Here is a 54580-nt window from a genome sequence, read left to right as displayed (position 1 = left end):
AGTGGTTGTAATAGTATAACATCACATCTGTTACCGACCGATCACAGGAGCCCCAATATGCCGCAACCGGACCGCCGCCTGCCAGTCACCGTGCTTTCGGGTTTTCTGGGCGCGGGCAAGACCACGCTGCTCAACAATGTTCTGAACAATCGCGAGGGCCGCCGCGTGGCGGTGATCGTGAATGACATGTCCGAGGTGAATATCGATGCCGACCTGGTGCGCGAGGGCGGTGCCGACCTGAGCCAGACCGAGGAAACCCTTGTCGAAATGACCAATGGCTGCATCTGCTGCACCCTGCGCGACGATCTCTTGCAGGAGGTGCGCCGCCTCTCGGAAGAGGGGCGTTTCGATTACCTGCTGGTCGAGTCGACAGGCATCGCCGAGCCGCTGCCGGTTGCGGCGACATTCGAGTTCCGCGACGAGGCGGGCGAGAGTCTGTCGGATGTGGCGCGGCTCGATACGATGGTGACGGTGGTCGATGCGGTGAACCTGCTGGAGAATTACTCCAGCCATGATTTCCTGAGTGACCGCGGCGAAGTGGCGGGTGACGCGGATGACCGCACGCTTGTCGACCTGCTGGTCGACCAGATCGAGTTCGCCGATGTCGTCGTCCTGAACAAGGTCACCGATGCCGGGCGAGAGCGGCTGGACGCGGCCCGCAAGGTGGTGCGCAGTCTCAATGCCGATGCGCGCATCATCGAGACCGATTTCGCCGAGGTCGCGGCCGGGGAGGTCCTCGATACCGGCCTGTTCGACTTTGACAAGGCGCATGACCATCCGCTCTGGGCCAAGGAGCTTTACGGCTTTGCCGACCATGTGCCGGAAACCGAGGAATACGGTGTGGGCTCCTTTGTCTATCGCGCGCGCCGGCCGTTCGACCCTGAGCGCCTGCATGCGGTGCTGAACGGGCCGCTGCCCGGCGTGATCCGCGCCAAGGGGCATTTCTGGCTGGCGACGCGGCCTGACTGGGTGGCCGAGTTCAGTCTTGCCGGGGCCTTGTCGCGGGTGGCGCCGCTGGGCACCTGGTGGGCGACGATCCCGTCGGAGCGCTGGCCCGATCACCCGCAGGCGCGGCAGTATCTTGAACGTCACTGGCAGGAGCCGTTCGGCGACCGGCGTCAGGAGCTGGTCTTTATCGGGACCGGCATGGACCGCGCCGCGATCACCGCCGCGCTGGATGCGGCGCTGACCGGCCCCGAGGCCCGGTTCGCGCCCGAGGAACTTGCCGGGCTCAGCGATCCGTTCCCGGCGTGGCGGCGGCCAGCGGCGGCCTGAGATGGCGCGCAACTGCCGCACCGGCCTGCCGATGCGCCGCCGCCCGTCGGGCGACCCGATGGCCGAATACGACCGCCTGCCGCGCGCGGCGCGCCGCTGGCTCGCAGAGGCGACGCTGCCGTGGTCGGCGCGCTCGGTCAGGCGCGTCTGGCAGCGGGCGCTCGAGCGCAGCGGCGGCGACGAGGCGGCGGCGCTGGCCGGCCTCGAACAGGCCGAGGCGGCGCGGTTGCGGCGCGAGGCGATGCACCTTGCCGGGGCGGCGGACGGGAACTGCGCGGGCCTTGGCCCACAGGCGCGGCGGGGCTGATTCTCTGCTTGTAAATCCGGTTGCGAGGTCTTAGATAGGCGGTCTCTTGCAAGACGACTTACGACTTATCCGGAGGTCCCATGGCCCGCGTTACCACTGAAGATTGTGTCGACAAGGTTCCCAACCGATTTGAGCTGGTGATGCTGGCTGCGCATCGCGCACGCGAAGTGGCCGCTGGCGCGCCGATCACGGTCGATCGCGACAACGACAAGAACCCCGTCGTCGCCCTGCGCGAGATCGCAGAGGAAACCCAGTCGGCGGATGAGCTGCGCGAGCGTCTGATCGAATCGAACCAGACCCAGATCGAGGTGGACGAACCCGAAGAGGATTCGATGGCCCTGTTGATGGGTGGCGGCGAGCCGGACAAACCGGCGGCCGATGATGACATGTCCGAGGAAAAGCTGCTGCGTGCGCTGATGGAAGCGCAGGGCCAGGGCTGAGCCGGACCAGATACCGGAGATGCGGACGGCATGATTGCGGTTGACGACCTTGTCGCGCTGGTCCGCACCTACAACCCCAAAACCGATGAGGCGCTGATCCGCGCGGCCTATGATTACGGCCGCGCGATGCATGAGGGCCAGGTGCGCCATTCGGGCGAGCCCTATTTCACCCACCCGGTTGCCGTGGCCGCGATTCTGGCCGAGCAACGGCTGGACGACGCCACCATCGTCACCGCCCTTTTGCATGACACGATCGAGGACACCCGCGCCTCTTATGACGGGGTGGCCAAGCGGTTCGGCGACGAGGTTGCCGACCTGGTCGACGGCGTCACCAAGCTGACCAATCTGCAGCTGTCCAACTCCGAGACCAAGCAGGCCGAGAATTTTCGCAAGCTGTTCATGGCCATGTCCAAGGACCTGCGGGTGATCTTGGTCAAGCTGGCGGACCGCCTGCACAACATGCGCACGATCCGCGCGATGCGCCCCGAGAAACAGGGCCAGAAGGCGCGCGAGACGATGGATATCTTCGCGCCGCTGGCCGGGCGCATGGGGATGCAATGGATGCGCGAAGAGCTGGAGGACCTGGCGTTTCGCGTGCTCAACCCCGATGCGCGGGCCTCGATCATCCGCCGGTTCATCACCTTGCAGCGTGAAACCGGTGATGTGGTCGAGCGCATCACCGGCGACATGCGCCTTGAGTTGGACAAGGCCGGCATCGAGGCCGAGGTCTTCGGGCGCGCCAAGAAGCCCTATTCGATCTGGCGCAAGATGCAGGAAAAGGAGATGGGCTTTTCCCGTCTCTCGGATATCTACGGCTTTCGCGTGATCGCGCATCGCGAAGAGGATTGCTATGCGGCGCTGGGCGCGATCCACCGCCGCTGGCGCGCGGTTCCGGGGCGGTTCAAGGATTACATCAGCCAGCCCAAGTCGAACGGCTATCGCTCGATTCACACCACGGTTTCGGGGCGCGACGGCAAGCGGGTCGAGGTGCAGATCCGCACCCGCCAGATGCATGACGTGGCCGAGGCCGGCGTCGCCGCGCATTGGTCCTATCGCGACGGTGTGCGGGTCGGGAACCCGTTTGCGGTGGACCCGGCGAAGTGGATTTCAAGCCTGACCGAACAATTCGACGCCGAGGAGGATCACGAGGATTTCCTCGAGGCGGTCAAGCTGGAGATGTATGCGGACAAGGTGTTCTGCTTTACCCCCAAGGGGGACGTGGTCAAGCTGCCGCGCGGGGCGACCCCGATCGATTTCGCCTATGCGATCCACACCCGGATCGGCAACGCCACGGTGGGCGCCAAGGTGGACGGGATGCGGGTGCCGCTCTGGACCCGGATCAAGAACGGCCAGTCGGTCGAGGTGATTACCGCCGACGGTCAGACCCCGCAGGCGACATGGCTGGACATCGCCACCACCGGCAAGGCCCGCGCCGCCGTGCGCCGCGCCCTGCGCGAACTGGATCGGGGCCGTTTCATCAAGCTGGGCCGCGAACTGGCGCGCTCGGCCTTTGAGCATGTGGGCAAGAAGGCGACCGACAAGGCGCTGGAGAGTGCGGCGCGCACCCTGCGCCTGAAAACGCGCGAGGAGGTTCTGGCGCGGCTCGGAAGCGCCGAACTGACCGCGCATCAGGTGCTGAACGCCGTTTATCCGGACCTGGTGCCCGATGCGGGCGAGGAAGTGGGCCGCGAGCGCGCGGTGATCGGCCTCTCGCCCGACCAGAGCTTTGAGCGGGCGCGCTGCTGTCAGCCCCTGCCGGGCGAAAGGATCGTAGGCATCACCTATCGCGGGCGCGGCGTGGTGGTGCATGCCATCGACTGCGAATCACTGTCGGCCTATGACGACCAGCCGCAACGATGGCTGGACCTGCATTGGCACTCGGGAACCCATCCGGCGGCCTATGATGTGACGCTGGATATCACGATTGGCAACGACGCGGGTGTGCTTGGCCGCATTTGCACATTGATCGGAGAGCAGAAGGCCAATATCTCGGACCTGACTTTCGTTGACCGCAAGCCGGACTTCTTCCGGCTGTTCGTCGATGTCGAGTTGCGCGACGCGGAGCATCTGCATGGCGTGATTTCGGTGCTCGATGCGGAAAGCGACGTAGCTTCGGTGGAGCGGCTCCGGAACCCGCCCGGCACCGGGGCCACGACACAGATTGAACCCTAGGAGCCCGACGTGGTCTTCAAGCGCCGTGACAGACGACCGATCTGGCAGGCCGTCGCCGACTTTTTCTGGCCGCGCGGCGGCTGGACCCGCGCGGCGCGCTATGTGAAGCACCGTCTGCACCGTCTGCCCGATCCGCCGCATCGCATCGCAAGGGGCATCTTTGCCGGTGTCATGGTGACGTTTTCGCCGCTCTTCGGGTTTCATTTCCTTCTGGCGGCAGGCGCGGCCTGGGTGATGCGGGGCAATATCCTGGCCGCATTGCTGGCGACCTTTGTCGGCAATCCGCTGACCTTCGTGCCGATCGGCGTCGTGTCGTTGCAGCTGGGGCATTTCCTGATGGGCCGACATGCTCCCTTCGGTCACGAGGTGCAGCGGTCGCTTGGCGGCAAGTTCGTGGATGCCGGGCGCGATCTTCAGCACAATATCTGGTCGATCTTTACGGGCGAGAGCGCCGACTGGAGCCATCTGACGCTGTTTTATGACGAGGTGTTCCTGCCCTATCTCGTGGGCGGGATCGTCGCCGGGCTGATTGCCGGGACCATCGCCTATTACCTCGCGCTGCCGGTGATCCAGGCCTACCAGAACCGCCGCAAGGGCGCGCTCAAGGCCAAGTGGGCCGCGATCCGCGAAAAGGCCGCGCAAAAGGCTGACGCCAAGAAGAAACAGGACTAGGTTGGGCCGCGACTCGGCGGGATGAGGAAAGGGCGTCTGACATGGCATCTGGCGAAAAGTTGCGGCTTGGGGTGAATATCGACCATGTGGCGACCGTGCGCAACGCGCGCGGCAGCGCCTATCCCGACCCGCTGAGGGCGGCGAAACTGGCCGAGGCGGCCGGCGCGGACGGCATCACCGCGCATCTGCGCGAAGACCGCCGCCATATCAGCGACGCGGATATCGAGCGGCTGGTCCAGGGGCTTGAGCGGCCGTTGAATTTCGAGATGGCCGCGACCGGCGAGATGCAGGCGATCGCCCTGCGCCACAAGCCCCACGCGGTCTGCATCGTTCCCGAAAAGCGCGAAGAGCGCACCACCGAGGGCGGGCTGGACGTGGCGGGGGATGACAACCGGCTGGCGGACTTCATCGCCCCGCTCAGCGCGGCGGGCTGCCGGGTGTCGCTGTTCATCGGCCATGAGCCCCGCCAGATCGAGGCGGCGGCGCGGATCGGCGCGGCGGTGGTCGAATTGCATACCGGCGCCTATTGCGACTTTCACGCCGAGGGCGAGACCGAAAAGCGCGATGCCGAGCTGGAGGCGCTGAAGGCGGGTGCGAAACTGGCGCAAGGTCTGGGGCTTGAGGTGCATGCAGGGCACGGGCTGACCTTTGACACGGTGGCGCCGATTGCCGCCATTCCCGAGCTGGTCGAGCTCAATATCGGCCATTTCCTGATTGCCGAGGCGATTTTCGACGGGCTTGGCCCGGCGATCACGCGGATGCGCGAATTGATGGATGCGGCGCGCGCATGACCTGGGCGGAGACCGGACTGGTGCTTGCGGCGTGGCTCGTGGCGGCGGGTAGTCCCGGCCCGGCGACACTGGCGATTTCGGCCACCTCGATGGGCAGCGGGCGCGCCGCCGGGCTGGCATTGGCGCTGGGCGTGGCCTGCGGTTCGGCGACCTGGGGTGTGGCGGCGGCGCTGGGGATGAGCGCGGTGATGCTGGCCCATGCCTGGGTCTTCGAGGTCGTGCGGCTGGCGGGGGCGGTCTATCTCATCTGGCTGGCCTTGAAGAGCCTGCGCCGGGTGCTGCGCCCGGTCACGCGACGCGGCGCCGAGCCTGCGCAGGGGCAGTTGTTCCTGCGCGGGATGCTGTTGCACCTGACCAATCCCAAGGCGATCCTGGCCTGGGGCGCGATCTATGCGCTGGTCTTGCCGGGTGGGGCCGGGGCGCAAACGGGCGCCGGGGCGGCGCATGTCTGGCAATGGTTCGCGATGCTGTTGGGCCTGTCGGTCACGATCTTCGTGGGCTATGCGATGCTGTTCTCGATCGGTCGGGTGGCAAGGGGCTATGCCCGCGCGCAAAGGGCGTTCGACGCGGTCTTTGCAGTGCTGTTCGGGGCGGCGGGGGTGAAGCTGTTGACGATGAGGCTGGAATGATCCTGGGGATCGGCACGGACCTTGCCAATATCGACCGGATCGCGGCCACGCTGGAACGCTTCGGCGACAGGTTCCGCGACCGCGTCTTCACCGAGACCGAGCAGCGCAAGGCCGAGCGGCGGCGCGACGTGGCGGGCACCTATGCCAAGCGCTGGGCGGCGAAGGAGGCCTGTTCAAAGGCGCTGGGCACGGGGCTGCGCATGGGCATTGCCTGGAAGGACATGTCGGTCAGCAACATCGAGACCGGCCAGCCGCGGATGCATGTCACCGGCTGGGCCGCCGAGCGCCTGGCCAAGATGACGCCGCCGGGGTATGTGGCGGTCATTCATGTCACCCTGACCGACGATCACCCCTGGGCGCAGGCCTTTGTGTTGATCGAGGCGCTCCCGGCAGGGGCCGAATCTGCACAAGTCGCTGATTAAACTCAAAAATCGGCTTCGGCATTGCATCGGCGTCACGTCGGTATCGCGTCGGTGCCGCGCACCGTTCCGGCGAGGGTGAACACAGCGCGCGGTGGGGGCGGCGCCGCGACCCTGTCCGGGGGCGATGCGCCGCGCATGGCCGAGTGGCCGTGCAAGCGGTGTGCTTACCTTGACTCCCCGTGCGGCGCGCCGCATGTAGCGCGCGAACCCAAACACCGGAGGGCCTCATGGCCAGCGAAGCCAAAAAACCGAGCACGATCTGGGAGACGGTCAAGACGGTCTTCTGGGCGCTTGTGATCGCGGGGATCTTCCGCACCATCTTTTTCCAGCCGTTCTGGATTCCTTCGGGGTCGATGAAGGACACGCTGCTGATCGGCGATTTCCTGTTCGTCAACAAGATGGCCTATGGTTATTCCTACGCCTCCTGCCCGACGATCCGCATCGCGAGCCTCGGCATCGACATCGACGCCAAGGACATCTGCGGATTCATGGATGGCGACAACACCCGCATCCTGGGCAGCGAGCCCGAGCGCGGCGATATCATCGTGTTCCGCCATCCGGTGCAGGGAACCGATTTCATCAAGCGCCTGATCGGCCTGCCCGGCGACACCGTGCAGATGCGCGAGGGCCGGCTTTACATCAATGGCGAGGCGGTCGAGGTGGAACCGGCGGGCACCTTTGAAGAGACCTTCGAGCAGCAAGGGCCGATCCGGGTCCGCCCGCGGTGCGAGAACGGCGTGGTCGGCGAGGGCGCGACCTGCACCAAGTCGCGTTTCCGCGAGACCCTGCCCAATGGCGAATCGCATTCGATCCTCAATATCGGCACGCAGCGCGCGGATGATACCGGGCTCTTCACCGTGCCCGAGGGGCATTATTTCTTCATGGGCGACAACCGTGACAATTCCACCGACTCGCGCTTTCCGCAGGCGGTGGGCGGTGTGGGCTTCGTGCCTTACGAAAACCTGATCGGACGCGCGGGGCGGGTGCTGTTCTCGTCGGCGGGCCGGTCGATGCTGTTCTTCTGGACATGGCGCGGCGATCGCTTTTTCGAGAAGCTGGAATGAAACTGTCGGGCGAACTGAAAGCCTTCGAGGGGCGGCTGGGGCACAGGTTTTCCCAGCCTGCGCTTCTGGTGCGTGCGGTGACGCATTCCTCGATGGTGTCGCCGACACGGGACGACAACCAGCGGCTGGAGTTCCTCGGTGACAGGGTGCTTGGCCTGGTGATGGCCGAGGCCCTGCTGGAACGTGACAGGATGGCCGAGGAAGGGCTGCTGGCGCCGCGTTTCAACGCGCTGGTGCGCAAGGAGACCTGCGCAGATGTCGCGCGCGAGATCGGCCTGGGTGACGTGCTCAAGCTGGGCCGCTCGGAGATGCTGTCCGGCGGGCGGCGCAAGCAGGCGCTTCTGGGCGACGCGATGGAGGCGGTGATCGCCGCCGTTTACCGCGATGCGGGGTTCGAGGCGGCCAAGGCGCTGGTGCTGCGGCTGTGGGGACAGCGCATCGACAGCGTCGAGGAAGACGCCCGCGACGCCAAGACCGCGCTTCAGGAATGGGCGCAGGCGCGTGCGCTGCCGCCCCCCGATTACGTTGAAACGGCGCGCACGGGTCCAGACCACGCGCCGCGGTTCACCATCGAGGTCCGGCTTGCCATCGGCGAGACCGAAAGCGCGACGGCGGGATCGAAGCGGCAGGCCGAACAGGCCGCCGCCAAGGCGCTTCTCACACGGCTCGAGGCGGGCTGAAAGGCCAGGACGTCACGCCGGTGGCATGCGACCTTTCTGACGGGCATTCGCGCGCCACAGTTTGCGGCGTGCGTCTGGTGGTTCAAGATGCCTGTAGGCGCCGCCCGAGAATTTGGGCCAGTCCAGCGCGAGGCCGAGCTTGACCAGTTCCGCTGCAAGGTCGCGCCCGTCGGGCAGGTGGCAGCTGGCCACCACGCGCCCGTAAGACAGCTCGTCGCGGATATGCGCGGTGATGACCTGACCGCGACACATTCCGACAAGCGCCCATTTCGATTTCTGGCCCCAGGGGTGATCGAGTTCCGGCGCGTCGATCCCGGCGATCCGAATACGCACCTTTCCGATCACGATCGTATCGCCGTCGATCACATGGCATTTGCCCTTGAGGACAGCGTGATCGTGCGACGTGCGCGCGCGCTCGATCACGGTGACCGCGGCGGCCTCGTAATGGACACGGCGCGGCGGCGGTTTCTGACGCTGGCGTTCGGCAGGGCTGCGCGGCCGGTCGCGCGGCACAGGGGGATGGCGTGGGGCCGAAAAGAAGGCCCGGATAACAAATCTCAGGATACCCAACAGTCTCTCGCTCTTGCACTCGTCCTGGATGGTTCACACTGGCATATCCTGTAATCATGGCAAAATTCGGCAGGTTGGAAAGGGTCCATTCGTCGCGGCATGACCAGCCGGTGTCTCTGGCCGCGTCGCGCGGGCTGGCCGATGGTTCAAGATGTCTGGCGGTGGCTGGCGGAATAGGTTAGGTCTCTGCCGCTGCAACACAGGATCGTTTCATGACCACGCGCGCCGGTTTCATTGCCCTGATCGGGGAGCCCAATGCGGGCAAGTCCACGCTGCTCAACCGCATGGTGGGCGCGAAGGTCAGTATCGTCACCCACAAGGTGCAGACCACCCGCGCCCGCATTCGCGGGGTTGCGATGGAGGGCGAAAGCCAGTTGGTCTTTGTCGATACGCCGGGGCTTTTCTTGCCGCGCCGCAGGCTGGACCGGGCGATGGTGGCGGCCGCCTGGGGCGGGGCGGCGGATGCCGATGTGGTGGTGTTGCTGGTCGAGGCGCATCGCGGGATCACCGAAGGGGTCGAGCGTATCCTTGCGGGGCTTGAGGACATGGGCAAGGGGCGCTGTGTCGCGCTGGCGATCAACAAGATCGACCGGGTGCAGTCGGAGGCCCTGCTGGGGCTGACCGAGGCGCTGAATGCGCGGTTCGATTTTGCCCAGACCTTCATGATCTCGGCCGAAAAGGGATACGGTGTCGAAGATCTGCGGCGCTGGCTGGCGGAGCAGATGCCCGAGGGGCCGTGGCTGTATCCCGAGGATCAGATCGCCGATCTGCCCATGCGCATGATCGCCGCCGAAATCACCCGCGAGAAGCTGACGCTGCGCCTGCACCAGGAGCTGCCCTATCAGCTGACCGTGGAAACCGAATCCTGGGAAGAGCGCGAGGACGGATCGGCGCGGATCGACCAGATCATCTATGTGGCGCGCGACGGTCACAAGGGGATCATCCTTGGCAAGAAGGGCGAGACGATCAAGGCCGTCTCGAAGGCCGCGCGCGAAGAGCTGGAAGAGTTCCTCGGGCGCAGGGTGCATCTGTTCTGCCAGATCAAGGTGCGGCCCGGCTGGCTGGAGGAGGCGGCGCGCTATTCCGAGATGGGGCTCGATTTCAAGGACGGCAACGGGTGACACGGCTGACGGCGGCATTCTGGGTGCACGCCTACCTGGCGCGGCTGCGGCTCAGGGATATCCCCGCCTTCGTCACCGCGCATGGCGATGACACCGCGGGTGCGGTCCTGGTCAAGCTCAACACCCTTGACGGGCAGGCGCGGGCCTTTCAGCGCTCCTTCGACCTGATGAGCGGAGAACGCCGCTGGGTTGTCCTGGCCGAGGGCGCGGAACAGGAGGTGGATGCCGCGATCACCCGCCAGCGCGGCTTCGACCCCGATCTCTGGGTGATCGAGGTCGAGGACCGGGACGGGCGGCATCTGCTCGATGAGGACGGTCTGAGCAGTTGAGCGCGGGCGCGCCGACGCGCGCGGCCTATTCCACCACCAGCACCTTGCGCGCCAGAACCGACTGGTTCGTGACATCTAGGAAACGAAGCTCGTAGCTGCCCGGCTCGTCGGGCAGGGTGATGCTGAGCGGCGGCGGGCCGTCCACCTTGGTCGCCGAGAGCCAGGTGAAGATCGCCTGATCGGCGCGCGCCAGCGTGATACGCTGATCGGCGCTGGTGGAATCGACGCTCCAGCCGACCTCGATCTGTGACCCGGCCGCGGCGCTGTCGGGCGCCGAGAGGCTGGCGCCCGAGCTGAGCGGCGCATCGGCGGCGAGGATCTCGACGGTGTGGCGGGCCATGACCCTGCGCCCTTCGTTGAGCATGTAGCGCAGTTCATAGAGGCCGGGCTGGTCGGGCGCGGTGATGTCGTGGCTGGAGCCGTCGCGGACACGGAAATACTCGGCGTGGTCGCCGTCCGGCGTGCCCATGGGGACGAGGGTGATGTAATCCTGCGGATGCACCGCGCCGGCCCACTCGACGCGCAATGCATCACCGGCGCGCAGCTTGTCCTGCGCGGAGAGCGTGACCTCGGGGGCGGTGATCTCGATGGGCTGGGAGGCCATGGTGCGCTTGCCCTCGTCGAGGACGTAGCGGATTTCATACATGCCGGTATCGGCGGGGGCCTGGAGGTTGCCCTCCGCGGCGTCGCGCACGCGGGTGTAGTCGCCGTGGCTGCCCTCGTCCGCGCCCATCGGGACGATGGTGACGTAGTCCTGCCCATGCACCGCGCCGGTCCAGGCGACCGTGAAGGACGACCCCGCAAGGGCGGATTCGGGGCCGCTGACGGTGACCTCGGGGGCGGTGATCTCGATGGGTTGGGAGGCCATGGTGCGCTTGCCCTCGTCGAGCACGTAGCGGATTTCATACATGCCGGTATCGGCGGGGGCCTGGAGGTTGCCCTCGGCGGCGTCGCGCACGCGGGTGTAGTCGCCGTGGCTGCCCTCGTCCGCGCCCATCGGGACGATGGTGATGTAGTCCTGCCCATGCACCGCGCCGGTCCAGGCGACCGGGATGGTGGACCCCGCAAGGGCGGTTTCGGGGCCGCTGACGGTGACCTGAGGTTCGGTGATTTCGATGGGGGTGGAGCCGAGCACCTTGCCGCCCTTGGACGTCATGTAGCGCAGCTCGTAAAGACCGGTGTCGGCGGGGGCGCGAAAGTCGGCTTCGCTCTTGTCGCGCACGCGCACGTAGCCGGCGTAGTCGCCCTCGGGCGTGCCGACCGGGACGATGGTGACATAATCGCCGGGATCGAGGGTCGGGTCCCAGCCGATGCGGAAGGACGAACCGGCAAGCGCGCTGTCGGGCGCGGTCAGGGTGACGGCCGGCAATTCGGGTTCCGGTTCGGGTACGGGTTCGGGTTCCGGCGCGGCGGCGACAGCGGTGCTGATCGCGCCAAGGGCGCGGCCCAGTTCATCCGCATTGGCGGCCTGGATATACTGCCCGCCCGTCCGTTCGGCGATGCAGGAGAGCGAACCGCTGTCCTGATCGGCGCCAAGCCCGAAGCCCACCACATGGGCGGTGAAGGCGACCCCGCGGCTTTCCAATGTGTCAGCCAGTGCGCAGGGATCGCGCTCGCAGCTTTCGAGGCCGTCCGATATCAGCACCACGGTGGCGGGTGTGTCGGTATAGGAGAGTTCGGTCGCGGCCTGCTCGATGGCGTCCGTCAGGGGGGTCTTGCCGGTTGGGGTGATGGCGTTGATGCGATCGAGGATCGCCGCGCGTGTATCCGCGCCGGGTGCCACGAGGGTTTCGATATCGCTGCAATCACCGCGCTGGCGGTGGCCATAGGCCATGAGCCCGACCTTGCGATCCTCGGTCCAGTCGCCCAGCAGGTTTTCCATGACGCCGCGGGCGATCTCGATCTTGGCGGTCCCGTCGATCTGCCCCCACATCGAGTTCGAGCCGTCAAACACCACCATGACGTTTTCGTCGGCGGCCTGTGCGGTGCCGGTCAGCCCGAGGGAAAGGGCGGCGGCGAGGCTCAGTGCAGCGGAACGCAGGGCGGAGACGCGGCTTTTGGCGTAGGACATGCGGAAAATCCCTCGGTTCTGAAAATGAATTGCGGCGAGTGAAGCACGAATCGTTTTGCCTTGCCAAGCGTCGCGCGGGCCTTGGCAAGGCGCGGGTTCTGGTGTGGTATGGGCGAAACGGGCAGGAGCGGCGCATGGAATGGCGCGATCAGGGCATATTGCTGTCGACGCGGACGCATGGCGAGACCTCGGCGATCATCGAGGTGTTCACGCCAGCACATGGCCGTCATGCGGGCGTGGTGCGTGGCGGCGTCTCGCGACGGATGGCGCCGGTGTTGCAGCCGGGGGCGCAGCTGGACCTGACCTGGCGGGCGCGGCTGGAGGATCATATCGGCGCGTTCACTGTCGAACCGATGCGCTCGCGCATGGCGGCGTCGATGGGGGATCGGCTGTCGCTGGCGGGGCTGAACGCGGTGACGGCGCTGTTGCTGTTCAGCCTGCCAGAGCGCGAGGCGCATCCGCGCCTTTACCAGCGCACCGAGCGGTTGCTGGACCTGCTGGGCCAGGGGGATGTGTGGCCGCTGGCCTATCTCGACTGGGAAATCGCCTTGCTGGACGAGATGGGCTTCGGGCTTGACCTGAGCCGTTGCGCGGTGATGGGCGCGCAGGCGAATGACCTGAGCTATGTCTCGCCGCGCACCGGGCGGGCGGTGTCGAGAAAGGGGGCGGGGGAATGGGCCGACCGGTTGTTGCCCTTGCCGCCCTGCATGTTGGGCGAAGGGCCCGCGCCCGACAGCGAGGTGGCCGAGGCGTTGCGGGTGACGGGGCATTTCCTGAGCAACCATCTGGCGATGGAACTGGGCAACAAGCCCCTGCCCGCCGCGCGCCAGCGCTTTGTCGACAGGTTTCGCGCGCGGATACCTGACGCCTCCTAGCGCAGCGCCAGCACCAGATCGACCAGCGACCCCATCGCCTGAGCGTTGCCGCCGGGCCGGTCCTCGGGCAGGTCTTCCATGCCGATGGCGCAGGCATAGATGATCCGGGTCATTTCGGGATTGGCGATGCCGATCTCGGCCAGCAGGCGCTGCATGAGCGCGAGGCGGTACTGATCGACCCGCGTCACCGCCAGCCGGGCCTTGGCATTGTCCTTGGCCCAGGCGCGAATGGCCGGTTCAATCGCGGTTTCGCGGTCTTCGTCCTCGGCAGCGCGCCCGCCGATCACCTGCGCAAGCCGGCGCAATTGTCCGACCGGGTGCGTTTCAAGCGCGAGGGCGGCGTCGAGGCGCGCGGTGCTCTCGCCCTCCCACCGCGTCAGAAGGGCGGTGTGAAAGGCGGGCACATCCGCGAAATGCCAATAGAACGAACCCTTGGTCGTGTTGAGCTGACGCGCCAGCGGCTCGGCCTTCAATGACGCGGGGCCGGAGCGGGCCAAAGCCTCGTAGCCGGCCATGAGCCAGTCATCCTGAGCGAGTCGTCGCGATGTCGTCATCATGCGCGCAGGATATGCCGCCCCCCGCCCCCCGGCAAGAGCGGTCGGGGTTTACAAAAGCTTCACCGAAATGTTGCACGGGCGTAGCGAAGCCCGCCTAACACCGCCCCTGACACAAAGGGGGATAACAGGTGCTGACCATTACCGGGCTGACCAGGCGATTTGGGCGCAACACGGCTGTCGACGGGGTATCTTTCGCCGTGGACAAGCCCGCGATGATCGGCATCATCGGGCGTTCGGGCGCAGGCAAGTCCACGCTGCTGCGGATGCTGAACCGGCTGACCGACGCGAGCGATGGCAAGATCACCTTCGAGGGGCGCGACGTGACCGCGCTCAAGGGGGGTGACAAGCGGGCCTGGCAATCCGATTGCGCGATGATCTTTCAGCAGTTCAACCTGGTGCCCCGGATGGACGTGGTGTCGAACGTGCTGCACGGGACGCTCAACCGCCGCTCGACGCTGGCGACGATGTTCAACCTTTACCCGCAGGCCGACATCCATCGCGCCATCGAGATCCTGGACCGGCTCGGCATCGCCGAGCATGCGCCCAAGCGCGCCGAGGCCCTGTCGGGCGGGCAACAGCAGCGCGTCGCCATCGCCCGCGCCCTAATGCAGGACCCGAAGATCGTGCTGGCGGACGAGCCGATCGCCTCGCTCGACCCGATGAATGCGAAGCTGGTCATGGATGACCTGCGCCGCATCCACGAGGAGGACGGCCGCACCGTCATCGCCAACCTGCACACATTGGATACCGCAAGGCACTACTGCGACCGGGTGATCGGGATGCTGCATGGACGGGTCGTTTTCGACGGCACGCCCGAGCAGCTGACCACCGGCGTGGCGCGCGACATTTACGGCGCCAACGAGGGGTTCTCGGAAGCCAGCACCTCGACCTCGATCGAGACGCTTGACCGGCACGCGCAGGACGCCATCCGCGCTGCGGAGGCCGCGGTCTGAAACCATCCACCCCGTCGCGGCACGCGGCGGACCAAACCCTCAAACGTGAAAGAGGACATCATGAAGAAACTGATTGCTGCCATCCTGGCCACCACCGCCCTGACCGCGCCGGTCATGGCCGAGGAGATCACCGAGTTCCGCATCGGCATCCTGGGGGGCGAGAACGCCCAGGACCGGATGAACTCGAACGAGTGCTACCGCGCCAAGGCCGAGGAACTGCTGGGCGTGCCGGTGAAACTGTTCACGCCTGCCGACTACGACGGTGTGATCCAGGGCCTGCTGGGTGGCACCATCGACATGGCTTGGCTGGGCGCATCGGCCTATGCCAAGACCTATCTGACTGATCCCGACGCCGTCGAGCCGGTCATGGTGAAGACCAATACCGACGGCTCCTACGGGTATTACTCGGTCGGGTTCGCGCGCAAGGACAGCGGCATCACGTCGCTTGACGATCTGCAGGGCAAGGTTTTCGCCTTTGGCGATCCGAACTCGACCAGTGGTTATCTCATTCCGTCGATCGAAATCCCCCAGACCACCGGCGCCAGCATGGAATCGGGGGATTACTTTGGTGAGGTCAAGTTCGTCGGCGGCCATGAGCAGACCATCGTCGCCGTGGCCAATGGCGATGTCGACGCGGGTGTGACCTGGGCCGACGGCATGGGCGCATGGGAAGACGGCTACAATTCCGGAGCCCTGCGCAAGGCCAGCGACGCGGGCCTCGTGGACATGAACCAGATCGTCGAGATCTGGAAGTCGAAGCCGATCCCGGAAGGCCCGGTCGTGCTGCGCAAGGCGCTGCCCGAGCGCGTGAAGATCGACATCACCACGCTGACCGCTTCGCTGCCCTATATGGACCCCGACTGCGCCTATAACTTCATGGCCGGTGAAGCTCTCGGGTTCCAGCCGATCAGTCATGACGCCTATCAGTCGATCATCGAAGCGCGTCAATCCAAGATGTAATCCCGCAAAGGGGCAATCAATCGCACCGGGCCCGCGTAGAGGCGGGCCCGGTTGCGCATGAACGGGGACGAGGCATGAGCGATCTGACAGCGGCGCAGGCCGGTGCGGCCGGGGTGCAGGACATCCAGACCGCCTATATGGACATGACACGGCGCAAGCGGCTTTACGGCATGGTGATGCTGGTGGTGTTCATCGCGCTGATGGTGTCGGGTTTCCGGGTGGCCGACGGGCGCAATGCCGGCGGTTTCTGGGACGGAATCGGCAATATCTTTCAGTTCCCCAAGGAAGTACTGACGGAGGCGGGCGAGAAGATCGCCAACCTGCCGGGGCTGATGGTGAAATTCCTGCCCTCGCTGCTGGAGACCCTGAATATCGCGGCGGCCTCGACCCTGCTGGGGGCAATCTTCGCGATCGTGATCTCGCTGCTGGCGACGCGGGGTCTGGCGAAATGGCCGCGGCTGATCGGGGTGTTCCGGCGGATCATGGATATCCTGCGCGCGATCCCCGAGATCGTCATCGCGCTGGTGCTGATCTTCATTCTGGGCGGCGGGCCGGTTCCGGCGATGATCGCCATCGCCATCCACACTACCGGGGCGCTTGGAAAGCTGTTCTCGGAAGTGAACGAGAATGCGAGTCTCAAGCCGGTCGAGGGGCTGCAATCGGTTGGCGCCACATGGGCGCAGCGGATGTGGCTGGGCGTGATCCCGCAGGTCGCGCCCAATTACCTGAGCTATGCGCTGCTGCGCTTCGAGATCAATGTAAGGGCCTCGGCGATCCTGGGTTTCGTGGGGTCGGGCGGGATCGGCTACGACCTGAAGAACGCGTTCAGCTGGGGTCAAGGCCGCTATGACGAGGTGGCCGCGATCTTTCTGCTGCTGTTCGCGACCATCGTGGTTTTCGACCAGATATCGGGCCATTACCGCAACAAGATGATCGGAAGGGGTTAAGGCGATGAGCGCATCGAGCAACACTGCCGGGACCGGCGCCGCGCTGTTTGACGCTACCGCCTTCTTTCAGCGCAAGCGGCTGCTGGCCTTTGCCATTCCCGCCGTCATCCTGGCTTATTTCGTCTATATCTTCTTCGCCTTCGACATTCCGGGCCTTGCGGAGCGGGCGCGCATGGACAATGCCCGCATCCTTGTCGCCGACAGCTACAGCTACAAGACCCATGTGACGCGCGACAATCGCGTCGGCGGGATCACCGTTGCGGTGGAAGGCGAGAACAAGGGCACATGGCCCGAGGGCACGAGTCCCGACTGGGTCGATATCGGGAATGACGACCGCGCGCTGGTTTCGCTCAAGCACGGGCAGGAGGTGCTGCTGGACGGCGACAGGATGCGCTATGACGTGCCGGGCTACGGGCTGATCGAGGCCGAAGTGAGCCGCCGCGGTATCGCGCTGGACCTTCCGGCGGGCGAGATCCCCGACTGGATCAGCGCCAGCAACGCGCGGGTCGATATCACCACCGATGCCGGGCGCGTCATCCTGACCAAGGCCCGCACCGAGGTGATGCGATATCATTTCGGCTGGGAGCTGTTCTGGTTCACGCTCGACAGCCCCTTTTATGGCAAGAGTTTCGGCGAGTTGGTCGGGCTGGCCGTGTCGGGCGACCGGCTGGTGGCGGGCAAGAGCAATCTGGCCGCCATGATCCACGATGTCTGGACCAACAGCATGTGGCAGCATCGGGACGTGGTCTGGGCGATCTTCGAGACGATCCTGATGGCGTTCCTGGGCACGATGGGGGCGGCGCTGGTGGCGTTGCCGCTGGCCTTTGCCGCCGCGCGCAACTTTTCCCCGCTGATGGTGGTGCGCGCCGCTGTGCGGCGGGTGTTCGACTTCGTGCGGGGGGTGGATGCGCTGATCTGGACGATCATCCTGGCGCGCGCCTTCGGGCCGGGGCCGCTGACCGGAGCGCTGGCGATCCTGATCACCGACACCGGGAGCTTCGGCAAGCTGTTTTCCGAGGCCCTGGAGAATGTCGACAAGAACCAGATCGAGGGCGTGCAATCCACCGGCGCAAAGCCGCTGCAACGCTATCGTTTCGGGGTCATTCCGCAGATCACGCCGATCCTGCTGAGCCAGGTTCTCTATTACCTGGAATCCAACACCCGCAGCGCCACGATCATCGGCGCGATCACGGGGGGCGGCATCGGGTTGTTGCTGACCCAGGCGATGATCACCCAGAAGGACTGGGAGGAGGTGAGCTATTACATCATACTCATCCTGCTCATGGTCATGTTGATGGATTCGGTATCTGGCTGGTTGCGACGCCGGTTGATCCGGTCGGATGACAGCGGCCACTGACGATGGCGGGACGACGCCGGCAGGAATGTTTCGGACAAGATGAAGCCGGGTCGCGGGAATGGCGCAGCGGGCAAGGGACGCGGAAAGATGAAGAACTTGAGGGCCGACGGTGCGAACGTGCATCCCGATTGCGAGATCACCGAGAGCGATTTCGGCGCCTATAGCGAGATCGGGCGCGGCAGCCGGGTGGCCTATTCGGTGATCGGCGATTATTCCTATTGCGACCGCTATTGCGATATCGCCAATGCCGATGTCGGGCGGTTCGCCAATATCGCCAGTTTCGTGAGGATCGGCGCGACGGATCATCCGCTCGACCGCGCCAGCCTGCACCATTTCATGTATCGCTCGGCCAGTTACTGGCCTGACGCCGAGGACGATGCGGACTGGTTTCGCGCGCGCCGGGCGCGCCGCGCGACGATCGGTCATGATACGTGGCTCGGGCACGGGGCGCAGGTCAAGCCCGAGGTGACGGTCGGCCACGGGGCGGTGGTGGCCTCGGGCGCGGTGGTGACGAAGGACGTGGCGCCCTATCAGATCGTCGCGGGCGTGCCCGCGCGCCCGGTGCGCGCCCGCCTGCCCGAAGCGGTGGCCGGCCGGCTGATCGCGCTGGCCTGGTGGGATTGGGACCATGCCCGCCTGCGCGCGGCCCTTGCGGACTTTCGGGCGTTGTCTGCCGAGGCGTTTCTGGAAAAGCACGGCGGATGAACCCGGTGGCTGCGCGCCCGTGACTGAAAAGGGTGCCCCCGGTTTCGGGGACACCCTGTGTTTCGTTATTGAAAGGGATTTCAGGACAATACGGGGGCAGTCCGTATTGCGAAACTCGGCGATTCCCACGACGCTACGGCGATGATTTCATGAAAACTTCGTGACAGGCCCGGTTCGCACCTATTCGGCCGCGAGGGACACGCTTTGGCCGAGGCGCAGGAATCGCTGTGCCGCCTCGCCTGAAAGATGGGCGATCCGGCCGCGCACCAGCGTGGCTTCGACCTCGCGGGTGGTGGCGTTGACGATGGCGATATCGGCGCGCTGTCCCTCCTCGAGCGTGCCGCGATCAGTCAGGCGCATGATGCGCGCGGGTGTCTCGGAGATCATCGCCCAGGCGGCGGGAAGATCGGCGATGCCCTGATCAACGAGCGCGAAGGCGGCCTGCGAGAGGGCGGGGTAGAAGTAATCCGAGACCAGGGCGTCGCATTTGCCGGCCTCGATCAGGTCGAGCGCCGAGATATTGCCCGCCTGCGAACCGCCGCGCACCACGTTGGGCGCACCCATCACGACCGGGTCATTGACCGCCTTGGCAAGGTTTGCCGCAGCGCGGGACGTGGGAAACTCGCAGATCCGCGCGCCGATCATGGCGAAGGTCTCGCGGGTTTCGGCGTCGGGGTCGTCATGCGAGCCGTAGATCACCCCGAGCGCGTCGAAATTGCGCGCGAGATGGCAGAGGTGGCGGGGCACGCCCTGACGCTGGTTGCGCGCGGCTTCGAGTGCGGCGAGATGTTCGCGCGGGCTGCGGCCGGCCTCATGCGCCCATGCGGCGAGCCTTTCGGGGCGGGTATGGGCGATATTGAGCGTGGCCTCGATATGGTTGTTGAACACGACATAGCCGATGCGGTGACGCCGGATCGCGGCGATCAGGCGTTCGGCGGTGTCGACTGTGTGGGTCTCGCAGCGGATCTGCACGCGCAGGTCGGTGTTCATGCGGTGGCGATAGGCGTCAAAGGCATGGAGGAAGGATTCGGCGTAGTCGGGGCTGCGCCGCCCGCCTTCCCAGGACCAGCTTTGCGCGAGCCAGGCGGTGGTCACGCCATTGGCGGCGGCTTCGCGGTCGGCGCCGATCAGCCCTTGTTCGGCGGAGAAGGGCGCGGAGGGGCGCGGCGCGATATGGCGCTCGAAGGCGTCACCATGCAGGTCGATGATGCCCGGCAGGATCAGGTAGCCCGAGAGATCGACCTCGGGAGATGGCCCCTTGCCGATGCGGCCCTGCTCGATCGCGACCGAGCGGGTCTGCATCTTGCCGCCGCGCAGGACGGTCGCGCCGGTCAGGCGCATGTCGGGCCATGGCATCTGCATTGGGCTGCTCTCGCGCTCTTGTTCCCTTGACGCTAGGGCATGAATGTATCGGCGGCGTGACAAGCCGCTTGAATCCTTCAGGAATCCGATAGCGTCAGTGTGATGCGGTCGCCGGCGAACCAGGTGCGGCCATATTCGAGCGGCGCGCCGTCGGGGCCGACATTGAGCGAGACCGTGCGCAGGATCGGCGCGCCCTCGGAAATCCGCAGGTGCAGCGCCTGGGTCGGATTGGCGCGCTTGGCGGTCAGACGCGTCCAGGCGCGGGTGTAATCGGGGACGCCCTGATCCTGAAGCGCCGCCGTCACCGAGCGCAGACGCCGCAGCGCCTCGGGGAGGCCGGGGAGTTGGGCGGCGGGAAAGACACTGCGAAAGAGGGCGACGGGCTGGCCATCGGCCAGTGACAGACCCTCGCAGGCATGGACCGGCGTGCCGGGGGGCAGATCGAGCGCCTCGGCTTCGCCGGCGTCGGCGGCGCGGGTTTCCAGTGACAGGATCTCCTTGGTCGGCATCCTTCCGGCTGCGCGCAGGTTCTGGTGAAAGCGCACCCGGCGACCGATGGGATAGTCGGTCGGGCTGTGGGTCACGAAGACCCCGGCGCCGCGCCGCGCATGGACGATGCCCTCATCGGCCAGCTGGGCAAGGGCGCGGCGCACCGTGTGGCGGTTGACGCCGAAGCGGCGCGAGAGGGCCGCCTCGGTGGGCAGCTTGTCGCCGGGGCCATAGCGTTTCTCGGCGATGTCGGCGCTCAGCGCGCTGTGGATGGATTTCCAGATCGGGGTGCTGCGGGGGCTCATGTCACGAAAATTTCACGCGTTCGGGGATTGTGCGACTCGGGCAGGGTTGGTAATGATTTGTCTAGTTGTATACTATATTAGACAAATCCACAAGGTGTCCAGATGACCCAGACCCAAGCAAGGCAGCAATGGATGAGCCTGCTGGCCAAGGCCCCGCCGGCGGATCTGGCGCGGCTTTGGGCTGCTTTCGGCGACGCGCCCGCCTATAGCTTTCTGCGCGCGCCGGAGGCCGGGGGCGTGATGGTCCAGGGGCGGGCGGGCGCGACGGGCGCGCCATTCAACCTTGGGGAAATGACGGTGACGCGCTGTTCCATCAAGCTGGAGACCGGAGAGATCGGCCATGCCTATGTGCAGGGGCGCGACAAGGATCATGCAACCCGCGCCGCGCAGATCGACGCGATGATGCAGGGCGCGCAGGCGGAGGCGCTGCGTGCGGCGGTGCTGGATCCGTTGCAGGAGAAGATGCAGGCGATCCGTGCCACCCGAAGCGCCAAGGCGGCGGCGACAAGGGTCGAATTCTTCACCATGGTGCGAGGAGAGGATTGATGCAGAGCGAAGCCCTGGAGGGGGGATTTCCCGACGCGCCGGTCGATGCAGCCCGCGCCTTTCGCGCGGCGATGAACGCCATGGCGCGCCCCGGTCGGATCGAGACGCTGGCGGGCGCCGTGCCGCCCGCGCCGCTGTCGGCTGCCGCGGGCGCGCTGATCCTGACGCTGTGCGATCCTGAAACGCCGATGCATCTGGCAGGCGGGCTGGACGTGGCGGGGGTGCGCGACTGGATCACATTTCACACCGGCGCGCCGCTGGTCGGCCCCGCAGAGGCGGTTTTCGCGGTGGGCCAATGGGCGGATTTGCAGCCGCTTGATGGCTACCGGATCGGCACCTCGGAATATCCCGACCGCTCGGCGACGTTGATCGTCGAGATGCCGGAACTGGCGCCGCAGGGCGCGGTGCTGACAGGACCGGGCATCAAGGAGAGCACGCGCCTGTCGCTGCCGGACGTGGCGGCCATGCGGCGCAATGCGGCGCTGTTCCCGCTCGGGATCGATTTCTTCCTGACCAGCCAAGACCGGGTCGCGGCCCTGCCGCGCAGCACGCGAGTGGAGGATAACTGATGTATGTGGCGGTGAAAGGTGGCGAGCGGGCGATCGACAATGCCCATGCCTGGCTGGCCGAAGAGCGGCGCGGCGACCCGACCGTGCCGGAACTTTCGGTGGCGCAGATCCGCGAGCAGATGGCGCTGGCGGTGAACCGGGTGATGACCGAGGGGTCGCTTTACGACCCGGACCTTGCCGCGCTGGCGATCAAGCAGGCGCGCGGCGATCTGATCGAGGCGATCTTTCTGATCCGCGCCTATCGCACCACGCTGCCGCGTTTCGGTTCATCAGTGCCGGTCAAGACCGCCGAAATGGCCTGCGAGCGGCGCATCTCGGCCACGTTCAAGGACGCGCCGGGAGGGCAGGTTCTTGGCCCGACCTTCGATTACACGCATCGCCTGTTGGATTTCAAACTGGCGGCCGAAGGCGAGACCCCGACCGCCCCTGAAGGCGAGGCGCGGCGGGAGCCGACGCCCCATATCACCGGTTTCCTGAACCGCGAGGGGTTGATCCAGACCGAGGACGAGAGCGGCGAGACACCGCCTGACCTGACGCGCGAACCGATGGAGCTGCCCGCCGCGCGCGCCTTGCGGCTGCAGGCGCTGACGCGGGGTGACGAGGGGTTCGTTCTGGGCCTCGCCTATTCCACGCAGCGCGGCTATGCGCGCAACCATGCCTTCGTGGGCGAGTTGCGCATCGGCACTGTGGCGGTCGAGATGGACATCCCCGAGCTTGGTTTCGCCATCGAGATCGGTGAGATCACCGTGACCGAATGCGAGAGCGTCAACCAGTTCAAGGGTTCAAAGACCGAGCCGCCGCAATTCACGCGCGGTTACGGGCTGGTCTTCGGGCAGACCGAGCGCAAGGCGATTTCGATGGCGCTGGTGGATCGGGCGCTGCGCTGGAAGGAGTTGGGCGAGGACGACCAGGGTGCGCCGGCACAGGACGAGGAATTCGTGCTGATGCATTGCGACAACATCCAGGCGACCGGGTTCCTCGAGCATATCAAGCTGCCCCATTACGTCGATTTCCAATCCGAGCTGGAGCTGGTGCGCAAGCTGCGCCGGGCGGCGGGGGCCGAAGAGGTGAAGGAGGCTGCGCAATGAGCGACTACAATTTCGCCTATCTCGACGAGCAGACCAAGCGGATGATCCGCCGCGCGATCCTCAAGGGGTTGGCGGTGCCGGGCTACCAGGTGCCATTCGCCAGCCGCGAGATGCCGATGCCGTATGGCTGGGGCACGGGTGGCGTGCAGGTGAGCGCCGCAACCCTGACACCCGAGGACCGTTTCAAGGTGATCGACCAGGGCGCGGACGACACCACCAACGCGGTGTCGATCCGCAAGTTCTTTGAGCGCACCGCCGGGGTCGAGGTGACCGAGGAGACCGAAGCCGCCACGATCATCCAGACCCGCCACCGCATCCCCGAGGCGCCCTTGAGCGAAGATCAGATCCTGGTCTATCAGGTGCCGATCCCGGAACCCCTGCGCTTTCTCGAGCCGCGCGAGACCGAGACGCGCAAGATGCACAGCCTCGAGGAATACGGGCTGATGCATGTGAAGCTATACGAGGACATCAGCCAGCATGGCGCCATCGCCACCGCCTATGCCTATCCGGTGAAGGTCGAGGGGCGCTATGTGATGGACCCGTCGCCGATCCCCAAATTCGACAATCCCAAGCTGGCGGATTGCCCTGCGATCCAGCTGTTCGGCGCGGGGCGCGAACAGCGCATTTACGCGCTGCCGCCTTACAGCGACGTGGTCAGTCTCGATTTCGAGGATCACCCGTTCGAGGCCAGCAAGGCGGATCATCCCTGCGATCTCTGTGGTGCGCGGGACAGCTATCTGGACGAGGTCATCACCGATGATCGCGGCGGGCGGATGTTTGTCTGTTCGGATACCGATTACTGCCGCACCCGTCAGGCGCAGGGCCATCTGGGCGCGCAGCTTGCGGCGAAACAGGAGGGCGCGGCATGACACCGCTTTTGCAGGTCAGGGGGATCACGAAATACTACGGCGCGCGCCTTGGGTGCCGCGATGTGGCGTTCGATCTTTACCCCGGCGAGGTGATGGGGATCGTCGGCGAAAGCGGGTCGGGGAAGTCGACGCTCTTGGGCTGTCTGGCTGGTCAGCTTGAGCCCGATGCGGGCGAAGTGCTGTTCGACACCCGGGCGGACGGGCCGCGTGACACGCTTGCCATGTCCGAGCCCGAGCGGCGGATGCTGTCGCGCACGGATTGGGCCTTTGTCCACCAGCATGCGCGCGACGGGCTGCGCATGGGCGTGAGTGCCGGCGGAAATGTGGGCGAGCGGCTGATGGCCGTGGGGGCGCGCCACTACGGCGATATCCGGAGTCAGGCGACGGATTGGCTGGGGAGGGTGGAGATCCCGGATGATCGGATCGACGACCGCCCGACGGCCTTTTCCGGGGGGATGCAGCAGCGCTTGCAAATCGCGCGCAACCTCGTCACCGGCCCGCGACTGGTGTTCATGGACGAACCCACCGGCGGGCTGGACGTGTCGGTGCAGGCGCGGCTTCTGGACCTGTTGCGCGGATTGGTGCGCGAGATGGGGCTGAGCGCGATCATCGTCACCCATGACCTTGCCGTGGTGCGCCTGTTGGCGGACCGGCTGATGGTGATGAAGGACGGTCATGTGGTGGAAAGCGGGCTGACAGACCAGGTGCTCGACGATCCGCAGCATGGCTATACGCAATTGCTGGTGTCGAGCGTGTTGCAGGTGTGAGGCGCAGGCGGGGGCGCTGCCCCCGTCGCCCGGAGGGCGACTCCCCCGGAGTATTGGGGGCAAGATGAAGGAACACGGGATGATAGAGCTGGACGATGTGAGCAAGACATTCACCCTGCACAACCAGGGCGGCGCGGTGATCCCGGTGATGGAGCGGGCCGGGCTGAGGGTGGCGCGGGGCGAATGCGTGGCGCTGACCGGCAAGTCGGGGGCGGGCAAGTCCACCCTGATGCGGATGATCTATGGCAATTACCTTGCGGCCTCGGGGCGGATCGTCGTGGGGGATGTGGATGTGGCGGCGGCGACGCCGCGCGAGATCCTGGACCTGCGCCGCCACACGCTTGGCTATGTCAGCCAGTTCCTGCGCGTGGTGCCGCGGGTGCCGACGCTGGACGTGGTGGCCGAGCCGCTGCTTGCCCTTGGGCATGGGCGCGCCGAGGCGCTGGAGCGCGCGGGCACCCTTTTGACGCGGCTCAATATTCCCGAGCGGCTATGGCAGCTCAGCCCGACCACATTTTCTGGGGGCGAGCAGCAGCGGGTCAATATCGCGCGTGGCTTCGCCCATGACTATCCGGCCCTGTTGCTGGACGAGCCGACCGCCAGCCTTGATGCGATGAACCGTGAGACGGTGCTGTGCCTCGTCGAGGAGGCCAAGGTGGGGGGCGCCGCGATCGTCGGCATCTTTCATGACGAGAGCGCGCGGGCGCGGGTCTGCGATCGTGAGATCGACGTTTCGGGCTTTACGCCGGGGCTGACGTGATGAGCGGGCGATTGATCGGGGTTGTCGGGCCTTCGGGTGTGGGCAAGGACACCGTGATGGAGGGGCTTGCGGCGCGCCGACCCGGCCTCGGGTTGGTGCGGCGGGTGATCACGCGCCCCGGTTATGCCGTTGGCGAGGCGTTTGAAGATGTGAGCGCCGAGGAGTTCGAGCGGCGCGTGCAGGCCGGCGATTTCACGCTCCACTGGGGCGCGCACGGGCTGCGGTATGGCGTTCCGCGCGAGACCGAAGCGCGGCTGGACGGGGGCGAGGATCTGCTCGTGAACCTGTCGCGTTCGGTGCTGGGCGAGGCGCAGGCACGGTTTCCCGGCTTCACCACGCTGCACCTGACCGCGCCGCGCGAGGTTCTGGCCGGGCGGCTGGCCGCGAGGGGGCGCGAAGGCCGCGCCGATATCGAGGCGCGGCTCAGCCGTGCGTCGCTGGCGCTGCCCGAGGGGCTGGAACGGGTGATCGAGATATCCAATGCCGGACCACTGGAGGCGACACTTGCCGCGATTGATGCCCGGCTTTACCCCGAGAAGGAGTGACGGGAGACAAGATGAAACATCCCCTGCGCATCCTCGCCCGCAAGGCTGAGCCCGTCGATCACGAAGGGCGCGGGCAGGAGCGGTGCGACCACGGGCGCGAGCGCCTCGACGGTCTGGCGCGCCTGTGCCCTGGGCAGCTTGCCACTCAGGGTGATGTGAAAGCGGAATTCCTCCATCACATAGGGATAACCCCATTCGAGCAGCAGCGCATCCTGCGCAGGACTGAGGCCGGTGGCGCGGCGGCGGGCGATCTCGTCCGTGTCGGGCGGCGCGCGGAAGCTGTCGAAGCTGCGCACGGTATCGGCGGCAAGCGCCTTCAGCGGGGTGGTATCGCCCTTTGGGCAGAGCGCCAGGAAGCTGCCGAGCCGCGCGAGTTCGAGCCCCGCCAGGTGAACCGGCGCGTGCGCGGCGCAAAAGGATGCGAGCGCGACGTCAAGCGCGCCGGGGGTCGCCGCCTCCGCCAGCCGGAATGGCGGTTTCATCGTGCCGTGCAGTCCGTATTTGCGGGGTGTGGCGGTGATCTCGTCCACCGGGAGGGGCAGCCCCGCAATCTGCGGATGCGGGCGCACCGCGCCGGTGGTCATGTCCCAGCCAAGCCATGCCGCGCCGAAATCCGCCAGCGGCCCCGGCGCGGGCGTGTAGTAGACCGCGTATCGCCTGAATTCCATGCCTGCCTCCATTTCGGCGCCAACCCCTGCCAGCGAAGCGTGACATCCTCATGACACAAGAGACCATCCTCGCCAATGCCACCCTTGTCCTGCCTGATGAAACGGTCACCGGGGCGATTGTCCTGCGGGATGGAACCATCGCAGGGATCGATACCGGCAAGGTGGTGCCGAAAGGCGCTGTCGATTGCGGCGGCGATGTCGTCGCGCCGGGGTTGATCGAACTGCACACGGATAATCTCGAGCGGCATATCCAGCCGCGCCCCAAGGTGGACTGGCCCCACAATGCCGCGATCCTCGCGCATGATGCCGAGCTGGCCAGCACCGGGATTACCACGGTGTTCGATGCGATGCGGGTCGGGTCGAACCCGAACGGCAAGGGGCGCTACGTGAAATATGCCCGCGGGCTGGCCAGCGAATTGCTGGCATTGCGGGCCGGGGACGCGTTGAAGATCAGCCATTTCCTGCATCTGCGCGCCGAGGTGTGCTCGGAGACGCTGGAAGAGGAGCTGGCCGCCTTCGGAGAGGAAGACCGCGTGGGCATCGTGAGCCTGATGGACCACACGCCCGGCCAGCGGCAGTTTCGTGATCTCAGCAAGCTGGAAGCCTATGTGAAGGGGAAGCTGTCACTGAACGACGCCGAGTTCCAGGAGCATGTCGCTCAGCTCAAGGAGCTGCGCGCGCGCAACGGGGACAGGCACGAGGCGGCGGCTGTAGCCGAGGCGAAGCGCTTTGGTGCCGTTCTCGCGAGCCATGACGACACGACGCCCGAGCAGGTCGCGGTATCGGCGGGTTACGGTATCCGGATCGCCGAATTCCCCACCACGCTGGAGGCCGCGCGCGCCTGCCACGACCACGCGATTGCGGTCATCATGGGCGCCCCCAACCTGATCCGGGGCGGCTCGCATTCCGGTAATGTGGCGGCGCATGACCTGGCGGCGGCGGGGCATCTGGACATATTGTCATCGGACTACGTGCCCTCGGCGCTGCTGCTGGCGGCGGTGCAACTGGGCGAGACCTGGGGCGACATGGCGCGCGGAATGGCCACGGTCACGCGCAACCCGGCGCGGGGCGTCGGGCTGGAGGATCGCGGCGAGATCGCCGAAGGGATGCGCGCCGATCTGATCCGCTTTGCCATGCGGGGCGGGGTGCCGGCGCTGCGCTCGGTCTGGTCGCGCGGGGAGCGGGTGGCGTGATAGGGTTTTGACAGTCAGAGGGGCAGGGCGCATAACGTCGTCATGACCAACGACACACTGCTTTTCGACCCGCCCGCCATGCCTCTGGTTCCCGTGAAGGGGACGAGCCACCAATTTCCGGTGCGCCGTATCTTCTGCGTGGGGCGCAACTATGCCGCCCATGCCGCCGAGATGGGCAATGAGGTGGACCGCGAGGCGCCGTTCTATTTCACCAAATCCGCCCATGCGCTGTGCCTGTCGGGGGCGTCTATCCCCTATCCGCTTGGCACGCAGGACTGTCACTACGAGATGGAACTGGTCGTGGCCATCGGCGCGCCTGCGCTGCGCGTCGGCACGGACCGGGCGATGGAGGCGGTGATCGGCTATGCCTGCGGGATCGACCTGACACGGCGCGATTTGCAGGGTGCTGCCAAGGACAAGCGCCGCCCCTGGGATCTGGGTAAGGATTTCGAGAACTCCGCCCTGATGGGCACGATCAGCCCTGCCGACGCGTTCGGAACGCCCGGTGAGCAGCGGATCGCGCTGACACATGACGGCGCGGTCGCGCAGGAGGCGCGACTGAGCGATATGGTCTGGTCGGTGCCCGAAGTGATCGCGCATCTGTCTGGTTTCTATAACCTTTTGCCGGGTGACCTGATCTATACCGGGACGCCGGCAGGTGTCGGCCCGGTGCATCCCGGCAGCGTTCTGCGCGGCGAGATCGACGGGCTGGAGCCCGTGGAGGTCGAGATCGCGGCCGCGCTGTAGCTGTCGGTCTTGCAGAGTCCGGATCTGACGATGTCCCCAAGATTCTGCACGCGGTCGGTGATTTTTTTCGCAGGATTCGCGGCGGGCGCGGAAATAGTGCCGGTTTCTCGATTGGATTGATCTGGATCAACGAGATCGCTTCGCTCATATGCTGAGTATCGAATGTATATTCAGGAGACGCGTATGAGCGAAGAGAGACACAGTTGGCTCGAACATTACCCGATTACGTTATTCACGATCATCATGGGTGTGTCAGGGCTGACGCTGGCGCTCCGTGCGGGTGAACGCGCGCTCGGCTTGACCGCGACGCTGTCGAGCGGGGCATATATCCTGACGCTGATTCTGTTCGTGGTGATTGCAGTTGGCTATGCGATCAAGGCGATACGCCATCCGCAGGCGGTCAAGGCCGAGTGGAACCACCCCGTGCGGCTTGCCTTTTTCCCGGCGATTTCCATCGGCTTGTTGCTGTTGTCCACGGCGACGCTGTCGTGGTCGCCAGGAGTTGCGCATGTCATGTGGGTTGTCGGCGCAGCCGGGCAGGGGGTGCTGACGATTGCCGTGGTATCGGGCTGGATCGGGAGCCGGGCATTCCTGCACGGGCATCTGTCGCCGGCGTGGTTCATCCCGGCGGTGGGCAATGTGATTGTCCCGATTGCGGGGGTGAAGCTGGGTTATATCGAGACGAGCTGGTTCTTCCTGTCGGTCGGGCTGATCTTCTGGAGTGTGCTGTTGACGCTGGTGATGAACCGGCTGATCTTTCATGACCCGCTTCCCGAGCGGCTTCAGCCGACGCTGGTGATCCTGATCGCGCCGCCTGCCGTGGGGTTCCTTGCCTGGGTCGAACTCACCGGCGAGATCGGCAGCTTTGCACGGGTTCTGTTGAACGGGGCATATCTGTTCGCGCTGATCGTTGCGGTGCAGTTGCCGCGCATCCTGCGCCTGCCCTTCGCCATGTCCTTCTGGGCGCTCAGCTTTCCGGTGGCGGCGCTGACCATTGCCAGTTTCACCTATGCCGGGGCGATGCGCTCGCAGCCGCATCAGTTCATCGGCGTCGCGCTCTTGTCGGCGCTGGTGGCGATCATCGCTGCGCTTCTGATCCGCACGTCGCGCGCCATCGTGGCGGGCGAGGTGTTCCGACCCGAATGACTCTCACCCAACGTCCATCCAAAAATAGAGGTTTACCATGAAGAAGATACTGACAGTTTGTGCCCTGGCCGCAGCGACGGCGCTGGCAGCCCCCGCGCAGGCGGATGACGGCAAGAAGCTGGTGACGGTCGTCACCTCGCCGGATGCGCAGACGCAGCTGATGTCGATGGTGCTGACCATGCAGACGATCCAGCAGGGCGCCAAGGCGCAGATCCTGCTTTGCGGCCCGGCGGGCGACCTGGCGCTGAAGGAGGCGCCCGAAAGCGCCACCGCACCGCAGAAGCCCAAGGACATGAGCCCGCAGGGCCTGATGAAGATGATCATGGAAAAGACCGGCACCAAGGTCGAGGTCTGCGCCATCTACCTGCCCAACAAGGGCGTGGACGGCACCGCGCTGCTTGATGGGATCACCGCCGCTAACCCCGCCGAGATGGGCGCGGCACTGATCGCGGACAATACGACGGTCCTGAGTTTCTGAGGCCCGTCTGGCGTTTGCCGTAACGAGTGATTCCAAGTGGGGAAGGGGCGTCCGGATATCCGGGCGCCCCTTTTCGTTGTGCTGTGTCCGCGGCCCTTGGTCAGGCGAGCAGGCGGCGCGCGATGACCTGTGCCTGGATTTCGGCCGCGCCCTCGAAGATGTTGAGGATACGCGCATCGCAGAGGATGCGGCTGATCGAGTATTCCAGCGCGAAACCGTTGCCACCATGAATCTGCAAGCCGTTATCGGCCGCCGACCATGCGACCCGCGCGCCCAGCAGCTTGGCCATGCCGGCCTCGAGGTCGCAGCGGTGGCCGTTATCTTTTTCCCACGCGCTGAAATACGTCAGCTGCCGGGCGATCATGATCTCGACGGCCATCATCGCCAGCTTGCCGGAAACCCGGGGAAATTCGATCAGGGACTTGCCGAACTGCTTGCGGTCGATGGCGTATTGCATCGCCACATCCAGTGCCGACTGCGCCACGCCGATGGCGCGGGCCGCGGTCTGGATACGGGCGGATTCGAAGGTTTCCATCAGCTGCTTGAAGCCCTTGCCCTCTTCGCCGCCCAGAAGGTTCTCGCCCTTCACGTGGAAGTTGTCGAAGGCCAGTTCGTATTCCTTCATGCCGCGATAGCCCAGCACCTCGATCTCGCCGCCGGTCATGCCTTCGGTGGGGAAGGGGTCGGCGTCGGTGCCGGGGATTTTCTCGGCCAGGAACATCGACAGGCCGCGGTGGTCGGTGCTGTCAGGGTCGGTGCGCGCGAGCAGGGTCATGACATGGGTGCGCGCCGCATGGGTGATCCAGGTCTTGTTGCCGGTCACCTTGTAGTCGCCATTCTCGTCCCTGGTCGCGCGGGCGCGCAGGCTGCCGAGATCCGAGCCGGTATTGGGTTCTGTGAAGACTGCCGTGGGCAGGATCTCACCGCTGGCAATGCGGGGGAGCCAGCTGCTTTTCTGCTCATCCGTCCCGCCCGCAAGGATCAGTTCGGCCGCGATTTCGGAGCGGGTGCCAAGCGAGCCCACGCCGATGTAACCGCGTGAAAGCTCTTCGGAAACCACGACCATCGACGCCTTGGACAGGCCGAAACCCCCAAGGTTTTCGGGGATTGTCAGCCCGAACACGCCCATCTCGGCCAGATCGTCGATGATTTCCATCGGGATCAGCTCGTCCTTGAGGTGCCATTCATGGGCGTGGGGTTCGACCTTGTCGGCCGAGAAGCGGCGGAACTGTTCGCGGATCATCTCGAGTTCGTCGTCAAGGCCGGTATGGCCGACGGTGATCTCGGCGGCGCGTTCCTGCATCAGGTCCACAAGGCGGGTACGGGCGGCCTGGGTGTTGCCCGACTGGGTCAGGGTGGCGATTTCGGGCGTGTCGAGGGCGGCGATGTCCGCGGGCGAAAGGCCAAGATCGTTGAGGCGCAGGATCTCGCCCTGGTTCATCTGGATGCCGCCGCGGATCTGCCAGAGGTATTCCCCGAAGGCGATCTGGTGAATCAGTTGCTCGGTCTCGCCGAATTTTCCCATTTCCGTCAAGCGGTTGGCCCATGCCTGCATCTGGCGCAGGGATTCGACATAGGTGGCGAGCCAGGCGAGACCATGTGCGGCGAACTGGTTGGCCTCGACGGCGCTGCCGGAAACGCGGTCATCGACGACCACGAGGTCGCGCAGATGCGTCCGAGCGGAGTCGAGCAGGCCCTCGGCGGGCGCGATTGCGGCCTCGGTCAGGCCAAGCAAGTCCTTGAGAATGATCGGGTTTTCCATTGCAGCATCCTGTCCGTCACGAGCCATGAATCAATCCTTATCCTGTCGGGCCTTGTCCTAGCCATTTTGCAGGTGCAGCGCAACTATTATGCCCCGGCTGCGTCGATTTTGATCGAAAGTTGCGCATTCCTTTTTGCGGGTGCAGCCCGCGCCCGGACGGCCTATGAAACGGTATGGATGGCATGGTTTCAGAACTCGGGCTCGCCGGCTGGGGGGTCCTGCTGACAGTTGGTCTTGGCGCGGGGATCGTCAAGGGCGTGGTCGGTTTCGCCATGCCGATGGTGATGATTTCCGCTTTGGGGTCAATGGTTTCCCCCGAAGTCGCACTGGCCGGGCTGATCATCCCGACGGTGGTGACGAATGTCTGGCAGGCGCTGCGGCAAGGGATTGGCGCGGCGTGGGAGTCGACACGGCGGTTCTGGCGGTTCCTGCTGGTGGGATTCGTGCTGCTGATGGGCTCGGCGCAGCTGGTGCCGTACCTGCCCAAGTCATTGATGTCATTGATGATTGGCGTCCCCGTCGCGGTTTACGCGGCTTGGGGGCTGAGTGGGCGGCCACTGGCTCTGCCCGGCGCTTCGGGCCGCAGGGGCGAGGCGATCATGGGCGCGGTTGCCGGATTTTTCGCAGGATTTTCAGGCGTTTGGGGGCCGCCAACGGTGGCGATGCTGACCGCGCGGGGCACCGACATGCAGGAACAGATGCGGGTGCAGGGCGTCATCTATGGGTTGGGGTCCGTGGCGCTGGCGGGGGCACATTTGGTGTCAGGCGTGCTCAATTCGGCCACGGCCCCGCTGTCGATGGCGCTGGTCCTGCCTGCGCTGGCGGGGTTGTGGCTCGGGTTTCGCATCCAGGACCGGATCGACCAGCGGACATTCCGCAAGCTGACGCTTCTGGTGCTTCTGATCGCGGGGCTGAACCTGATCCGGCGCGGGGTGCTGGCGATCTGAGCGAGGGACGTACAAAACGTCCGTTTTGTACGCCGGTATTGTACGGAAATCGGGACGCCGGGCGAAACGTCTGTACAAAACCGCCCCAAGCGGCCATCGCGCCGCGCATTTACCCGATGGCAAGATTTACGCGCTACCGTGATCCTTGTGCGTGATTCCACGCACGCTTCGCAAAGGGCGATCGATGATCTGCAAAGCCATGTCAGGGTCGGGCCAGGCCGGCGAATCCGCCCCGACCGCAAGGGCCGGGGCAATACCGGGCGTTCAGCCGAGCGCGGCGGCTTTCACGTCATCGTCGATATAGGGAACGTATTGCTCGAAATTATCCGCAAACATCTGCACAAGCTTGGCTGCCTGACGGTCATAGGACTCGGGATCGTCCCAGGTCCGGCGCGGGTCGAGCAACACTTCGGCGACGCCGGGCACGGCCACCGGCACATCGAAACCGAAATTGTCGTCCTTGCGGAATTCGACCTCGCCGAGAGAGCCATCAAGCGCGGCGGTCAGCAAGCCGCGGGTGGCGCGGATCGGCATCCGCGACCCGGTGCCATAGGCGCCGCCGGTCCAGCCGGTATTGACCAGCCAGCAGGTCGCGCCGTGCTTCGCGATCTTGTCGCGCAGAAGATTGCCGTAAACCTCGGGGCGGCGCGGCATGAAGGGCGCGCCGAAACAGGTCGAGAAGGTGGGCTCCGGCTCGGTCACGCCACGTTCGGTGCCCGCGACCTTGGAGGTGAAGCCCGAAAGGAAGTGATACATCGCCTGCGCCGGGGTCAGCCGCGCGATCGGGGGCAGCACGCCGAAGGCGTCACAGGTCAGCATGATGACGTTCTTGGGATGCCCGCCAAGCGCCGTTTCCGAGGCGTTCGAGATATAGGACAGCGGGTAGGCGCAGCGCATGTTGGCGGTGAGCGAGTCATCGTCGAAATCCAGCTCGAATGTCTGGGGATCGAACACCATGTTCTCGATCACGGTGCCGAACTTGCTGGTCGTGGCGTAGATTTCCGGCTCGGCCTCGGGGTTGAGGTGGATGGTCTTGGCATAGCAGCCCCCTTCGAAGTTGAAGGTGCCGCGATCCGACCAGCCATGCTCGTCATCGCCGATCAGCGTGCGCGAGGGATCGGCCGAAAGCGTGGTCTTGCCGGTGCCGCTGAGACCGAAGAACACGGCAGTGTCGACCGGGTTGCCATCGGCATGGTTGGCCGAGCAATGCATCGGCATGATGCCTTTTTCGGGCAACAGGTAGTTCAGGAGCGTGAAGACGGATTTCTTGTTCTCGCCGGCATATTCGGTGCCGCCGATCAGGATCAGCTTGCGGTCGAAATTGAGCGCAATCACGGTTTCGGAGTTGCAGCCGTGCTTGGCCGGATCGGCGCGGAAGCTGGGGCAGTTGATGACGGTGAAATCGGCGGTGAAGCTGTCCAGCGCGTCCGGTTCGGGACGCCGCAGCAGGTGGCGGATGAACAGCCCGTGCCAGGCCAGCTCGGTCACCATGCGGACATTGATCGCATGGGCCGGGTCGGCGCCGCCGGTCAGGTCCTGCACATGGAAGTCGCGGCCCTTCATATGCGCCAGCAGGTCGTCATAGAGCACATCGAAATGCTCGGGCGACATGGCGGCGTTGTTTTCCCACCAGATCGTGTCGGCGACGCTGTCGGTCTTGACGACATGCTTGTCCTTGGGCGAGCGCCCGGTGAACTTGCCGGTGGTGACCAGAAACGCCCCGCCGCGCCCGAGATGGCCCTCGCCATTCTTGAGCGCCGCTTCGATCAGCGCGGGTTCGATCAGGTTGTAGCTGACATTCCCGAGCCCGGTTATGCCCTGATCTTCAAGCCGGAAATCCGGGTTCACCCGTCCAGTTGTCATGTGTCTCGCGCTCCTGTTCGCGTTTGCCGCCTGCAGGGGGGCGGCGAAAATGCAGTGGCGCCTGGCATGGCGCCGATGTGTCGGTCAAAACCGGCCCCCGCGGGCCTCTTAGCATGACGTTTCCGTAAAAGAACAGGACGGTTTGGCGCAGTTAGCGCAACCAGCGCATCGTTAGCGCAACCAAAGGGCGGCTGCCCGGCAACAAAGTGAGTCAATTTCGCCATGCGTGCCATTTTTTTGCCTTGAATGACGATCGGGCACGGGGTGATTCGCAGTTTTGGATTGATTGTAAAGGGCAATGCGGCGCATATTGCAGGGAAAAACCAAGAAGAAGAGCAGCACAAGGACCAAATCTCATGTCAAAGATCGCCCTGGTGGACGATGATCGAAACATCCTGACATCGGTCTCGATGACGCTCGAGGCCGAGGGCTTCGAGGTGGATACGTATAATGACGGTCAGCAGGCCTTCGATGCCTTCAGCAAGAAGCTCCCCGACATGGCGGTGCTCGATATCAAGATGCCGCGCATGGACGGCATGGACCTGTTGCAGCGGCTGCGCCAGAAAAGCTCGATGCCGGTGATCTTCCTGACATCCAAGGATGACGAGATCGACGAGGTGCTCGGCCTGCGCATGGGGGCGGACGATTACGTCAAGAAGCCGTTCAGCCAGCGCCTGCTGGTCGAACGCATCCGCGCCCTGCTGCGCCGCCAGGAGGCGATGGACGGCAATATCGTGGGCGACACCGAGGAAACCAAGGTGATCGAACGCGGCCAGCTGCGGATGGACCCGCTGCGCCACGCGGTCAGCTGGAAGGGCAAGGACGTATCGCTGACGGTCACCGAATTCCTGCTGCTGCAGGCGCTTGCACAGCGCCCCGGCTTTGTCAAAAGCCGCGATCAGCTGATGGATGTGGCCTATGACGACCAAGTTTACGTGGATGATCGCACCATCGACAGCCACATCAAGCGCCTGCGCAAGAAGCTGCGTATGGTCGACGAGGAATTCTCGGCGATCGAGACGCTTTACGGGATCGGCTACCGGTATAACGAGGAATAAAGAAGCATAATGGCGCTCGCCGAGGACATCGACATGCGCGAAAACGCGTCGCGCCGGGACGACGATCTCGTCCTTGGCGATGACTTCGTCACGCCCGACAGCGTGGGCGACGAAGAGGTGCGCTCGCGCCGTGAACGGCGGGGCTTCTTCTCGCTGCGCGACTCGTCGCTGACCCGCAAGATCGTCACCTTCAACCTTGTCGCGCTCAGCGTGCTGGTGGCCGGTGTGCTTTATCTCAATTCCTCGCGCGACAGCCTGGCCGGGCAATGGGCCGGAGGGCTGGTCAGCGAGGTGGAACTTGTCGCCGATGTGTTCGAGGTGCAGCTGCCGGCGAATGCGCCGGTGAGCCTGGCGTCGGGCGACGGGCTGGACGTGGCCGGCTCGCTTGAATCGCTCGACCTGCGCAGCGGCGTCGAGGTCTTCGTCTTCGACCCTGCCGGGACGCTGGCGGGCCATATCGTGGGCAGCGCGCGCGCGCCCGGCGCGGAGAACGGCGGCGCGACACACACATTCATCACCGACGCGCTGAACCGGCTCTGGGGCTGGGTCTCGGCGCCCTTCGCCGCGCAGAGCGAGGCGCCCGCGCGCAGCCTTGAGGAAAAGGCCGCGGCAATGGTCGCGCCGACGCTGGAGGGCGGGCCGCAGACCGCCTCGGGCGATGTCGGCGGGCGCACGGTTTTCGCGGCGTCGACAACGATCATGCAGGACGGCAGCCCCGTCGCGGTGGTCGCCCTGACCGACGCCACCGGCGAGATCGACCGGATGGTGCGGGCCGAGCATGAACGGGTGCTGCGCATGTTCCTGATCGCGACGGCGGTCTCGGTCGGTCTGAGCGTGATCCTGGCCTCGACGATCGCCAACCCGCTGGCCGACCTGGCCGCCGCCGCCGAGATCGGCGGCGATCGCAACCGCGGCAAGGGCGGCGGACGCATCCGCATCCCCGACCTGACCGCACGCCCCGACGAGATCGGCCGCCTGTCGGGTGCGCTGAGGGGCATGGTCGCGGCGCTCTATCACCGGATCGACAGCAACGAGCAATTCGCCGCGGACGTGGCGCATGAGATCAAGAACCCGCTGGCCAGCCTGCGTTCGGCGGTGGGCACGCTGCGGGTGGCCAAGCGCGCCGACCAGCGCGAGAAACTGCTGGAAGTGATCGAACATGACGTGCGCCGGCTCGACCGGCTGGTCAGCGACATCTCGAATGCCTCGCGCCTTGACAGCGAGCTGGTCAAGGAGGAGCAGGAGGCCTTCGACCTGCTGGGCATGCTGCGCAACCTCGGGCTTTACCTTGGCGAAGAGGCTGAGAAGAAGGGTATCGAGTTCATCACCGATTTCCCCAACGAGCCGATCATCTTCGTCGGGCTGGAAGGGCGGCTGGCGCAGGTTTTCGTCAACCTGATCACCAACGCCATCAGTTTCTGCGAGCACGGCGACGCGATCCGCCTTTGGGTGCGCAAGCGCGAGAACCGGGTGCTGGTCGTGGTCGAGGATACCGGCCCGGGCATCCCGGACCAGGCGCTGACCAAGATCTTCAAGCGGTTCTATTCGCAGCGCGCGGAAAATGACTTCGGCAACAATTCCGGCCTCGGCCTGTCGATCTCGAAACAGATCATCGAGGCCCATGACGGTGTGATCTGGGCCGAGAACATCCGCCCGACCGATGCCGACGCCACGTCGGACCCGCTGGGCGCACGCTTTGTCGTGGGCCTGCCGGTCTGAGCGTGTGAGCGACGCGCCCGACCCATCCTGCACCCCACCCTATCCGCCCGCCATGCGGCCCGGAGAGACGATCCTGCACGCCACCACGGTGGCGGTCGCGGGGCGTGCGGCGCTGATCCGCGGGCAAGCGGGACGCGGCAAATCGGGGCTTGCGCTGCAACTGATCGCGCTGGGCGCCGAGCTGGTGGCCGATGACCGCACGCGGCTCTGGCGCCGCGGCGAGGAGGTTCTGGCCGACGCGCCGCTGCCCATCAGGGGCCGGATCGAGGCGCGCGGCGTGGGGCTGATGACCTGCCCCGCCAGCGGCCCGACCCCGGTCCGGCTGATCGTGGACATGGACCATGACGAAGCCGAGCGCCTGCCGCCGATGCGAGAGGAGGCGCTGCTGGGCGTGACGCTGCCGGTCACGCGAAAAGCGCCCCATACCCATTTCCCCGCTGCGATCATGCTCTACCTGCGTTATGGAAGACGCGACTGAAGCGAACGGAAGAATGCCATGCCGACCCCGGCAGACCCGATCAAACCCCGTCTTGTCCTGGTCACCGGCCCATCGGGTGCGGGCCGCACCACCGCGATCCGCGCGCTCGAGGACATGGGCTATGAGGCCATCGACAACCTGCCGCTGTCGCTGTTGCCCCGGCTGCTGGACGGCGATGCGCCCGAAAAGCCGCTGGCGCTGGGGGTGGATACGCGCAACAGGGATTTCTCGACCAATGCGCTGATCGAGACGATCGACCGGATGGACCGGCTGCGCGGCGTGCCGATGCAGGTTCTCTATCTTGATTGCAGCGCCGAGGTCCTGTTGCGCCGCTTTTCGGAAACACGGCGCCGCCACCCGCTGGCCCCGGCGGAGAGCCCCGGCCTTGGCATCGCACGCGAGTTCGATCTGCTGGGACCGATCCGCGCACGGGCCGATATCCTGATCGACAGCTCGGAGATGTCGCCGCATGACCTGCGCGCCGAGCTGGAACAATGGTTCGCCCCGCAAGGCGGCAGCGACATGGCGGTGTCGGTGCATTCGTTTTCCTACAAGCGGGGCCTGCCGCGCGGGCTGGACATGGTGCTGGATTGCCGGTTCCTGCAGAATCCCTATTGGGAGGAGGGCCTGCGCGCGCTCGACGGGCGCGACCAGCGGGTCGCCGACTATGTGGCGCAGGATGCGCGGTTCGCCTCGTTTCGTGACAAGGTGGTCGAGCTTGCGCTGTTGTTGCTGCCCGCCTATGAGGCGGAAGGAAAGGCGTATCTCGCGATCGGGTTCGGCTGCACCGGGGGCCAGCATCGTAGCGTCGCAATGGCAGAAACTTTGGCCCGGGCACTTGCAGATGGCGGCTGGCCGGTGTCAATAAGACATCGTGAGCTTGAGCGGCGGGGAGCGGCGGAAGCGCCGCGCGGAGACCTGCAGGCCAGAGTGGGAGAGTAACGGGTTTGATCGGCATCGTGATCGTGGCGCATGGCGGCCTTGCCCCGGAATATCTGAGGGCCATCGAACATGTGGTCGGCGCGCAGACCGGGATCCTTGCGATCTCGATGGAAGGCGACGACGACCGCACGGCCAAGCAGGCCGAGGTCTGTGCGGCCGCGGATGCCGTGGACACGGGCGATGGCGTGCTGATCGTGACCGACCTGTTCGGCGGTTCGCCGTCGAACCTGTCCTTGAAGGCATGTCAGCCGGCGAACCGGCGCATTCTCTACGGGGCCAACCTGCCTATGCTGATCAAGCTGACCAAGAGCCGGCATCTGCCGGTGCACGAGGCCGCACGCGCCGCGCTGGACGCGGGGCGCAAATACATCAACAGCCATAATGGACTTGCCGGCGATCCCGACGATCCGGGCGATCAGGCAGACAGGTAAGAAAGCAATGTGCGATACGATTACGCGCCGACTGGACATCGTGAACGAGAAGGGTCTTCATGCCCGCGCCGCCGCGAAACTGGTCGAGGTGGCCGAAGGCTTCGACGCCACTGCGGAGATCTCGCTTGACGGGATGTCGGCCTCGGGGGACAGCATCATGGGGCTTTTGATGTTGGCAGCATCGAAAGGAACCACTATTGACATGCAGACCTCGGGGGCGGATGCGGAGCCACTGGCCGATGCGATCGAGGCGCTTGTCGCAAACCGCTTTGGCGAGGACATGTGAAGAAACGTGCAGCGATGCGCGACGAGGGGGCACACCACTTGGCAGAGAGCGCAAAGGACCAGGGAAAGACCGGCGATACGGTGAACTTTACCAAGTATGACCGCCGCAGCCTGACCTATGCCAATTCCTTTGACTCGCCCGCGACCGCATTGGCGATCCGGACGATCGAATGGTTCACCGGCAAGCTGACGATCCTGCGGATGATCCGCCAGTTCGAGAAGCGCGGCGCGCCCACCGGCCAGCCCTTCTGGCGCGCGGCGCTGGATACGATGGGGATCGACCTGCTGACCCCCGACAGCGAGCTCATGAACATCCCGCGCGACGGCCCGGTGGTGGCGGTGGCCAACCATCCGCACGGTCTGGTGGACGGGATGATCCTGGCCGACCTGATCGGGCGCCGGCGCACCGATTACAAGATCCTGACCCGCGCGCTGCTGACGGGGATCGACGAGGTGGCGGCCTCCTACATGATCCCGGTGCCCTTCCCCCACGAGCCCGACGCGCAGCGAAAGTCGGTGGAAATGCGCGCCAAGGCGATGGCCCACCTGCAGGAAGGCGGGCTGATCAGCGTGTTTCCCTCGGGCGTGGTGGCATCGAGCGATACGATGTTCGGCCCGGTGATCGAGCGGGAATGGAACGTCTTTACCGCGCAGATGATCCGGCGCTCGGGCGCGACGGTGGTGCCGATCTTCTTTCCGGGATCGAATTCACGCTGGTATCAGGTGGCCAACCGGCTGTCGGCGACGCTGCGCCAGGGGCTGTTGCTGCACGAGGTCGTGCATAGCTGCAATCGCCCGCAAAAGCCGGTGGTCGGTGCGCCGATCAGTGCCGAGCGCATGAAGATGCTGGACAGCGATCCGCGCGGCTTCATGACCTGGCTGCGCGAACATACACTGGAACTGGGCCGCAACTAGCGCGTCGGCACCGGCGTTTCACCACGATAATCGTAAAAGCCGCGGCCGGTCTTGCGACCGAGCCAGCCCGCCTCGACATATTTGGTGAGCAGGGGGCAGGGGCGATACTTGGTGTCGGCGAGCCCGTCGTGCAGCACGTTCATGATCGCAAGGCAGGTGTCGAGCCCGATGAAGTCCGCCAGCTCCAGAGGCCCCATCGGGTGATTGGCCCCCAGTTTCATCGATTCGTCGATGGACTTCACGTTGCCGACGCCTTCGTAGAGCGTGTAGACCGCCTCGTTGATCATCGGCATCAGGATGCGGTTGACGATGAAGGCCGGGAAATCCTCGGCGGAGGCGGCGGTTTTCCCCAGCTTCTCGACGACGGCGAGGCAGGAATCATAGGTGGGCCTGTCGGTGGCGATGCCGCGGATGAGCTCGACCAGCTGCATCACCGGCACCGGGTTCATGAAGTGAAAGCCCATGAACTTCTCGGGACGGTCGGTGCGGCTGGCGAGGCGGGTGATCGAGATCGACGAGGTGTTCGAGGTCAGGATCGTGTGCGGCTGCAGATGCGGCAGGAGCTCGTCGAAGATCGCCTGCTTGACGGTCTCGCGCTCGGTCGCGGCCTCGATCACGAGGTCGGTGGCGCCGAGATCGGTGAGGGTCAGGGTGGTGGTGATGCGTGCGAGAGCGGCTTCCATCTCGTCGGCGGTGATCTTGTCGCGGCTGACCTGGCGTTCGAGATTCTTGCGCACGGTGGAGAGCGCCTTCTCGAGCATGTCCTGGCTGATGTCGTTGAGAAGAACCTCATAGCCCGCGAGCGCCATCACATGGGCGATGCCGTTGCCCATCTGGCCCGCGCCGACCACGCCGATTGTCCGGATTTCCATTGGCTCGCCTTTCATGTTTGCGCTGCCACAATAGGCGGCGGCGTGCGCACGCTCAAGGCCCGGTGATCGCTAAAATCCACGTCGAATTTGCGCGTTAGCGATTTCTAAACGCGGTGACGCGATTGTGGTCTCCGGGTGATATGAACGGTGGGGACCGATGATCTGTGAAAGACGGGTGCAGCGCGCACCGATCGCGTATGAACCATGCTGTTATGCGGGTTCCAAACTGACATTCCGCGGACCTGCGCGGCGGCTGACTGGCGACTACATCGCCTTTCCGGGCGGCACGGAGACGTATGGGCGCTTCCTGCGCGAGCCGTTCGCGGCGCAGCTGGAGCGGCGGCTTGGCATAAGCTGCGTCAACCTTGGCTGGCCGAATGCGGGCGCGGATGCGTTCCTGAACGATGCCGGCGCGTTGCGGATCGCGACGGGCGCGCGGGCGGTGGTATTGCAGGTGATGGGAGCGCATAACCTGTCGAACCGGTTTTACCGGGTGCATCCGCGCCGCAATGACCGGGTGCTGGAGCCGCTGTCGCCCCTCAGGCGGCTGTTTCCGGAGGTGGATTTCGTCGACTTCAACTTTACGCGCCACCTGCTGCGCCATCTGCACGCGGTGTCGCCCGAACGCTTCGACCTGGTGCGCGAGGAGCTGCGCATGACCTGGGTGGAACGCACCGGCGCTCTGATCGCGCGGCTGGAGCGCCCGGTGATCCTGTTGTGGTTCGCGCAGCGCCCGCCCGAGGGCTTTTGCGAGCGGGTGGAGCCGGGCACGGACCCGGTTTTCGTGACCGCCGGGATGCTGCGCGCGGTGGCGCCACAGGCGGCGCGCCTGATCGAGGTGAGCGCCAGCCCGGTGGCGCAGCGCATGGGCACGAGCGGCATGGTATTCGCGCCCGAGGAGGCGCAGGCGGCCCGCCAGTTGCCCGGCGCGCTGGCGCATGGCGAAGCCGCCCAGGCCCTTGCCCCGGCGCTGCGTGCGGTGCTGGACTTGCGAGAGACCGGGGTGGCGTGAACGCCGATAAGGGCAGCGGCCCTTGCGGACGGATGGGCGCCGCTTCGGACCATGCGCGGCGCGAAAATGAAAAAGGCCCGCCGGGATGGCGGGCCTTTGGAATGTTCTGCCGGACCGAAGGTCAGAGCTTTTCGGTCAGTTCCGGCACGGCGGCGAAGAGGTCGGCCACGAGGCCGTAATCGGCGACCTGGAAGATCGGCGCTTCTTCGTCCTTGTTGATGGCGACGATGATCTTGGAATCCTTCATCCCCGCAAGGTGCTGGATCGCGCCCGAGATGCCCACGGCGATGTAAAGCTCTGGGGCCACGACCTTGCCGGTCTGCCCGACCTGCCAGTCGTTGGGCGCAAAACCCGAGTCGACCGCCGCGCGGGACGCGCCGACGGCGGCGCCCAGCTTGTCGGCGAGTTTCTCGATCAGCGCGAAATCCTCTTCCGAGCCGACGCCACGGCCACCCGACACGACGATACCTGCCGAGGTGAGTTCGGGGCGGTCGGATTCGGCAACCTTGTCCTCGACCCATTCAGACAGGGCCGGATCGGCGGCGGCGCCGATCTTTTCGACGGTTGCGGAATTGCCGGTGCCAGCCGCATCGAAGGTCGAGGTGCGGAAGCTCACGACCTTCTTGGCATCCGAGGATTTCACCTTCTGGATGGCGTTGCCGGCATAGATCGGACGCTCGAACGTGTCGGCATCGACCACGCCCGAGGCATCGGTGATGATCATCACATCGAGCAGCGCGGCGACGCGCGGCAGGATGTTCTTGGCATCGGTGGTGGCGGGCGCGACGACATGGTCGTAATCGGCGGCAAGATCGGCCACCAACTGTGCCACGGGTTCCGCAAGGCGGTGCCCGTAAAGCGCATCCTCGGCGCAGAGCACCTTGGCGACACCGTCGATCGTGGCGGCTTCGTCGGCGGCAGCGGCGCAGGTGGCACCGGCGCAAAGCACGGTCACGTCGCCCAGCTTGGCAGCGGCGGTCACGGCCTTGGCGGTGGCGTCCATCGCCAGGGTCCCGTCATTGACTTCGGCAAGAAGAAGAACAGCCATCACACAGCCCCCTTTTCTTTGAGTTTCGCAACCAGCGTGTCCACGTCGGGCACGATCTCGCCGGCCTGGCGGGCTTCGGGCTCGGTGGTTTCGACGATCTGCAGGCGCGGGGTCACGTCGACGCCGTAATCCTCGGCCGTCTTTTCATCGAGCGGCTTCTTCTTGGCCTTCATGATGTTGGGCAGGGACGCGTAGCGCGGCTCGTTGAGGCGCAGGTCGGCCGAAATGATCGTCGGCATCTTGACCTTGATCGTCTGCAAGCCGCCATCGACCTCGCGGGTGACGACGGCATGGTCGCCCTCGATGTCGATATTGTTGGCATACATCGCCTGGCTCCAGCCCAGCAGAGCCGAAAGCATCTGGCCGGTGGCGTTCATGTCGTTGTCGATCGCCTGCTTGCCGGTCAGGACCAGACCGGGCTGCTCCTCTTCGACGACCTTGGCGAGGATCTTGGCGACGGCCAGGGGCTCGATATCGGTGTGCACGTCATCGGCGGCCACGACCAGGATCGCCCGGTCCGCACCCATCGCCAGCGCGGTGCGCAGCGTTTCCTGGGCCTGCTTGACGCCGATCGATACGGCGATCACCTCTTCGGCCTTGCCGGCCTCCTTGAGGCGGATGGCCTCTTCGACGGCGATCTCGTCAAAGGGGTTCATCGACATTTTGACATTCGCAAGATCGACACCCGATCCGTCCGCCTTCACACGGACCTTCACGTTGTAGTCGATCACGCGTTTCACAGGCACAAGCACCTTCATTGCGTGGTCTCCTCAGATTGGCGGAACAGGCGCATAGCGACGGCTCCAGATACTCTCCCGGCGTTCATAATGGTTTGTAGCGCCGGGAAACAGGGCAAAATCGTCATGTTTGCGTCTGGCGACGCCGCGTTTGCGGAAGGGATGCGAAAAATCCGGGCGTGTAGGGGCAGGGCGCGCAGCTGCGCGCCCTTCGCAGGGGTCAGCGGTTTGCGCCGGGCACCCAGAGAACGTCGCGCGCGCCGCCGTCATTGGAGACGCGGGCGGCGACGAAGAACCAGTCGCTGAGGCGGTTGAGATATTTGACCGCGGCGGGATTCACATGCTCTTCGGCGGCCAGTTCGACGGACAGGCGCTCGGCGCGGCGTGACACGGTGCGGCACAGGTGAAGGTAGGCGGCGAGTGTCGTGCCGCCCGGCAGCACGAAGCTGCGCAGCGGTTCGAGCGCCTTGTTCATGGTGTCGATCTCGGTCTCAAGCCGCGTCACCTGATTGTCCGAAACGCGCAGCGGCGTGTATTCGGCCTCGTCATCCTTGTCCATGTCGGGGCGGCAGAGATCGGCGCCCAGGTCGAACAGGTCGTTCTGGATGCGCGCCAGCGCGGCGTCGGTTTCGCCGGTGGCATGCAGCCGGGCAAGGCCGAGCGTGGCGTTCACCTCGTCGACGGTGCCATAGGCGGTGACGCGCATCGAATGCTTGGCCACGCGTGCGCCATTGCCAAGCGCGGTGTCGCCCTTGTCGCCGGTGCGGGTGTAGATCTTGTTCAGGACCACCATGTCATTGTCCCCCCTGTCTGCGGATATAGACGAAAAGCAGGATCAGCAGCACCGCCACGAACTGCGCCGCGATGCGCCAGCGCATCAGCTTGTTGGCGCGTTTGCCGTTCTCGGCGCCTTCCTTGCCGAAGGTGCTGATGCCCAGCACCAGGATGACCGCCACGCCAAGGCAGGCGGCGACGACGATGATGAAGAGCGGATCGGTAAACATCGGGGGTCATCCTTCGAATCGTATCTGGCCCCCATGTAGGGTGCCGGGGCGAAAAAGCGAAAGCGATTTCTGCCCGTGGGCGGCGCGGCAATCAGCCTCGCGACAGCACCCAGTCAAGCGCGCGCGTCGGCAGGAGGCGGCGCAGCGTGCCCATCAGGTGGGTCGGCACGGTGACGTAATAGCGCGGGCGCGGGCGGCGCGATTCCAGCGCATGCACCAGCCTGCGCGTGACCGCGGAGGGCGGGCGCTCGAACGTGTCCGGCTTGTCGCTGTCGCGATAGAGCCGGGCGCGCAGCCCCGCGCGATACTGTTCGGCACGCGGCGAGGCCTCCCAGTCGATCCAGCGTTCAAAATGGGGGATGGAATTGACGCGGATTTTCGACGTGACCGGGCCGGGTTCGATCAGGACCACATGGATGCCGGTGCCCTGCATCTCGATGCGAAGCGTGTCGGTCAGCCCCTCGAGCGCGAATTTCGATGCGTTATAGGCGCCGCGCCAGGGCAGCGTGACAAGGCCGAGGACCGATGAGCATTGCACGATCCGCCCCGCGCCCTGCGCACGCATCACCGGGATCACCTGCCGGGTCAGTTCGTGCCAGCCAAAGAAATTCGCCTCGAACAGCGCGCGTATCGCATCGGTGGGCAGGTCTTCGACCGCGCCGGGACAGGCGAAGGCGCCGTTGTTGAACAGGGCATCGAGGGTGCCGCCGGTGGCGTCGAGCACCTCGGCCAGCCCGCTCGTGATGCTGGCGCTGTCCTGGTAGTCGATCCGCGGGCTTTCAAAACCCTGTTCGCGCAGCCGCGCGCAATCCTCGGCCGCGCGGCAGGCGGCGAAGACGCGCCAGCCACGAGCGCGCAGCCCGTGCGCGGCGTCAAGGCCGATACCCGAGGAACAGCCGGTGATGAGGATCGAGCGCTGTGTCATGCGGGCAAGCTATGACCGGCGCGCGGCGGCGATGCAATCAGTTTGCCGCCGCGACGAGGGTCTCGGCCATCCATCCGACACGCCCCGTGTCGACCACCCGCAGTTTCAGCCAGCCATTGCCGGGGGCGCGCAGCACCGCGACCTGCTGGCCGCGTTCAAGCCGGGCGATCCGGTCGTATTGCGTGCCGGGACCGGCGCGCATGTTGACGCGGTTGCCCGCGACCACGCGCAGGTCCTGCTGAAGGGGTGTGACAACGCTGCGGGTGGCGATGTTGTGCGCCACGGCGGCGATCACGTCGCTTTCGCCCGAGGCGCGTGCGGAGGCGAGCGTGACCATCGCATCGCCGGCTTGCGCGCTGGCAAGGCCCGGCAGGTCCGAAAGATCAGAAAGGCTGCGCGCGACGCTGTTGCCGGTTGCCGGGTCCGGCTCGTCGGCGCCGACGCTGGCCGCCGCGATGCGGCGTTCATCCGCGCGTTGCGGATCCGCCGGGCGCGCCTTCGGGCGCAGATCGTCCAGCTTGGCGCGGGCCTGAATCGAATTGATCCTCGGTTCGTAATCGGCGCCGCCGCTCAGTTCGTAGAATGACCAGCCCAGAAAGGCAAAACTCACCAGAATAAAGCGCCACATGCGCATCCCCCCTTAACCCACACGAAAGAAAAATCTTTCAGAACCCAGTCGTCACATGCGCCCGTGGCAGATGCGGGCGCGGCAGCCCGGGCTTTATAACCGATTCGGTCCGGCGTTGGCGGGGAAAACCCCGGAAACGATCTCTTTTTGGTGGCCTGTGACTTTACCTGCCCCTTGCGCGCAGCGGCGGGCTTGACCTTGGCCCCTGTCCCGCTGTTTACGTGTCGCCAATGACAGACACGCGGCGGGGGCTGGTCATGATCCCCGTCCAGAGGGTATCAAGAGCAGCATGAGCGACCTGACCGACGACGGCGCCGAGCCCGTTACCGAATTTGCCGAGCCGCTGCGCCGCGCCATCGGCGAGCGCTACCTGACCTATGCGCTGAGCACGATCATGCACCGTGCGCTGCCCGATGCGCGCGACGGGCTGAAACCCGTGCATCGCCGCATTCTCTTTGCGATGCGCGAGCTGCGCCTGTCCAGCACCGGGGGTTTTCGCAAATCCGCCAAGATCAGCGGCGACGTGATGGGCAACTATCACCCGCATGGCGACGCCGCGATCTATGACGCGATGGCGCGCCTGGCGCAGGATTTCGCGGTGCGTTACCCGCTGGTGGACGGTCAGGGCAATTTCGGCAATATCGACGGCGACAACCCTGCCGCCAGCCGATACACCGAGGCGCGCATGACCGCCGTGGCCGAGGCCATGCTGGAAGGTCTGAACGAGAACGCCGTCGATTTCCGCGACAATTACGACGGCACGCTGCGCGAACCCATCGTGCTTCCGGCATCGTTTCCGAACCTGCTGGCCAATGGCTCGTCGGGGATCGCCGTGGGCATGGCCACCAACATCCCGCCGCATAACATCGCCGAGCTGATCGACGCCTGCCTGCACCTGATCAAGGTGCCCGACGCGCGCGACGACACGCTGCTCAACTATGTGCCCGGCCCCGATTTCCCCACCGGCGGCGTCATTGTCGAGCCGCGCGAGAGCATCGCGCAGGCCTATCGCACCGGGCGCGGCGCGTTCCGGCTGCGCTGCAAATGGGAGGTCGAGGACCTTGGCCGCGGCCAATGGCAGATCGTCGTGACCGAGATTCCCTACCAGGTGCAGAAATCGCGCCTCGTCGAGAAGCTGGCCGAGCTGATCCAGACCAAGAAGGTTCCGATCCTGGCCGATATCCGCGACGAAAGCGCCGATGACGTGCGCATGGTGCTTGAGCCGCGCTCGAAGAACGTGGAGCCGCAGGTGCTGATGAACATGCTGTTCCGCAATTCCGACCTGGAGCTGCGATTCAGCCTGAACATGAACGTGCTGGTCGACGGGGTGACACCGCGCGTCTGCTCGATGAAGGAAGTGCTGCGCGCCTTCCTCGATTTCCGCCGCGAGATACTGATCCGGCGCAGCCGCTTCCGCATGGCCAAGATCGACAACCGGCTCGAGGTGCTGCAGGGGCTTGTGACCGCCTTCCTGAACCTCGACCGGGTGATCGAGATCATCCGTTATGATGACGACCCCAAGGCCGCGCTGATGTACGAGGACTGGAGCAACCTGCACCAGTCGACCCTGACGCGCGCCATGAACGAGGGCGAATACCGCTCGCCGCTGGCCGGGGTGGACATGGCGTCGCTCGTGCTGGTCGCGGATGCCGAGGCCGAGGCGATGGGCATCCTGGCTGAAAGCGAAGGCACGGCGGCGACCCCGCGCGAGATGCCCCACAGCTATGCCGGACGCGAGAACGGCCTTTCCGACGTGCAGGCCGAGGCGATTTTGAACATGCGGCTGCGCAGCCTGCGCCGCCTTGAGGAAGATGCGCTGCTGCGCGAGCGCGACACTCTGATGCAGGAGCGTGCCGGGCTTGAGGACCTGCTGGAGGACGAAAGCCTGCAATGGGACTCCATCGCATCCCAGCTGAAGGAGGTGAAGAAGACCTTTGGCACCGGCTATGTGCTGGATGGCAAGAATGTCGGCGCGCGCCGGACGCAGTTCGCCGAGGCGGGCGAGGTCGAGGAGGTGCCGCTCGAGGCGATGATCGACCGCGAGCCGATCACGGTGGTCTGCTCGAAAATGGGCTGGATCCGCGCCATGTCGGGGCATATCGACCTTGGCCGCGAACTGAAGTTCAAGGATGGCGACGAGGGGCGCTTCGTGTTCCATGCCGAGACGACCGATCGCTTGCTGGTTTTCGGCAGCAACGGGCGGTTCTATACGCTGAGCGCCGCCAACCTGCCCGGCGGGCGCGGCATGGGCGAGCCCCTGCGCCTGATGGTGGACCTGCCCAACGAGGCCGAGATCGTCGACCTTCTTATTCACAAGCCGGGGCGCAAGCTGCTGGTGGCCTCGTCGGCGGGGGACGGTTTCGTCGTGCCCGAGGAAGAGGTGATCGCCCAGACCCGCAGCGGCAAGCAGGTGCTGAACCTGCGCGGCGACGGGCGCGCGCAGGTCTGCAGGCCGGTGGCGGGCGATCATGTCGCCTGTGTGGGCGAGAACCGCAAGGTTCTGATCTTCGCGCTGGACGAACTGCCCGAGATGGGCCGCGGCAAGGGCGTGCGGTTGCAGAAATACAAGGACGGGGGCCTCAGCGACGCCACCACCTTTACGCTGGCCGACGGCTTGAGCTGGCGCGACCCGGCCGGGCGCACCCGCACCGAAACCGAGCTGACCGAATGGATCGGCAAGCGCGCGGGCACGGGCCGCATGGCGCCGCGCGGTTTTCCGAGGGATAACAGGTTTACCTGAAGCTGTTGCGCTGTCACAAAGTTTCCTCAATGATTGCGTAGCTTTTACGCGCCGCGGCACCCGTGCCGGGTAAGGATCGACCACATATCGGGAGGGGTGCGCGTGAGCGAGGGCAGCCAGATCATCAAGGGGCATTACCAGGGCCAGCGCGGCCCGCTTTTCGGGCTGGCATTCGTTACCGCGCTGCTGACCATGCTGACGCTGGGGATCTATCGATTCTGGGGCAAGACCCGGATCCGGCGCTATATCTGGTCTTCGGTCAGTGGCGATGGCGATTCCTTTGAATATACCGGCACCGGGCTTGAAAAGTTCCTCGGGTTCCTCGTCGCGATCGTGTTGCTGGCAGTCTACCTGGGCGCCGTGCAGATGATCCTGTTCTTTTTCGGCCTGACGCTGTTCGCTGAACCGACCAGCCCGGAAATGGCACTAGCGCAGATGGGTGGGTTTTACCTGACCTTTCTGGCGGTCGTGCCGCTGATTTTTTTCGCGCAATACCGCGCGCGGCGCTACAAGCTGGCGCGGAGCCGCTGGCGGGGTGTGCGCTTTGGCGCCGAGAAGGGCGCATGGGGCTATGCACTGCGGGCGATGGGGCACTGGCTGCTGACGATCCTGACGCTGGGCCTGATGTTGCCGCGCCAGACCTTCTGGCTTGAGAAGTACAAGACCGACCGCAGCTGGTATGGCGATGGCCGTTTCGTGCAGGAGGGACGCTGGAGCGCGCTTTACGGGGCGATGAAGCATCTTTTCATCGGCGTGGGGCTGGTGCTGGCGGCGGTCGTGGCGCTGGCGCTGCAATCGCCCGTTGTCGGCGGCGTGCTGGCCGCGGTCGGCTATGTCTGGGCGATGGTGGGCTTCATTTCCTATCGGGTGCGGGCGTTCATCTACCTGACCGAGCACAAGGTTCTCGATGACGGTATCCGGTTCGAGGCGCGCCCGGAGACCCGCACGATCATCGGTCTCGTGATCGTGGGATCGCTGGTGGTGTCGCTGATCATGGGCGTTGTCTTTGCGGTGCTGGCCGCGTTGGCGTCGATGGTGGTCGGCCCGGCGATGATGGCGCCCGGACCGGGGCATATCGTCGGTCTGGTGCTGATGATGGGGCTGTATCTGGGGGCGCTCCTGATGGGTGGCGCGCTGTCGCTGGTGTGGATCGTCCAGCCGGTCATCGCCCATGTGGTCGGCGCGATCACCGTGCGGGGCGCCGACAGGCTGGCCGATATCCGCCAGCGCGTGCATGACAGCGGCGCCGATGCCGAAGGCTTTGCCGATGCGCTCGACGTGGGTGGCGCGATCTGATGCAGGACGCTGTCGGCGGGACCTATTTCGACGGCCGGAGTGCCGGGCGTCACCCGGTCGACGTGGTGCTGGACGAGGCGGCGGGCGAGCTGGTGCTGACGGGCGCATCACTCGATGCGCCGCAACGCTGGCCGCTGGCGCGGCTGCGCGCGCAGGGCGATCATGCGCGCCGCGATGCGCTGACGCTGGCGCTGCATGCGCCCAGCAATGACGAATCCCCGCGCGATACCGCCCGGCTGACGCTTGCGGATTCCGGCATGATCTCGCGTATCCGAGCGCTTTGCCCCGATCTGGACCGCAGCGATCTTGCTGGCGGCACCACCCGCAAGCTGATGTTGCGCGGTGTGGCGGCCTTGGCGGCGGTGGGGCTGATCCTGTTCTTCATCCTGCCGCGCATGGCCGACACGCTGGCCATGCTGATCCCGGTCGAGCGCGAGGCGGCCTTCGGCAAGGCTGTGACGGCGCAGATCGAACGCGCGCTGGGCGCGGCGAAACTGGGCGAGCTCACCTGCGAAGGCCCCGAAGGGCGCGCTGCGCTCGATGCGATGATCGCGCGCCTGACCGAAGGCCAGGACCTGCAATACGAGCTCGACGTCAAGGTTCTCGATCACGGGATGCTCAACGCCTTTGCCGCGCCCGGCGGACAGGTTGTGGTGATGCGCGGGCTGCTGGACAAATCCGGCGGACCGGATGCCGTCGCCGCCGTGCTGGCGCATGAAATCGGCCATGTGGAGCGGCGCGATGCCACCCGCCACGCGCTGCGCGCTGCCGGGTCGGCGGGGCTGTTGTCGATGCTGCTGGGCGACGTGACCGGCGGCACGATCGCGGTATTTCTGGGCGAGCGGCTGATCCGGGCCAGCTATACCCGCGAGGCCGAGGCCGAGGCGGATGCCTTCGCGCTCAGGATGCTGAACGCCGCCGGGATCGACAGCGCCGCGATGGCCGGGTTCTTCGAGGAGATCGGCAAGGACGAGGGCAAGGGGCCGCAACTGCCCGCCTATTTCGCGACCCACCCCGCCAGCGAAGCGCGCGCCCAGGCCGCGCGCGACAACGCCCGCACGCAAGGCACGACCAGCCCGGTCCTGAGCGCGGATCAGTGGACGGCGCTCAAGGGTATCTGCGGCTGAAACGGACGCGTGATCTCAGCCCACCGGCTCGGCCTCGAGCCAGACGCCGCCTTCGGGACGAAGTGTCAGGATCATCACCGGGTCGGGCCTGCGCCCCGGCACGGGTGTGAAGCGAAAGCGCGACAGAAGCGTCGCCAGCACGATCACCGCCTCCTGGATGGCGAAACTTGCGCCGATGCAGATGCGCGGCCCGTCCCCGAAGGGCAGATAGGCATAGCGGTCGATTGCCTTGCGGTCGCTGAACCGCTCGGGGCGAAAGGCGTCGGGGTCATCCCAGAGCAGGTGATTGCGATGCAGCGCATAGATCGGGATGATGACGGTGTCGCCCTTTTTGACCTCGCGCCCGCACAGCGTGTCATCGGCCATCGCGGTGCGCGACACCATCGCGGCGGGCGGGTAAAGGCGCAGCGCCTCGTCGATGATCATGCGGATATAGGGCAGTTTGGCCATATCCTCGCCAGTGGCGGCGCGCCCCTGCAACAGCGCCTGCGCCTCGGCGCGGGCGCGGTCCTGCACCTGTTGATCAAAGGCGCAGAGATAAAGCGCCCAGCCCAGCGTCAGCGCGGTGGTTTCATGACCCGCAACGATGAAGGTCAGCAGGTTGTCGCGCAGCTCGGCGGTGTTCATGCGGCGCCTGGTTTCGGGGTCTTCGCCCTCAAGCAGAAGGTCGAGCAGGTCCGGCACGCCGTCGGGCCCGCGCGCGCGGCGTGCTTCGACAGCGGCATCGGCGACGCTTTTCATCTGGCGCACGGCATTGCCCGAGACCATCCGCCCCGGCCGCGGCACCCAGTCGGGAAAACCCAGGATGTCGAAGAGCGAGACCTTTCCCGCCTCGGAGATATAGGCGTCGATCCCCTTGTGGACCTCGTCGGCATCGAATGTGCCATCGCCCGAAAAGGTGACATCGGCGATCACGTCGAAGGTGGTGCGCACCATGTCCTCGGCCATGTCGATGGCGCGCGGCCCGGCGGCGGCGATACGCGCGCAGCTGCGTTCGGCAGCGGCGGTCATGATCGGGGCCAGGTTCATCACGTTGCGATGCGAAAAGACTGGAGCGGCGGCGCGGCGCTGCCAGCGCCAATGCGCGCCCTCGGCAATGAACAGCGACTCGCCGATGGCCGGGCGCAGAAGGTTCTTGGTGACGAGCGACTTGGGGTAGTCGTCCAGCCGGTCAAGCAGCATGTGACGGATCGCGCCGGGGTCCATCACCATATGCCATCGCTTGCCGGTGCGCCCCGACACCATCGGCTGCATCGTCGCGATGCGCGGAATGATCGCCAGCACGTTGCGCCTTGCGGCCTGAAGGCTGGCGAGAATGCCCATCGGTTCCGTCACCAGGGGGACATGGACTGGAATAGGGGCGGATGTCATCGCGGCCTCGTTCGCTGCATGGGAAGGATATAGGTGTCGCGCCCATGCGGGGCAAATCCGGGCTAATCGTTGCGTGCGGGGCGTGGCTGCGGTATCGGGGCGGAACTGAACTCGTGAGGGGGATACCAATGTTGCGCATTCTTGCCCTGCTGGCGGCGCTGAGCGGCCTGATGGCCTGCACCAATTCCAACGATCTCGACGAAACCCCTGCGTATCTGGGGGATTTCAGCCTCGGGCATAACGTGGTGGTGGCGCCGAACCTGACCAAAGGCCCCGCATCGCGCGAGGCCAGCAAGGAGGAATGGATCGCCGCCATGACCACCGCCATCGACGAGCGCTTCGGGCGCTACGAGGGCGAGCGGCTATATCACCTCGGGATCAGCGTCGAGGGCTATGTCCTGGCGGTCACGGGGATTCCGCTGGTGGCATCGCCCAAGTCGGCATTGATCCTCAAGGTGACGGTCTGGGATGACGCGATGCAGAAGAAGCTCAACGAGGAACCCCACCAGGTGACGGTGATGGAAAGCGTCTCGGGCAGCACGATACTGGGCTCGGGGCTGACGCAGACCAAGGAAAAGCAGCTCGAGAACCTGAGCCGCAATGCGGCCAAGCTGATCCAGGCCTGGATGGAACAGCAGAACCACGAGCAGGGCTGGTTCGAGAGCGGCGCGGCAGAGGGCGAGACAGACGGCGCAGCCGGGGCCGGCGACGCCCCCGCGCCCGACGAGGCCGCCGCAGCCGCGCCCGCCGGGTGACACGGCAGGGCACAGGAACCGCTTGATTTTCACCCCGCAAGCCAATAAATGGCGCGCGGAGCAACCAACGGGCCGGCAGGCCCCCCAACTGGACAAGGCGCCCGAGAGACATGGCAAAGGAAAAGTTTGACCGTTCGAAACCGCATGTGAACATTGGCACGATTGGCCATGTTGACCACGGCAAGACGACGCTGACGGCGGCGATCACGAAGTATTTTGGTGATTTCCGTGCGTAT

General features: G+C 65.6%; 59 protein-coding genes. 43 read left to right on the top strand and 16 right to left on the bottom strand.

What is annotated here, in order from left to right; all coding sequences use genetic code 11:
- The first annotated feature begins 57 nt into the window (after positions 1–57).
- The 10 genes from ROH8110_RS07175 to rnc all read left to right on the top strand — a co-directional run bounded on the left by ROH8110_RS07175 (position 58) and on the right by rnc (position 8452).
- Positions 58–1275 carry a GTP-binding protein gene (locus tag ROH8110_RS07175; protein ID WP_085817105.1) on the top strand — a complete coding sequence of 406 codons (1218 nt, stop codon included), beginning with the start codon at positions 58–60 and terminating at the stop codon, positions 1273–1275.
- Position 1276: 1 nt separating this feature from the next.
- Positions 1277–1582, top strand: a complete 306-nt coding sequence (locus ROH8110_RS07170; RefSeq protein WP_085817104.1) for a DUF6525 family protein — start codon at positions 1277–1279, stop codon at positions 1580–1582.
- 80 nt (positions 1583–1662) lie between these two features.
- Positions 1663–2022: a DNA-directed RNA polymerase subunit omega gene (gene rpoZ, locus ROH8110_RS07165; RefSeq protein ID WP_085817103.1), complete on the top strand. Its 360-nt coding sequence runs from the start codon at positions 1663–1665 to the stop codon at positions 2020–2022.
- Between the two features lie 30 nt (positions 2023–2052).
- A complete protein-coding gene (locus tag ROH8110_RS07160; protein WP_085817102.1) occupies positions 2053–4194 on the top strand; it encodes a RelA/SpoT family protein in 2142 nt (713 codons plus the stop codon).
- A gap of 9 nt (positions 4195–4203) precedes the next feature.
- Positions 4204–4866, top strand: coding sequence for a DUF2062 domain-containing protein (locus ROH8110_RS07155; protein ID WP_085817101.1), 663 nt, complete (start codon positions 4204–4206; stop codon positions 4864–4866).
- Between the two features lie 41 nt (positions 4867–4907).
- Positions 4908–5657 carry a pyridoxine 5'-phosphate synthase gene (locus ROH8110_RS07150; RefSeq protein WP_085817100.1) on the top strand — a complete coding sequence of 250 codons (750 nt, stop codon included), beginning with the start codon at positions 4908–4910 and terminating at the stop codon, positions 5655–5657.
- Positions 5654–6286: a LysE family translocator gene (locus ROH8110_RS07145; RefSeq protein ID WP_085817099.1), complete on the top strand. Its 633-nt coding sequence runs from the start codon at positions 5654–5656 to the stop codon at positions 6284–6286. Before ROH8110_RS07150 ends, ROH8110_RS07145 begins: the two co-directional genes overlap by 4 nt.
- Positions 6283–6708, top strand: a complete 426-nt coding sequence (gene acpS, locus ROH8110_RS07140; RefSeq protein ID WP_085817098.1) for a holo-ACP synthase — start codon at positions 6283–6285, stop codon at positions 6706–6708. The genes ROH8110_RS07145 and acpS overlap by 4 nt, the downstream gene beginning before the upstream one ends.
- A 227-nt stretch (positions 6709–6935) precedes the next feature.
- Positions 6936–7772, top strand: coding sequence for a signal peptidase I (gene lepB, locus ROH8110_RS07135; RefSeq protein WP_085817097.1), 837 nt, complete (start codon positions 6936–6938; stop codon positions 7770–7772).
- Positions 7769–8452 carry a ribonuclease III gene (gene rnc, locus ROH8110_RS07130; protein ID WP_085817096.1) on the top strand — a complete coding sequence of 228 codons (684 nt, stop codon included), beginning with the start codon at positions 7769–7771 and terminating at the stop codon, positions 8450–8452. Before lepB ends, rnc begins: the two co-directional genes overlap by 4 nt.
- 12 nt (positions 8453–8464) lie before the next feature.
- On the opposite strand, the gene ROH8110_RS18905 is transcribed toward rnc, so the two are convergent.
- Positions 8465–9022, bottom strand: a complete 558-nt coding sequence (locus ROH8110_RS18905) for a thermonuclease family protein (RefSeq protein WP_245962828.1) — start codon at positions 9020–9022, stop codon at positions 8465–8467.
- Between the two features lie 212 nt (positions 9023–9234).
- Between ROH8110_RS18905 and era the strand changes: the two genes are divergently transcribed.
- Both era and ROH8110_RS07115 read left to right on the top strand, forming a co-directional pair.
- Positions 9235–10143, top strand: a complete 909-nt coding sequence (gene era / locus ROH8110_RS07120; protein ID WP_085817095.1) for a GTPase Era — start codon at positions 9235–9237, stop codon at positions 10141–10143.
- Complete coding sequence (locus ROH8110_RS07115; protein WP_085817094.1) at positions 10140–10472, top strand: DUF1491 family protein; 333 nt, start codon at positions 10140–10142, stop codon at positions 10470–10472. Before era ends, ROH8110_RS07115 begins: the two co-directional genes overlap by 4 nt.
- Positions 10473–10497: 25 nt before the next feature.
- Here ROH8110_RS07115 and ROH8110_RS07110 read toward each other — a convergent pair whose 3' ends face one another.
- Complete coding sequence (locus ROH8110_RS07110) at positions 10498–12543, bottom strand: VWA domain-containing protein (protein ID WP_085817093.1); 2046 nt, start codon at positions 12541–12543, stop codon at positions 10498–10500.
- 134 nt (positions 12544–12677) lie between these two features.
- Between ROH8110_RS07110 and recO the strand changes: the two genes are divergently transcribed.
- A complete protein-coding gene (recO, locus tag ROH8110_RS07105; protein ID WP_085817776.1) occupies positions 12678–13418 on the top strand; it encodes a DNA repair protein RecO in 741 nt (246 codons plus the stop codon).
- Here recO and ROH8110_RS07100 read toward each other — a convergent pair.
- Entirely contained in the window at positions 13415–13975 is a 561-nt protein-coding gene (locus tag ROH8110_RS07100) for a TetR/AcrR family transcriptional regulator (protein ID WP_245962829.1), read from the bottom strand. The two genes, recO and ROH8110_RS07100, sit on opposite strands and share 4 nt — an antisense overlap.
- Positions 13976–14103: 128 nt before the next feature.
- Here ROH8110_RS07100 and phnC point away from each other — a divergent pair, with 128 nt between their 5' ends.
- The 5 genes from phnC (at position 14104) to ROH8110_RS07075 (ending at position 18897) form a co-directional block, all read left to right on the top strand.
- Positions 14104–14928: a phosphonate ABC transporter ATP-binding protein gene (phnC, locus tag ROH8110_RS07095; RefSeq protein ID WP_085817092.1), complete on the top strand. Its 825-nt coding sequence runs from the start codon at positions 14104–14106 to the stop codon at positions 14926–14928.
- 60 nt (positions 14929–14988) lie between these two features.
- Positions 14989–15888: a phosphonate ABC transporter substrate-binding protein gene (phnD, locus tag ROH8110_RS07090; protein WP_085817091.1), complete on the top strand. Its 900-nt coding sequence runs from the start codon at positions 14989–14991 to the stop codon at positions 15886–15888.
- 74 nt (positions 15889–15962) lie between these two features.
- Positions 15963–16835 (top strand): phosphonate ABC transporter, permease protein PhnE, encoded by an 873-nt coding sequence (gene phnE, locus ROH8110_RS07085; RefSeq protein WP_085817090.1) that lies wholly within the window; start codon positions 15963–15965, stop codon positions 16833–16835.
- Positions 16836–16839: 4 nt separating this feature from the next.
- Complete coding sequence (phnE, locus tag ROH8110_RS07080; protein ID WP_085817089.1) at positions 16840–18192, top strand: phosphonate ABC transporter, permease protein PhnE; 1353 nt, start codon at positions 16840–16842, stop codon at positions 18190–18192.
- An 87-nt stretch (positions 18193–18279) separates the two neighbouring features.
- Complete coding sequence (locus ROH8110_RS07075; RefSeq protein WP_085817774.1) at positions 18280–18897, top strand: LbetaH domain-containing protein; 618 nt, start codon at positions 18280–18282, stop codon at positions 18895–18897.
- A 180-nt stretch (positions 18898–19077) separates the two neighbouring features.
- Here the strand turns inward: ROH8110_RS07075 and ROH8110_RS07070 are convergent, their stop codons facing one another.
- Positions 19078–20259 carry an alpha-D-ribose 1-methylphosphonate 5-triphosphate diphosphatase gene (locus tag ROH8110_RS07070; RefSeq protein ID WP_085817088.1) on the bottom strand — a complete coding sequence of 394 codons (1182 nt, stop codon included), beginning with the start codon at positions 20257–20259 and terminating at the stop codon, positions 19078–19080.
- A gap of 77 nt (positions 20260–20336) precedes the next feature.
- Positions 20337–21053: a phosphonate metabolism transcriptional regulator PhnF gene (gene phnF / locus ROH8110_RS07065; RefSeq protein ID WP_085817087.1), complete on the bottom strand. Its 717-nt coding sequence runs from the start codon at positions 21051–21053 to the stop codon at positions 20337–20339.
- A gap of 102 nt (positions 21054–21155) precedes the next feature.
- On the opposite strand from phnF, the gene phnG reads away from it, so the two are divergent.
- The 7 genes from phnG (at position 21156) to phnN (ending at position 26197) form a co-directional block, all read left to right on the top strand.
- Complete coding sequence (gene phnG, locus ROH8110_RS07060; protein WP_085817086.1) at positions 21156–21599, top strand: phosphonate C-P lyase system protein PhnG; 444 nt, start codon at positions 21156–21158, stop codon at positions 21597–21599.
- The gene (gene phnH / locus ROH8110_RS07055) at positions 21599–22168 is read left to right on the top strand and encodes a phosphonate C-P lyase system protein PhnH (RefSeq protein ID WP_085817085.1); all 570 of its coding nucleotides are present in this window, start codon (positions 21599–21601) and stop codon (positions 22166–22168) included. Before phnG ends, phnH begins: the two co-directional genes overlap by 1 nt.
- Positions 22168–23256 (top strand): carbon-phosphorus lyase complex subunit, encoded by a 1089-nt coding sequence (locus tag ROH8110_RS07050; RefSeq protein ID WP_085817084.1) that lies wholly within the window; start codon positions 22168–22170, stop codon positions 23254–23256. Before phnH ends, ROH8110_RS07050 begins: the two co-directional genes overlap by 1 nt.
- The gene (locus ROH8110_RS07045; RefSeq protein WP_085817083.1) at positions 23253–24125 is read left to right on the top strand and encodes an alpha-D-ribose 1-methylphosphonate 5-phosphate C-P-lyase PhnJ; all 873 of its coding nucleotides are present in this window, start codon (positions 23253–23255) and stop codon (positions 24123–24125) included. The genes ROH8110_RS07050 and ROH8110_RS07045 overlap by 4 nt, the downstream gene beginning before the upstream one ends.
- On the top strand, positions 24122–24892 hold the full coding sequence (phnK, locus tag ROH8110_RS07040) for a phosphonate C-P lyase system protein PhnK (RefSeq protein WP_085817082.1): 771 nt from the start codon (positions 24122–24124) through the stop codon (positions 24890–24892). The genes ROH8110_RS07045 and phnK overlap by 4 nt, the downstream gene beginning before the upstream one ends.
- Positions 24893–24971: 79 nt before the next feature.
- A complete protein-coding gene (gene phnL, locus ROH8110_RS07035) occupies positions 24972–25652 on the top strand; it encodes a phosphonate C-P lyase system protein PhnL (protein ID WP_085817773.1) in 681 nt (226 codons plus the stop codon).
- Positions 25652–26197 carry a phosphonate metabolism protein/1,5-bisphosphokinase (PRPP-forming) PhnN gene (gene phnN, locus ROH8110_RS07030; protein WP_085817081.1) on the top strand — a complete coding sequence of 182 codons (546 nt, stop codon included), beginning with the start codon at positions 25652–25654 and terminating at the stop codon, positions 26195–26197. The genes phnL and phnN overlap by 1 nt, the downstream gene beginning before the upstream one ends.
- Here phnN and ROH8110_RS07025 read toward each other — a convergent pair.
- A complete protein-coding gene (locus ROH8110_RS07025) occupies positions 26179–26865 on the bottom strand; it encodes a DUF1045 domain-containing protein (protein ID WP_085817080.1) in 687 nt (228 codons plus the stop codon). The two genes, phnN and ROH8110_RS07025, sit on opposite strands and share 19 nt — an antisense overlap.
- A 50-nt stretch (positions 26866–26915) precedes the next feature.
- Between ROH8110_RS07025 and ROH8110_RS07020 the strand changes: the two genes are divergently transcribed.
- From ROH8110_RS07020 to ROH8110_RS07005, 4 genes are all read left to right on the top strand, one after another.
- A complete protein-coding gene (locus ROH8110_RS07020) occupies positions 26916–28058 on the top strand; it encodes an alpha-D-ribose 1-methylphosphonate 5-triphosphate diphosphatase (protein ID WP_085817079.1) in 1143 nt (380 codons plus the stop codon).
- A gap of 42 nt (positions 28059–28100) precedes the next feature.
- Positions 28101–28805 (top strand): fumarylacetoacetate hydrolase family protein, encoded by a 705-nt coding sequence (locus ROH8110_RS07015; protein WP_085817078.1) that lies wholly within the window; start codon positions 28101–28103, stop codon positions 28803–28805.
- Positions 28806–28988: 183 nt separating this feature from the next.
- Entirely contained in the window at positions 28989–29951 is a 963-nt protein-coding gene (locus tag ROH8110_RS07010) for an SLAC1 anion channel family protein (protein ID WP_085817772.1), read from the top strand.
- A gap of 37 nt (positions 29952–29988) precedes the next feature.
- Positions 29989–30429, top strand: coding sequence for a DsrE family protein (locus ROH8110_RS07005; RefSeq protein ID WP_085817077.1), 441 nt, complete (start codon positions 29989–29991; stop codon positions 30427–30429).
- Between the two features lie 100 nt (positions 30430–30529).
- On the opposite strand, the gene ROH8110_RS07000 is transcribed toward ROH8110_RS07005, so the two are convergent.
- Entirely contained in the window at positions 30530–32218 is a 1689-nt protein-coding gene (locus tag ROH8110_RS07000) for an acyl-CoA dehydrogenase family protein (RefSeq protein ID WP_085817076.1), read from the bottom strand.
- Positions 32219–32364: 146 nt separating this feature from the next.
- Between ROH8110_RS07000 and ROH8110_RS06995 the strand changes: the two genes are divergently transcribed.
- Positions 32365–33138 (top strand): sulfite exporter TauE/SafE family protein, encoded by a 774-nt coding sequence (locus ROH8110_RS06995; RefSeq protein ID WP_085817075.1) that lies wholly within the window; start codon positions 32365–32367, stop codon positions 33136–33138.
- A gap of 264 nt (positions 33139–33402) precedes the next feature.
- Here ROH8110_RS06995 and ROH8110_RS06990 read toward each other — a convergent pair whose 3' ends face one another.
- The gene (locus tag ROH8110_RS06990) at positions 33403–35001 is read right to left on the bottom strand and encodes a phosphoenolpyruvate carboxykinase (protein WP_085817074.1); all 1599 of its coding nucleotides are present in this window, start codon (positions 34999–35001) and stop codon (positions 33403–33405) included.
- A gap of 356 nt (positions 35002–35357) precedes the next feature.
- Here ROH8110_RS06990 and ROH8110_RS06985 point away from each other — a divergent pair, with 356 nt between their 5' ends.
- Genes ROH8110_RS06985 through ROH8110_RS06955 form a run of 7 tightly spaced genes read left to right on the top strand, consistent with a single transcriptional unit; the run spans position 35358 to position 40829 of the window.
- On the top strand, positions 35358–36059 hold the full coding sequence (locus ROH8110_RS06985; RefSeq protein WP_085817073.1) for a response regulator transcription factor: 702 nt from the start codon (positions 35358–35360) through the stop codon (positions 36057–36059).
- Between the two features lie 9 nt (positions 36060–36068).
- Positions 36069–37778, top strand: coding sequence for a sensor histidine kinase (locus ROH8110_RS06980; protein WP_085817072.1), 1710 nt, complete (start codon positions 36069–36071; stop codon positions 37776–37778).
- A gap of 52 nt (positions 37779–37830) precedes the next feature.
- Positions 37831–38256, top strand: coding sequence for an HPr kinase/phosphorylase (locus ROH8110_RS06975; RefSeq protein WP_085817071.1), 426 nt, complete (start codon positions 37831–37833; stop codon positions 38254–38256).
- Positions 38257–38274: 18 nt separating this feature from the next.
- Positions 38275–39198 carry an RNase adapter RapZ gene (gene rapZ / locus ROH8110_RS06970; protein WP_085817070.1) on the top strand — a complete coding sequence of 308 codons (924 nt, stop codon included), beginning with the start codon at positions 38275–38277 and terminating at the stop codon, positions 39196–39198.
- Positions 39199–39203: 5 nt separating this feature from the next.
- Positions 39204–39629, top strand: a complete 426-nt coding sequence (locus ROH8110_RS06965) for a PTS sugar transporter subunit IIA (RefSeq protein WP_085817069.1) — start codon at positions 39204–39206, stop codon at positions 39627–39629.
- A gap of 7 nt (positions 39630–39636) precedes the next feature.
- Positions 39637–39915 carry an HPr family phosphocarrier protein gene (locus tag ROH8110_RS06960; RefSeq protein WP_085817068.1) on the top strand — a complete coding sequence of 93 codons (279 nt, stop codon included), beginning with the start codon at positions 39637–39639 and terminating at the stop codon, positions 39913–39915.
- Between the two features lie 14 nt (positions 39916–39929).
- Positions 39930–40829, top strand: a complete 900-nt coding sequence (locus ROH8110_RS06955; RefSeq protein ID WP_085817067.1) for a lysophospholipid acyltransferase family protein — start codon at positions 39930–39932, stop codon at positions 40827–40829.
- Here the strand turns inward: ROH8110_RS06955 and ROH8110_RS06950 are convergent.
- Complete coding sequence (locus ROH8110_RS06950) at positions 40826–41701, bottom strand: 3-hydroxybutyryl-CoA dehydrogenase (protein WP_085817066.1); 876 nt, start codon at positions 41699–41701, stop codon at positions 40826–40828. The genes ROH8110_RS06955 and ROH8110_RS06950 overlap by 4 nt on opposite strands.
- Before the next feature lie 157 nt (positions 41702–41858).
- Between ROH8110_RS06950 and ROH8110_RS06945 the strand changes: the two genes are divergently transcribed.
- Positions 41859–42713, top strand: coding sequence for a DUF6473 family protein (locus ROH8110_RS06945; protein ID WP_085817065.1), 855 nt, complete (start codon positions 41859–41861; stop codon positions 42711–42713).
- A 121-nt stretch (positions 42714–42834) separates the two neighbouring features.
- Here ROH8110_RS06945 and ROH8110_RS06940 read toward each other — a convergent pair whose 3' ends face one another.
- From ROH8110_RS06940 to ROH8110_RS06915, 6 genes are all read right to left on the bottom strand, one after another.
- Complete coding sequence (locus ROH8110_RS06940; RefSeq protein ID WP_085817064.1) at positions 42835–43761, bottom strand: electron transfer flavoprotein subunit alpha/FixB family protein; 927 nt, start codon at positions 43759–43761, stop codon at positions 42835–42837.
- Positions 43761–44519 carry an electron transfer flavoprotein subunit beta/FixA family protein gene (locus ROH8110_RS06935; RefSeq protein ID WP_085817063.1) on the bottom strand — a complete coding sequence of 253 codons (759 nt, stop codon included), beginning with the start codon at positions 44517–44519 and terminating at the stop codon, positions 43761–43763. The genes ROH8110_RS06940 and ROH8110_RS06935 overlap by 1 nt, the downstream gene beginning before the upstream one ends.
- 199 nt (positions 44520–44718) lie before the next feature.
- Entirely contained in the window at positions 44719–45291 is a 573-nt protein-coding gene (locus tag ROH8110_RS06930; RefSeq protein WP_085817062.1) for a cob(I)yrinic acid a,c-diamide adenosyltransferase, read from the bottom strand.
- 1 nt (position 45292) lies between these two features.
- A complete protein-coding gene (locus tag ROH8110_RS06925) occupies positions 45293–45502 on the bottom strand; it encodes a twin transmembrane helix small protein (RefSeq protein ID WP_085817061.1) in 210 nt (69 codons plus the stop codon).
- Positions 45503–45593: 91 nt separating this feature from the next.
- Entirely contained in the window at positions 45594–46427 is an 834-nt protein-coding gene (locus ROH8110_RS06920) for an SDR family NAD(P)-dependent oxidoreductase (RefSeq protein ID WP_085817060.1), read from the bottom strand.
- Between the two features lie 37 nt (positions 46428–46464).
- On the bottom strand, positions 46465–47055 hold the full coding sequence (locus ROH8110_RS06915) for an SH3 domain-containing protein (protein WP_085817771.1): 591 nt from the start codon (positions 47053–47055) through the stop codon (positions 46465–46467).
- Positions 47056–47344: 289 nt separating this feature from the next.
- Here ROH8110_RS06915 and ROH8110_RS06910 point away from each other — a divergent pair, with 289 nt between their 5' ends.
- From ROH8110_RS06910 to ROH8110_RS06900, 3 genes are all read left to right on the top strand, one after another.
- Complete coding sequence (locus ROH8110_RS06910; RefSeq protein WP_085817059.1) at positions 47345–49795, top strand: DNA topoisomerase IV subunit A; 2451 nt, start codon at positions 47345–47347, stop codon at positions 49793–49795.
- Between the two features lie 102 nt (positions 49796–49897).
- Complete coding sequence (locus tag ROH8110_RS06905) at positions 49898–51091, top strand: DUF898 family protein (protein WP_085817770.1); 1194 nt, start codon at positions 49898–49900, stop codon at positions 51089–51091.
- Complete coding sequence (locus tag ROH8110_RS06900) at positions 51091–52218, top strand: M48 family metallopeptidase (RefSeq protein WP_085817058.1); 1128 nt, start codon at positions 51091–51093, stop codon at positions 52216–52218. The genes ROH8110_RS06905 and ROH8110_RS06900 overlap by 1 nt, the downstream gene beginning before the upstream one ends.
- Positions 52219–52233: 15 nt before the next feature.
- Here the strand turns inward: ROH8110_RS06900 and ROH8110_RS06895 are convergent, their stop codons facing one another.
- A complete protein-coding gene (locus ROH8110_RS06895; protein ID WP_085817057.1) occupies positions 52234–53589 on the bottom strand; it encodes a cytochrome P450 in 1356 nt (451 codons plus the stop codon).
- A 128-nt stretch (positions 53590–53717) separates the two neighbouring features.
- Between ROH8110_RS06895 and ROH8110_RS06890 the strand changes: the two genes are divergently transcribed.
- Positions 53718–54344 (top strand): hypothetical protein, encoded by a 627-nt coding sequence (locus tag ROH8110_RS06890; RefSeq protein WP_085817056.1) that lies wholly within the window; start codon positions 53718–53720, stop codon positions 54342–54344.
- Between the two features lie 110 nt (positions 54345–54454).
- A partial coding sequence (locus ROH8110_RS06885; protein ID WP_241691048.1) for a GTP-binding protein occupies positions 54455–54580 on the top strand: 126 nt, incomplete at its 3' end.

It is taken from the genome of Roseovarius halotolerans (assembly GCF_900172255.1).
Taxonomy (GTDB): domain Bacteria; phylum Pseudomonadota; class Alphaproteobacteria; order Rhodobacterales; family Rhodobacteraceae; genus Roseovarius; species Roseovarius halotolerans.
This window is presented reverse-complemented; position numbering and strand designations above follow the sequence as displayed.

Bases quoted from the DNA above. Each gene is read 5' to 3' on its own strand.
- ROH8110_RS07175 (WP_085817105.1), top strand. From the start codon at position 58: ATGCCGCAACCGGACCGCCGCCTGCCAGTCACCGTGCTTTCGGGTTTT.
- ROH8110_RS07170 (WP_085817104.1), top strand. From the start codon at position 1,277: ATGGCGCGCAACTGCCGCACCGGCCTGCCGATGCGCCGCCGCCCGTCG.
- rpoZ (WP_085817103.1), top strand. From the start codon at position 1,663: ATGGCCCGCGTTACCACTGAAGATTGTGTCGACAAGGTTCCCAACCGA.
- ROH8110_RS07160 (WP_085817102.1), top strand. From the start codon at position 2,053: ATGATTGCGGTTGACGACCTTGTCGCGCTGGTCCGCACCTACAACCCC.
- ROH8110_RS07150 (WP_085817100.1), top strand. From the start codon at position 4,908: ATGGCATCTGGCGAAAAGTTGCGGCTTGGGGTGAATATCGACCATGTG.
- ROH8110_RS07145 (WP_085817099.1), top strand. From the start codon at position 5,654: ATGACCTGGGCGGAGACCGGACTGGTGCTTGCGGCGTGGCTCGTGGCG.
- acpS (WP_085817098.1), top strand. From the start codon at position 6,283: ATGATCCTGGGGATCGGCACGGACCTTGCCAATATCGACCGGATCGCG.
- lepB (WP_085817097.1), top strand. From the start codon at position 6,936: ATGGCCAGCGAAGCCAAAAAACCGAGCACGATCTGGGAGACGGTCAAG.
- rnc (WP_085817096.1), top strand. From the start codon at position 7,769: ATGAAACTGTCGGGCGAACTGAAAGCCTTCGAGGGGCGGCTGGGGCAC.
- era (WP_085817095.1), top strand. From the start codon at position 9,235: ATGACCACGCGCGCCGGTTTCATTGCCCTGATCGGGGAGCCCAATGCG.
- ROH8110_RS07110 (WP_085817093.1), bottom strand. From the start codon at position 12,543: ATGTCCTACGCCAAAAGCCGCGTCTCCGCCCTGCGTTCCGCTGCACTG.
- recO (WP_085817776.1), top strand. From the start codon at position 12,678: ATGGAATGGCGCGATCAGGGCATATTGCTGTCGACGCGGACGCATGGC.
- ROH8110_RS07100 (WP_245962829.1), bottom strand. From the start codon at position 13,975: ATGATGACGACATCGCGACGACTCGCTCAGGATGACTGGCTCATGGCC.
- phnD (WP_085817091.1), top strand. From the start codon at position 14,989: ATGAAGAAACTGATTGCTGCCATCCTGGCCACCACCGCCCTGACCGCG.
- phnE (WP_085817090.1), top strand. From the start codon at position 15,963: ATGAGCGATCTGACAGCGGCGCAGGCCGGTGCGGCCGGGGTGCAGGAC.
- phnE (WP_085817089.1), top strand. From the start codon at position 16,840: ATGAGCGCATCGAGCAACACTGCCGGGACCGGCGCCGCGCTGTTTGAC.
- ROH8110_RS07075 (WP_085817774.1), top strand. From the start codon at position 18,280: ATGAAGAACTTGAGGGCCGACGGTGCGAACGTGCATCCCGATTGCGAG.
- ROH8110_RS07070 (WP_085817088.1), bottom strand. From the start codon at position 20,259: ATGCAGATGCCATGGCCCGACATGCGCCTGACCGGCGCGACCGTCCTG.
- phnF (WP_085817087.1), bottom strand. From the start codon at position 21,053: ATGAGCCCCCGCAGCACCCCGATCTGGAAATCCATCCACAGCGCGCTG.
- phnG (WP_085817086.1), top strand. From the start codon at position 21,156: ATGACCCAGACCCAAGCAAGGCAGCAATGGATGAGCCTGCTGGCCAAG.
- phnH (WP_085817085.1), top strand. From the start codon at position 21,599: ATGCAGAGCGAAGCCCTGGAGGGGGGATTTCCCGACGCGCCGGTCGAT.
- ROH8110_RS07050 (WP_085817084.1), top strand. From the start codon at position 22,168: ATGTATGTGGCGGTGAAAGGTGGCGAGCGGGCGATCGACAATGCCCAT.
- ROH8110_RS07045 (WP_085817083.1), top strand. From the start codon at position 23,253: ATGAGCGACTACAATTTCGCCTATCTCGACGAGCAGACCAAGCGGATG.
- phnK (WP_085817082.1), top strand. From the start codon at position 24,122: ATGACACCGCTTTTGCAGGTCAGGGGGATCACGAAATACTACGGCGCG.
- phnL (WP_085817773.1), top strand. From the start codon at position 24,972: ATGATAGAGCTGGACGATGTGAGCAAGACATTCACCCTGCACAACCAG.
- phnN (WP_085817081.1), top strand. From the start codon at position 25,652: ATGAGCGGGCGATTGATCGGGGTTGTCGGGCCTTCGGGTGTGGGCAAG.
- ROH8110_RS07025 (WP_085817080.1), bottom strand. From the start codon at position 26,865: ATGGAATTCAGGCGATACGCGGTCTACTACACGCCCGCGCCGGGGCCG.
- ROH8110_RS07020 (WP_085817079.1), top strand. From the start codon at position 26,916: ATGACACAAGAGACCATCCTCGCCAATGCCACCCTTGTCCTGCCTGAT.
- ROH8110_RS07015 (WP_085817078.1), top strand. From the start codon at position 28,101: ATGACCAACGACACACTGCTTTTCGACCCGCCCGCCATGCCTCTGGTT.
- ROH8110_RS07010 (WP_085817772.1), top strand. From the start codon at position 28,989: ATGAGCGAAGAGAGACACAGTTGGCTCGAACATTACCCGATTACGTTA.
- ROH8110_RS07005 (WP_085817077.1), top strand. From the start codon at position 29,989: ATGAAGAAGATACTGACAGTTTGTGCCCTGGCCGCAGCGACGGCGCTG.
- ROH8110_RS07000 (WP_085817076.1), bottom strand. From the start codon at position 32,218: ATGGCTCGTGACGGACAGGATGCTGCAATGGAAAACCCGATCATTCTC.
- ROH8110_RS06995 (WP_085817075.1), top strand. From the start codon at position 32,365: ATGGATGGCATGGTTTCAGAACTCGGGCTCGCCGGCTGGGGGGTCCTG.
- ROH8110_RS06990 (WP_085817074.1), bottom strand. From the start codon at position 35,001: ATGACAACTGGACGGGTGAACCCGGATTTCCGGCTTGAAGATCAGGGC.
- ROH8110_RS06985 (WP_085817073.1), top strand. From the start codon at position 35,358: ATGTCAAAGATCGCCCTGGTGGACGATGATCGAAACATCCTGACATCG.
- ROH8110_RS06980 (WP_085817072.1), top strand. From the start codon at position 36,069: ATGGCGCTCGCCGAGGACATCGACATGCGCGAAAACGCGTCGCGCCGG.
- ROH8110_RS06975 (WP_085817071.1), top strand. From the start codon at position 37,831: ATGCGGCCCGGAGAGACGATCCTGCACGCCACCACGGTGGCGGTCGCG.
- rapZ (WP_085817070.1), top strand. From the start codon at position 38,275: ATGCCGACCCCGGCAGACCCGATCAAACCCCGTCTTGTCCTGGTCACC.
- ROH8110_RS06960 (WP_085817068.1), top strand. From the start codon at position 39,637: ATGTGCGATACGATTACGCGCCGACTGGACATCGTGAACGAGAAGGGT.
- ROH8110_RS06955 (WP_085817067.1), top strand. From the start codon at position 39,930: ATGCGCGACGAGGGGGCACACCACTTGGCAGAGAGCGCAAAGGACCAG.
- ROH8110_RS06950 (WP_085817066.1), bottom strand. From the start codon at position 41,701: ATGGAAATCCGGACAATCGGCGTGGTCGGCGCGGGCCAGATGGGCAAC.
- ROH8110_RS06945 (WP_085817065.1), top strand. From the start codon at position 41,859: ATGATCTGTGAAAGACGGGTGCAGCGCGCACCGATCGCGTATGAACCA.
- ROH8110_RS06940 (WP_085817064.1), bottom strand. From the start codon at position 43,761: ATGGCTGTTCTTCTTCTTGCCGAAGTCAATGACGGGACCCTGGCGATG.
- ROH8110_RS06935 (WP_085817063.1), bottom strand. From the start codon at position 44,519: ATGAAGGTGCTTGTGCCTGTGAAACGCGTGATCGACTACAACGTGAAG.
- ROH8110_RS06930 (WP_085817062.1), bottom strand. From the start codon at position 45,291: ATGGTGGTCCTGAACAAGATCTACACCCGCACCGGCGACAAGGGCGAC.
- ROH8110_RS06925 (WP_085817061.1), bottom strand. From the start codon at position 45,502: ATGTTTACCGATCCGCTCTTCATCATCGTCGTCGCCGCCTGCCTTGGC.
- ROH8110_RS06920 (WP_085817060.1), bottom strand. From the start codon at position 46,427: ATGACACAGCGCTCGATCCTCATCACCGGCTGTTCCTCGGGTATCGGC.
- ROH8110_RS06915 (WP_085817771.1), bottom strand. From the start codon at position 47,055: ATGTGGCGCTTTATTCTGGTGAGTTTTGCCTTTCTGGGCTGGTCATTC.
- ROH8110_RS06910 (WP_085817059.1), top strand. From the start codon at position 47,345: ATGAGCGACCTGACCGACGACGGCGCCGAGCCCGTTACCGAATTTGCC.
- ROH8110_RS06900 (WP_085817058.1), top strand. From the start codon at position 51,091: ATGCAGGACGCTGTCGGCGGGACCTATTTCGACGGCCGGAGTGCCGGG.
- ROH8110_RS06895 (WP_085817057.1), bottom strand. From the start codon at position 53,589: ATGACATCCGCCCCTATTCCAGTCCATGTCCCCCTGGTGACGGAACCG.
- ROH8110_RS06890 (WP_085817056.1), top strand. From the start codon at position 53,718: ATGTTGCGCATTCTTGCCCTGCTGGCGGCGCTGAGCGGCCTGATGGCC.